This window comes from Xenorhabdus griffiniae (assembly GCF_001028135.1).
GTDB lineage: Bacteria > Pseudomonadota > Gammaproteobacteria > Enterobacterales > Enterobacteriaceae > Xenorhabdus > Xenorhabdus bakwenae.
Map to the genome: position 1 here is coordinate 57,672 of NZ_LDNM01000013.1, position 50,660 is coordinate 108,331.

Annotated in this window: 14 protein-coding genes and 2 pseudogenes (1 of these 16 only partly in view); 9 read left to right on the top strand and 7 right to left on the bottom strand. The window is 51.4% G+C overall.

Features of this window, described 5'->3' with window-relative positions; translation table 11 throughout:
• Positions 1-611: the 5' portion of a hypothetical protein gene (locus AAY47_RS04290; protein ID WP_047767219.1), read on the bottom strand. The gene continues 499 nt to the left of window position 1, outside the view; 611 of the gene's 1,110 nt are visible here — the first part of the coding sequence; the start codon lies at positions 609-611; the stop codon falls past the left edge of the window.
• A 449-nt stretch (positions 612-1,060) separates the two neighbouring features.
• Between AAY47_RS04290 and AAY47_RS20400 the strand changes: the two are divergent.
• From AAY47_RS20400 to AAY47_RS20405, 4 genes and pseudogenes are all read left to right on the top strand, one after another.
• Positions 1,061-1,210 (top strand): annotated as a pseudogene (locus AAY47_RS20400) (IS982 family transposase); the annotation flags it as partial.
• Positions 1,211-1,495: 285 nt separating this feature from the next.
• Positions 1,496-2,848: a cytochrome ubiquinol oxidase subunit I gene (locus tag AAY47_RS04295; protein WP_047767221.1), complete on the top strand. Its 1,353-nt coding sequence runs from the start codon at positions 1,496-1,498 to the stop codon at positions 2,846-2,848.
• Complete coding sequence (gene cydB, locus AAY47_RS04300) at positions 2,838-3,845, top strand: cytochrome d ubiquinol oxidase subunit II (RefSeq protein WP_047767223.1); 1,008 nt, start codon at positions 2,838-2,840, stop codon at positions 3,843-3,845. The genes AAY47_RS04295 and cydB overlap by 11 nt, the downstream gene beginning before the upstream one ends.
• Complete coding sequence (locus tag AAY47_RS20405) at positions 3,826-3,984, top strand: DUF2474 domain-containing protein (protein WP_072059737.1); 159 nt, start codon at positions 3,826-3,828, stop codon at positions 3,982-3,984. The genes cydB and AAY47_RS20405 overlap by 20 nt, the downstream gene beginning before the upstream one ends.
• Positions 3,985-4,276: 292 nt before the next feature.
• Here the strand turns inward: AAY47_RS20405 and AAY47_RS04305 are convergent, their stop codons facing one another.
• The 5 genes from AAY47_RS04305 to adiA form a co-directional block, all read right to left on the bottom strand.
• Complete coding sequence (locus tag AAY47_RS04305; RefSeq protein WP_047767224.1) at positions 4,277-5,317, bottom strand: endonuclease; 1,041 nt, start codon at positions 5,315-5,317, stop codon at positions 4,277-4,279.
• 231 nt (positions 5,318-5,548) lie between these two features.
• A complete protein-coding gene (locus AAY47_RS04310; protein ID WP_047767226.1) occupies positions 5,549-5,986 on the bottom strand; it encodes a universal stress protein in 438 nt (145 codons plus the stop codon).
• 93 nt (positions 5,987-6,079) lie between these two features.
• Complete coding sequence (locus AAY47_RS04315; RefSeq protein WP_047767227.1) at positions 6,080-6,508, bottom strand: universal stress protein; 429 nt, start codon at positions 6,506-6,508, stop codon at positions 6,080-6,082.
• A 552-nt stretch (positions 6,509-7,060) separates the two neighbouring features.
• Complete coding sequence (gene adiC / locus AAY47_RS04325; protein ID WP_047767231.1) at positions 7,061-8,404, bottom strand: arginine/agmatine antiporter; 1,344 nt, start codon at positions 8,402-8,404, stop codon at positions 7,061-7,063.
• 17 nt (positions 8,405-8,421) lie between these two features.
• Positions 8,422-10,695, bottom strand: a complete 2,274-nt coding sequence (gene adiA / locus AAY47_RS04330) for an arginine decarboxylase (RefSeq protein ID WP_047767233.1) — start codon at positions 10,693-10,695, stop codon at positions 8,422-8,424.
• A 402-nt stretch (positions 10,696-11,097) separates the two neighbouring features.
• On the opposite strand from adiA, the gene AAY47_RS04335 reads away from it, so the two are divergent.
• From AAY47_RS04335 to AAY47_RS04355, 5 genes are all read left to right on the top strand, one after another.
• Positions 11,098-11,430 carry a phage holin, lambda family gene (locus AAY47_RS04335; RefSeq protein WP_047767235.1) on the top strand — a complete coding sequence of 111 codons (333 nt, stop codon included), beginning with the start codon at positions 11,098-11,100 and terminating at the stop codon, positions 11,428-11,430.
• Positions 11,411-11,806, top strand: a complete 396-nt coding sequence (locus tag AAY47_RS04340; protein WP_047767237.1) for a structural protein — start codon at positions 11,411-11,413, stop codon at positions 11,804-11,806. Before AAY47_RS04335 ends, AAY47_RS04340 begins: the two co-directional genes overlap by 20 nt.
• A gap of 287 nt (positions 11,807-12,093) precedes the next feature.
• On the top strand, positions 12,094-12,309 hold the full coding sequence (gene cspG / locus AAY47_RS04345) for a cold shock protein CspG (protein WP_047767238.1): 216 nt from the start codon (positions 12,094-12,096) through the stop codon (positions 12,307-12,309).
• A gap of 601 nt (positions 12,310-12,910) precedes the next feature.
• Positions 12,911-35,554 carry a non-ribosomal peptide synthase/polyketide synthase gene (locus AAY47_RS04350; protein WP_053014206.1) on the top strand — a complete coding sequence of 7,548 codons (22,644 nt, stop codon included), beginning with the start codon at positions 12,911-12,913 and terminating at the stop codon, positions 35,552-35,554.
• Positions 35,554-50,271 (top strand): non-ribosomal peptide synthetase, encoded by a 14,718-nt coding sequence (locus AAY47_RS04355; RefSeq protein WP_072059738.1) that lies wholly within the window; start codon positions 35,554-35,556, stop codon positions 50,269-50,271. The genes AAY47_RS04350 and AAY47_RS04355 overlap by 1 nt, the downstream gene beginning before the upstream one ends.
• Positions 50,272-50,301: 30 nt before the next feature.
• On the opposite strand, the pseudogene AAY47_RS04360 reads toward AAY47_RS04355, so the two are convergent.
• Positions 50,302-50,601: pseudogene (locus tag AAY47_RS04360) on the bottom strand (ISAs1 family transposase); the annotation flags it as partial.
• Positions 50,602-50,660 lie beyond the last annotated feature (59 nt).

The following is a 50,660-nucleotide window of genomic DNA, read 5'->3' on the forward strand; positions in this document are numbered from 1 at the left end:
GTTTTTATTTTAAGTTTATAATCAGCTAGCAGCAACATATTGGTAATGGGAATTAGACTTTTTGCTATGGGATAGACAACAGTAAAGTCATGATCAAAATCACTGCATTGTGAACTACTCAAAATTTTCTCTGTATGCGATAACGGAGGAGAATGGTCACGCCCACAATTAACCATAGATCGAGTCGGTTTTCGCTCATAATCAGATAAGCGGATCATGCTCCTGTCAATAAAAATATTAGCATAAGGATCATTAGCATTGCTGTATTCATGACTGTCTTGTAAGTATTTCATTTCATTAGCGCGCATCAGAATAAGTGGACTAAAGGAATCAGAAACTGAGTTTATCTGAGCGCCATTTTTTAGTATTCGATAACGAAAGGAGTGATTTGGATCAAATACGCCATAATTTATCTGCTCTCCGTAATTATATGGAGCAGAATAAAGAAAAGGTTGTCTTTGTGTACTTATATGGTTTTGTTGAATTAAAAATGCAGTACGGTTGTTAACTGGGTCATTTTCATTAAAGGTGGCGTAGCTTTGCACCGCTGAAGCAGACAGTGTAAAACTTAGAAGAAATATCATCTGTGATAGTCTAAAAAAAAATTTCATATATTTAATTTCCTTTTAGTTTTTGAAATATAATGTTTTTTACATTTGGCAGTTTACCTTGGGATTACAAATATTCATCTTCCGCGACTATCCTTTTTCAGCGCAAGCCTTGTTAACTTCATGATATGCATCCCTACATTACCAATATGTCTTGTCTAACCCATAAAGATTGTATGTTATAATGAGTTCCACGATTTCCTGCTACCTCCATATTCGATTGCAACAGAGCTAACACAACTGTGTTTTATCATTTTCCACATAAATGATATTTACAGTACTAATCGCTAATCGCTAGTTTTAAAATATTTTTTTATATTGACCTCTTATGTGATGGTTAATTTTCATAATATGATATTTAACTCGAATTCTGGATAAGACATTGACGAAAAATCTGTTCCGGGAGCAAAACTTTGATGAACGCCGAAAACAGCTCCGGGGCGGAACAGACTATGAATAACTTAGTTGAAATTTACTGCGATGTCGACGATTTTTGTCGTTTTTTCATTCCCTATTGAACGCAGTTTTTTCTTGATAACGGATACCGTCTACGCCGCCAGCAAGATCGTATGTATCACAGTGAAATCATGACCATTTTTATAAAATGAGATATAGCCCAATTAGTTATTAAGATCCTACTTCAATAAGGTTGTTTAGATTATTATTTTTTTTAAAATGTCAGTGAAATACTTTCAACACCCTCTGTATCTGTTTTTCAAACAGTACCCATTGCCCACAACACATCATATGACTGGTTTCCACTCAAAACTGTTATAGTCAATAAAAAAGAAACTGTCACTATTATACCTCAATTCCCTGTGTTCTACTTGTCTGCATCTTCTAACTTCGTTTCCCCATATACCCAAAGATTTCAATAAGAGGTCACTATGCCAGGGTTGAATGCCCTTGAACTCGCAAGGATACAATTTGCATTTACGGTTTCTTTTCACATTATCTTTCCTGCCATTACGATAGGCTTGGCGAGCTTTCTGGCGGTATTGGAAGGTCTATGGCTTAAAACACGTAATACGGACTACAAAACGTTATATCACTTCTGGTCAAAAATTTTCGCGGTTAATTTCGGTATGGGCGTGGTTTCCGGCTTGGTGATGGCCTATCAGTTCGGCACCAACTGGAGTTTCTTTTCTGATTTTGCCGGCTCTATTACCGGCCCGTTGTTGGTCTACGAAGTGCTGACCGCATTTTTCCTTGAGGCTGGGTTCCTCGGCGTCATGCTGTTTGGCTGGCATCGAGTCGGAGAGAAGCTACACTTTTTCTCAACCTGTATGGTGGCGCTCGGCACGGTTATTTCGACATTCTGGATATTGGCCTCTAATAGCTGGATGCAGACACCACAAGGCCATGAAATTATCAATAATCAGGTTGTTCCTGTTGATTGGTTCGCAGTGATTTTCAATCCCTCTTTCCCCTATCGTCTGCTGCATATGGGAACGGCGGCATTTCTGGCCTCAGCATTTTTCATTGCGGCTTCTGCTGCCTGGCATTTACTGAAAGGCAATGATTCATCCGCTATGCGGAAAATGTTGTCAATGGCGATGTGGATGATCCTGATTATTGCCCCGTTGCAAGCCATCATTGGCGATATGCACGGGTTGAATACATTAAAACATCAGCCGGCTAAAGTCGCTGCCATGGAAGGGCATTGGGAAAATCATCCTGGTGAAGCCACCCCATTGATTTTATTTGGTATACCCAACCAGGAAGCGGAAGAAACACGTTATGCAATCAAGATCCCCTATCTTGCCAGCCTGATTCTGACACACAGTCTGGATAAGCAAGTTCCAGCACTGAAAGAATTTCCCCCGGAAGATCGCCCAAATGCGTTTATGGTGTTTTGGTCATTTCGCATCATGGTGGGATTAGGCATTTTGATGATCCTTGCCGGCGTCTGGGGGTTATGGTTACGTCATAAAAAGCGCCTGTATGAAAACCCGCTCTTTCTCCGCTTTATGCTCTTGATGGCACCTTCTGGCCTTATTGCGATTCTGGCAGGTTGGTTTACCACAGAAATTGGCCGTCAACCGTGGGTCGTCTACGGCTTAATGCGCACCAAAGATGCGGTATCAGCACACGGGGAAATCCACATGAGCATCAGCCTGCTTATTTTCTTTGTCGTCTATGGAGCCGTATTCGGCGTGGGTTACGCCTATATGATGAAACTCATTCGTAAAGGCCTTCCACAAATAGTCCCAAATAAGGAGTCAGCAAATGGGTATTGATCTTCCTCTCATTTGGTTCCTGATCATTATATTTAGTACCATGATGTATATCGTGATGGATGGTTTTGATCTTGGCATCGGCATTTTATATCCAGCGATTAAAGCGCAATCCGATCGTGATTTGATGATGAATTCTGTTGCTCCCGTCTGGGATGGCAATGAAACCTGGCTGGTGCTGGGAGGCGCTGGATTATTTGGTGCGTTTCCACTGGCTTATGCAATCGTTTTAGATGCACTGGCAATTCCATTGACCATCATGTTATTAGGCCTGATATTTCGTGGCGTAGCCTTTGAATTTCGGTTCAGAGCTACACCAACGCACCAACACCTTTGGGATAAGGCATTTATTGCCGGTTCAATGCTCGCCACCTTTATGCAAGGTGTCGTCGTTGGCGCAGTTATTACCGGTTTTCCTGTCGAAAATCGTGTTTATATCGGTAGCTATTTTGATTGGCTGGCTCCTTTTCCTCTGTTTTGTGGCATTGGACTCGTCATCGCTTATGCTTTATTAGGATGTGGCTGGCTGATAATGAAAACAGAAGGTCATCTGCAACAACAGATGTACCGTGTCCTGCGCCCTTTGACATTGCTGATGCTGACCATTATTGCCATTATCAGTATTTGGACACCACTCGCTCACCCAGCAATTGCTGAACGTTGGCTCAGTTTGCCAAATCTATTTTTCTTCATGCCCGTACCATTATTGGTACTGTGGTCAAGCTGGCAGCTATTGAAATCTAACCCAAACTCAAGCCATTACACCCCGTTTTTAACAGCACTGTTATTGATTTTCATGGGCTTTACTGGATTGGGGATCAGCATTTGGCCGAACATTATCCCTCCCTCGATTAGCTATGAAGAGGCTGCCTCCCCTCCTCAATCATTGGGTTTTATGCTGGTTGGTGCTCTGTTCATTATTCCGATAATTTTGACTTATACCTTTTGGAGTTATTATGTCTTCCGAGGAAAAATCACCCATGAACAAGGCTACCATTAAACCAGTACCACGGCGTCCTTCATTGTGGAAGCGCTTGAGTTGGATGGTAGCAATTTGGTTTTGCAGTGTATTGGCTTTATACGCCGTATCTACGTTATTTCGTACTCTAATGACAATGGCGGGAATGAAAGTCAAGTGATAACTCACTTGTTTAATGGCTGAGGCGGTATCTGAATTAAGGTTTTGATCAGAGCAACAACAGAATGGTTTAACTGATTAAACCAATCCAACTTCAAAATGCGTGTTATATTTCCCCGCTCAGCGGGGAAATATAAGGTCTCGCGTCGTCTTGCGGATTGCAACTTGAAGTTTATCGCGTATACACATGCATTACTTAAGTATACTATCAGATATTATACCCCGGCCACAAAAGCTCCCAAGTTAAATTTTACTGAAACATTGTTTGATTTTTATTAGCCATGCATTGAGAGCTATTTTTTACAATTACCTGCCAAGCGATATCCCGCTTTTTTAGCTTCTGCTTCTGAGCGGAAGTAAATTACGTTTTTATCTGCCACCGTTTTATAGCCAGCACAGTGTGCAAAATGATAAATCTGACTATTTTTATTCCCCTTAATTATCTCATTTGACGCCGTTTTTGATGTCATCCTTTGGGTTGATATCTGACTGTTTTCTGCATGTAAATGACTTGGCTTTGGCGCACGGCTCTGTACTTCTCCTCCTTTTTGCGCCATCAATCCTTGCTGCGATATTAAACCCTGGCCTGAATTTTTATGTCCCAATTCCCACTTTTTGCTGCCAGTCACAAATGGGTTATGGTGCCCCATAATCCGGGCGATTCGGTTATCTCTTTCACGCTCCCAGGCATCCACTGGATACTGGCGATCCCATGCCATCATCAGTTGTTGCTGTTGGCGTGACATAGTCAGATTATAGCGGTCATGCATATAGAAATAGACTCTGGCAACCATACCTTTTACTCTATCGCGTGGTTCAAACACATGTGATTTAAAATCCACCTTGCTGCTACATGAACCATACATATTAGGTGTGTTTCTGGCGAGCATTCCGTAACCAAAATTACTGCGATCACCATTAACTTCACCGATTGATGGCGCCAGGTTATGTATGTCTGATTCGATTATGCGAAATACAGGATCGGTTGCAACGCAGTTTTTCCGCCCCCCATTCTGCCAACATTGACGCTGATGCCCAAATACCCAGGCGGGCACCATATGTTCCCATTCAATGCGTGCAGCCCTTGTTTGCTGTGATCTGACGTGATAACCGCAAGAAGCCAGATCAATGCGCCCACCACTTTTGCCAACCCATTGCCAATCACACCCACAATACAGTGTGCCTATGCCTGATTTTGTTTGTCCATTATAAACATTTTTTCTTGATTCAACTTTAGCTTGTTCGAAGCTGGTCGGTGCACTCCATGCATGAAAAGAGAGGGTTAACCCAAAAACCAAAAGATAGCGTGCCAACTGGCCTATTTTACTATTCAAAATAATACCTATTTACTTATTGTGCATAACATCCATCTATTATCCTGCCTGACAAGGCACTAAAATGGCAAATATTATTCGTCGATTTCCCTTTAACAATGAGGAAAACGTCAATGCATTATTTGAATTAATTGATAGTAATATGATTTAAGTTACTAAAAAAACAACCGTGCTATATTCAGGCACGGTTTTTATAAATAATAATAATTAACTTTACCCAGATGCGGTCAGTTATCTCACAACCAAAACAGAGATATTGGCATATCCTACAATGCCCGACGCATTTGAACCCAACAAGTGAGTTGAGATATCGGGCCGACGAGATCCGACAATAATCAAATCTGCATTAATCTCACGTGCTGTAGACAACACCTTATCCCGTGGAGAGCCGAAGGCAACAGAGAATGATACCCTCTCTTTAGGTACATCAATTCGTTCTACGATTTTTTTCAGTTCCTCTTCAGAATTCTCGATGGCTTTTTTAGCAAAAGCACTCAATAAATCATAGTGGTAACTATAATTCACGGAAAATCGGGAAATATCTGGCACAGAGTGAAAAAGATGAACCTTTGCATTAGATATTTTTGCTAAATACTCAGCATGCTTGATTGCATTATCAGTTAATATATCTTCCGCAATATCAATTGGAACTAAAATCGTGTTATACATACATACTCCCCCTGTAATCGGATATAACCGCGCACTATTGAGCATCAGTTAAAAGCAGAAAAATCAACAAATTAACATTATCATCACCAGTACTTATCGCACTACTAATACAGATATTTTTGCATATCTGACAACTCCGGCTGAGTTGGAACCCAACAGATGCGTCGTAATATTAGGTCGTCTTGAACCGATAACAATCAAATCAGCACCAATTTCATCCGCTGTCGCAGTAATTTCGTCTCTTGGTGAACCAAATGCAATCGAATAGGAGATTTGACGATTGGGTAATTCAATGGAATCAACCAGCTTTTTCAAGTCCCGCTCTGCCTTGATAGTCGCCTTGTCCTTAATTTCCATATAGCCTAGTGCATAAGCATTAATAATCGCCGATGAAATGGGTAATACATGTAAAAAATGTAGTTCAGCCCCGGTTTCCCTAGCAATTTTAAGCGCACAGTCAACTGCCTTGTTGGTTAGCGCTTCTTCTGAAATATCGACTGGTACTAAAATAGTTTTGTACATATGCACGCTCCTACTTTTCGAAATACCAAGTTATCCTGATTTCTTTTAGTTTATTGAAATGGGGATAACTTACTGTGAGTTATCTAACACCTAAACCATGTTAGCGCCTATTCAGATTCATGGATAGGAATTAGTCCGATAATTTCAGGTGTTCAACGTGTTGTTTATCGTACTTTCATCGAAAGAAGATATGATGTTTAAGGTCAATCAACCCTTTGAATATACTACCTTTATCTCATAACGAAGTTTTGAGGTTCTCATTAAATGTTTCTCCCTTAAAATTTTATCAATTTCCAGAAAAACCAGAAAAATGATCCACGATTATGGAAACCAGGCTTGTACTGAATCGAATTGCGGGTCTTTATATGAACCAGAACCCCATTTGTTACATCGAAATCCAATATCATCATCCATAAGTTCTACCTTCTGTCCGTTTGCCTGGGCCGCCAGAAGCGTCAATATCAGGGCACGATCACAAATTGCGAATATTTTTTTGATCAAAAAAAGGTGCTGAAATAACAGCACCAAAATAGTGACACCCCAAAATCGAAGTTACTCTTTTTTATCTAACGGAAAAGGGACAGGGTGTTTCGTGTTGTAGTTAAAGGTATACATTGCTGTTATGACCATCATAACAACAAGTGTCCATACCACTTCTTGTGCTCCGGTTCCCAAAACTGCCCAGATGCAATAAATAAAGGCAATAAACGTAATGATGATATATCGCGTTTTCTCCTGCCCAAGATGACCATGACCAATTAACAGCAAAGCTGCACAGGTATACAGGTAAGGTATCAAGGTAAAAATCACGGAGACGGAAGAAACCAAGCCAAATTCTTTCGCGGCATTTGGCGAAATACTACTGAGTTGGAAAAGCGTCATTAAAACACCCAATATCAACAAACCCGCAACTGGCGTTCCGGCTTTGTTCACTTTGGCAAAGATTGAAGGAAACAGCCCATCATCTGCGGCAGCTTTGGCAGTTTGCCCTGCGAGCAATGTCCAGCCACCCAATGATCCCAAACAGCCGGCCGCTGCACAAAAGGCAACTACGGCTCCTGCGGTATCGCCCAACGCCAATCGGGCAGCATCGCCAAAAGGTGAAGAGGAGATTTTCAACGCCGCGTTAGGGATCATGCCCATAATCACGCTGCTGGACAGAACATAACTGACGGCAGCAATCAGCACACCACCAATCGTCGCGATCGGCACATTACGCTTAGGATTTTTGACCACACCAGCCGCAACAGAAGCACTTTCAACGCCAATAAAAGACCATAATGTGACGTTTAAAATACTCTGAATCGCGCCAAAAGTATTCAAGCCACTGACGTTCCACGCATCCATATAGGTCTTGCCGTTGAACCAGAACCAACCCAATACGGCGGTTGCTACAATCGGAATCAATGCTAAGGTTGTCGCTACCGCTTGCACTCGGGTAATAACATGCGGCCCGATAATGTTCAAAATGACAAATATCCACAGTATGACTGTACAAGAGAGGGTTAAAATAATGGGATCTTTCAGGACAGGGAAAAAATAACTCAGGTAACCCACGCCAATTACAACCATAGCGATATTACCGATCCAACACGCCAGCCAATATAAAATATTCGTCTGATAGCCTAAAAAAGGGCCAAAAGCCCGCCGTGCATAAGCATAAGATCCCCCCGGACTGTCATCCAGTGAGGAGATTTTCGCATAGACGATTGATAACCCCACAGCACCAATGATAGTCACCAACCAGCCAAGGATCGCAATACCACCGGTTGATGCCAGGCTGGCAGGCAGCAAAAAAACGCCCGATCCCATGATGTTACCCGCAACCATCAGAGTAACGGGGATCAATCCGACTTTTTTTGCCTCTGAAACATTTGCCTCTGAAACAATAGCCATAATTTATCTTCCCGTTTTCACTTTTTTATACACATCACGTGATAAATGCCGTTGATAATCTCTGTGCCTTCCGTTTCATGCTCAAAACCAGGAAATTCATGATCCCACTTTTGTAACGCATGCAAATATCCAATTTGGGGACTGGTTTTATCACCAAAGTTTTCGCCTGAAAGCAGCATGGGAATACCGGGCGGATAGGGGATGATAGAGTTTGCCGCAATGCGATAAGGTAAATCGTCCAGGGCCACCATTTCCACATTATTGGTCACAATGGCCTGATAAGCGGCTCGCGGGATCATTTCCATTTTGGGTAAACCGGCATATGCCCGATTCAGTTTTTCTCCCGGATTATTCTGCCGCAAATAATCGAACATTTTATCGCCTAACTCTTTCAGTCCTAATTGCTCATACACTTCTGGGTGCTGCTCTACCCAATCTGGCAACACCTTATTCAAGGGCGTATTAGCATCATAATGATGTTTGAAAGATAACAGGGTGTTAAGCAATGTTCCCCATTTTCCTTTGGTGATCCCCATCGAAAACAGGAACATAATTTGGAAATCTGTCGTGCGGGTCGGTACGATACCGTGCTGGCTTAACCAGGCAGTGACTAATGCTGCCGGCACGCCCTGTTTTTTCAACTTACCATTATCTCCCATGCCCGGAGCCAATATGCTGACTTTAATCGGATCAAGCATACTCCAGTTAGCCGGCAAATCTTCAAAACCGTGCCAACTGTCTCCCGGATTCATGAGCCAGCAACTTTGTTCCTTCGCCAGTAATTCCTTTGGCACATCTTCAAAAGCCATTTTCTTACCGGTTGCAGGATCGGTTACTTTTTCCTGATTCCAGGGTTTAAAGAACCAACCCCCCTTCTTATTGAAATCACGATGCAAGCGTGCTAATGCCTGACGAAAATCAATGGCTTCCTCAATGACTTCCTGAGTTAATGAGTAGCCGCTGTTGCCATCCATCATCGAAACTGCAATATCGTTTGAAGCGCAAATCGCATACAGCGGAGACGTTGTTGCATGCATCATGTAGGCTTGATTAAACCTTGAAAAATCCACCGGGTTGCGTCCGTCCCGTACGTGGATAAAAGAGGCTTGAGATAGTGCGTTCAACAACTTGTGAGATGAATGGGTAGCAAAGACTGTCGGCCCGGAGTGGTTTTTGGGATCTCCACGCATGGCAAAATGATCGTGATAGATTGGGTTAAACCGCGCATAGCCATACCATGCTTCATCAAAATGTATTCTATCGACGCTTTTATCCAATAACGCCTGTACCTGCTTGGCGTTATAACAGACACCATCATAGGTACAGTTTGTCACTACGCTATAAACGGGTTTCTGGCTCGCTATGCCCTGAATCAGGGGATTTTGTTTCAGTTTTTTCTGTAATGTTTTTGCCTGCATTTCTTGTGGATAGATAGGCCCGATGATGCCATAGCGGTTACGGCTCGGCAGCATATAAACCGGTTTGGCACCTGTCAGTATCAGCCCTTGCTCAATGGATTTATGGCAATTTCGGTCAATGATCACCACGTCATCTTCGGTCATGCACGCCTGCATAATCGTGCGGTTAGAGCCTGATGTTCCCACCACGACAGAATAAGAATGGTCTGCGCCGAACACTCTGGCGGCGTTTTTTTCACTTTCACCAAATGCACCGGAATGATCTAATAGCGAACCCAATGAGGCTCGTTCAATTCCCATATCGGTACGGAAAAGATTTTCCCCATAATAGTCATGATAAAAGCGGCCAACCGGTGTTTTATTAAATCCGACTCCCCCCTGATGCCCAGGTGCCGCCCAGGAGTATTCATAGGTTCGGCTGTATTTCATCAACGCTGACATTAAAGGAGGAAATAATTGTTGACGATAACGCTGCATAGCAGCAATAGCACGACCCGCGATAAAAGCCGCTGAATCTTCTAATATCCAGGCAAATTCAGTTAACTGCTCCAATAATTCATGATTTAGCAAAAATACCGTTTTTTCCCGATCACTTAACAAAAAGACCGGAACATTTTCCTGTCGTTCAAATAATTTATTTAATATTCTCTGTACTTGAAGATATAAATCATCATCCATGAGTGCACAACTTATCATTAAACAATCAAACGGCTCATTGGCAGAAATTATTGTATAGCTATCATCAAAAGACTCAGCAATAACAACATCAACCTCTTTCTCGATTAATTTATCTGCCAACCTATGCACGGCATTTTCAACATAGTGACTATGATATCGTGTACCCACTTCATTTTTTGCTATCAATACTTTCATGACATTATTCCTTACTCTATCTCTACTTGAACCGACAGGATAAATTCAGCGTTATTTGGCGATGACCATCGAATAGTTGATACAATCAAGGAAATTTAGTGATGCTAAAATGAGCTACAGAAAAGATTATCAACAATACAATTATTTAAGTTAACTATTTGTTAAAATATAATTTTATGATTAAAAATCACATTGATTAATATAGTGTCTATTTGAATTTGTGCAATTCATTTGCTTTTTGTCTATCTCTAAAATTTGGCGTTTATGGGTTTAGTAAGAGCCAGAGCACAATAGCGTATCCATGTGGATTTTCTTTACCCGCGTTACTATGAAAAGGTACGGGACGTCATTCACTCAGTCAGTGTTGATGATGATGCCCATCACCAAATTATGGGAACAATAATGAAAGAACATCCTGATTTATGGGCCGATTTATTAAACGGTCTAAGAAACGCTTGGCCGCAAATTTCTGGTTCTATTTTGGCCGTTATGATCTGTTACGGCCGGCTTATTTATGACGGTGTGGAGCGGAAAAATCGCTGGGTCGAGCCGCTACTGTGTGGAGCGCTGTCGTGGGGATTTTCCAGTGGACTGGAACTATTTGGTATTCCAAACAGCATTTCACCTGCCCTCGGCGGAGCCGTTGGTTTTATTGGCGTAGAGAAAATCCGAGAGTTTTCCATTCGTGCCATCAATAAACGTTTAGGAGATAACAATGACAAGAGGAATTCGTAACCACAATCCCGGCAATATCCGTCATAGAGACAAATGGCAAGGTTTGCGTGATATCCAGACAGACAAATCATTTTGTCAATTTGTGGCGCCGGAATATGGCATACGGGCGATGCTAAAAATTCTGCGCAACTACGAACGCAGATACGGGGACAATACGATTCGCCAGTTTATTTCCCGCTGGGCACCACCGAATGAAAATAATACCGAGAGTTATATCGCTTATGTATCTAAATCAGTTGGCATAGCTAGCAGTGCCGTAGTGGATGTAGAAAATGTCACCACAATGAGCCGACTGGTTAAAGCGATCATTCAAATGGAAAACGGCCAACAACCTTATTCCGATGCGGTGATTAAGCGAGCATTTGAATTGTTATAAGTTCTAATCACCGCCAGCTGGCGGTGATTTTCAACAATATCGTCTCCTTCTTACCCGCAATTATACAAATCCGCTAAAATATTACTTGCTTAATATCCCAGGTCATGCGTTAATAGCGGCGTCGGTTTGAAAGACAGACCTCATACAAAGCAGTTTATTAAAGCAGTTCTCATCCTCAGGCGTTATCCCAGATATCCCTTCTTGTTGAGTCTCTACGTTAAGCGCTAAGTAGTTTCTGTAAAACAAGCCATATTCGCCTAAAAAGGCTCAATTAAAGGAAATATCATATGTCTAATAAAATGACTGGTTTAGTAAAATGGTTTAATGCGGATAAAGGTTTTGGTTTTATCTCCCCTTCTGATGGAAGCAAAGACGTGTTCGTACACTTCTCTGCAATTCAGAGTAACGACTACCGTACTCTGTTCGAAGGCCAGAAGGTCGAGTTCTCCATCGAGAAAGGCGCCAAAGGCCCGGCAGCCGCAAACGTTGTGCCTACAGCGTAAGATATTCCCTGAATCCCTTCCTCTGCGATAACGAAGACGGCCTCAGGCCTGAGTGGACAGAGTGACGGAGGTCAGAATATTTTTAGTTGCCGGTCTGGATAAAACCAGACCGGTTTCTGAAACATCCCTCCCGCGTTCCCGCGCTGGTTAATCCCTTTCTTGGTGAGGGGATATTTATACCAGATGCTTTCAATAATACCGCCCAAAAGATTATATAAGAACAAAACATTATATAGGAATTTTAAAGATCTGAATTCTTAAGAACTCGTATATGATAGCCCCACAGGCACACCATCAGCATTTTCAAACATTCTCTATCTCTATCTCTATCTCTATCTCTATCTCTATCTCTATCTCTATCTCTATCTCTATCTTTCTGATCCTATTCAAAAATTCCCCAAATGATACCTATATCAGTATTTTTTATACAAATAATCAAAAAATACACAAACTTCTTCTCTTATAACAAAAATCAAAAAAACAAAGCATCCGTTTATGAAAGCGTTAGTTAGCCAATCATATTCTAGCGTGCAGCACTGTTACATAACTCAAATTTAATTTATTAGCATGACTAATTGTTATCACGAGCAGGAGTTAAGCGATGCCTATGCCACGCAATAGTAACAATAATATTAAATTCCCACTCAGCTCTCCCCAGCAAGTCGTCTGGCTCGACCAGATCCTCCGTCCTTATAGCACCTGCTATAACTTAGGTTCCGTGATCCTTGTTGAGGGAAAGTTGGATGATGCGCTGTTAGTTCGCGCTGTTGAGACCGTTGTTCATCGTCATGATGCATTGCGTTTACGACTCGTTAAAACTCAGGAATTACCACAGCAAGCGCTCACCGACGCCTTGCCTGTATCCGTAACAATCCACGATTTCTCAGGTTATGCTGACGCTGAAGAACAAGCAGAACACTATATCCGTACTGCCTTCATACGTCCGTTTGATTTGTACAATGAATTATGGCGTTTTGCACTGTTACGAGTAAGTGATAACCGTTGGTACTGCCAGTTTTGCTGTCATCATCTTATTGGCGATACGACGACTTTAAGACTTATTTCCGAAGAGATAGCCAATACATATACTCGGTTAAGCAAAGGAAAGAAATCGACAAAAGCGGCTCCCTCTTATCTCGACTTGATTAATGAAGATCATGCCTATTTAAACTCACAGCGCTATCGACAAGACCAGCAATTCTGGTCAGAGCGCTATAAAAACTTACCACCTGCTTTAATTCAGCCATCAAATTCAGGGAAAACAACAGATAACGAACATACCGAACCTTTAATTTGGCCACTGGATAAAACGCTCTTCCAGCGACTCGAAGAGACTGTCGCTGCACATGGATTGTCTGTTCTGCATTTTATGTATGCCGCGCTGGCTTGCTATTTTTCACGTACTGCTTACTCGCTGACAAACCGTACCGAAGATGAAGATATTGTTATTGGTATTCCCGTAGATAACCGTAAAAACAGCAAACAAAAACGCACGGTGGGGATGTTTTCATCGGTGATTCCGGTTGGTATCACCGTTTCGCCCCATGATACTTTCCTTGATGTGATGGGCAAAACTGCAACAGAATTGCGGCGTTGCTACAAACATCAGCGTCTTCCCCTCGCAGAAATCAATCGGCTCACACAAATCCAGCAGCAGACCGGACGCACCCGGTTATTCGATATCATGCTGTCATTTGAGCGAACAGAAGTGAACGCCGATATCCCCGACGCCACACTCAAATACGCCAAAATACAACGTGGTGCATCGTTTCCTCTTGTTATCGCTGTCCATCAATATGCCTTTGCTGACAGTGAGGATGCCCAGAAACCGGTCACCCTTGAGTTTAATTTTTCGCCCAATTACCTGAGTCGTGCTGAAGCGACAGCACTCCAGTCCCGCCTCATGGTGTTGATAGACGCTGCCCTGACGTCTCCTGAAACCCCGATCCGATGCTTACCCCTATTACCACTCACAGAGCAGCAACAATTACGGGTGGATTTCAATGCCACACAGATGGACTTCCCACAAGAGACCCTGATCCATCAATTGTTCGAAGCACAAACGGCAAAAACACCCAATGCAACAGCCGTCGTGTTTGCCGGGCAGTCCCTGAGCTATGACGAGCTTAACCGCAGCGCCAACCAACTAGCCCATTACCTGATTGAGCTGGGCGTGCGGCCGGATGATCGGGTCGCTATCTGCGTCGAACGCAGTCTGGAGATGATAGTCGGCTTTCTGGCTATCCTCAAAGCTGGCGGGGCTTATGTGCCGCTTGATCCCACTTACCCCGCCGAACGACGGGTCTATATGCTGGAAGATGCCGCCCCGGTGGCTTTACTGACCCAAACTGCACTGGCCCGGTCAGAGTGGCTCGCTCAGTTTAACGCTTTGCCAACGGTCTTGCTGGATAACCACGAACCGTCTCTGGCAACACAACCTGCTGATAACCCAGCGCCTCAAGCCTTAGGGTTGACATCCCGCCATCTGGCCTATGTCATTTATACTTCCGGTTCGACCGGTCAACCGAAAGGGGTAATGGTCGAACATCATAGCCTGTGCAACCTGGTAACCACCCAGCAACATGCTCTGACACTCACTGCCGACAGTCGCGTCTTACAGTTCGCCTCCAACAGCTTCGATGCCAGTATCTGGGAATGTAGCATGGCTTTAATGGCAGGCGCTCGTCTCTATCTGGCCAAACGAACCCATTTATTGCCCGGCGCCACACTGTCCGGCTACTTAGCCGATCAGGCCATCAGCCATGTTCTCTTGTCACCGACCGCGTTAGCCGCGATGGATTCCCTGCCCGATACCGTGCAAACCCTGTTGGTGGGGGGAGAGTCCTGTCCATCAACCTTAGTCAAACGCTGGTCACCAGGCCGGCAGATGATCAATGCGTATGGGCCGACGGAGATCACGGTCTGTGCCACACTCTATCCCTGTACTTCCTTCGCAGAGGATAATCCGCCCCCGATTGGCCGCCCGATCGCCAATACCCGGATTTATATTCTGGATGCACACGGCCAGCTTGTTCCTCGCGGTGTGGCGGGAGAAATTTATATTGCGGGTGTCGGCGTGGCCCGCGGTTACCTGAATCGCCCTGAGCTGACCGCCGAACGTTTCCTCGCTGACCCGTTCTCTTCCACCCCCAATGCGCGGATGTACAAGACCGGCGACCTCGGCCGCTGGCGGCCCGATGGCAATATCGACTACCTCGGGCGCAATGATTTTCAGGTTAAACTACGTGGCTTCCGCATTGAATTGGGGGAAATCGAAGCCCGCCTCAGCCAATGTCACGGCGTGCGCGAAGCGGTGGTGCTGGCCCGCGAAGATGAACCCGGGCAGAAACGGCTGGTCGCTTACCTGCTGCCACAGGAAGGGGTTGAATTGGTGCCCGCTGCACTGCGCCAGCAACTTGCCCGACACCTCGCTGAATATATGTTGCCCAGTGCGTTTGTCACGCTGGAGTCCTTCCCGTTGACTCCTAATGGCAAGCTAGACAACAAAGCCTTGCCTGCCCCCGATTTATCGGCCGTGGTAGTGAGAGATTATGCCGCCCCCGTGGGCGAAATAGAAATCACCCTGGCCCAAATTTGGCAAGCGTTGTTAGGTTTGGAACAAGTAGGTCGTCACGATCATTTCTTCGAACTCGGGGGGCATTCCCTGCTTGCTACCCAACTGGTAGCAAGAGTCCGCCAGCGATTAGCGCGGGAATTGCCATTACAGCAACTCTTTGAGCAACCGGTTTTGATGCATTTGGCCCAAACGCTCACCAGTGCTTCCACAATGGCTCAGATAGTGATCCCTGTCGCTGACCGCAGCCAGTCGTTACCCCTGTCCTTTGCTCAACAAAGACTGTGGTTCCTGGGGCAACTCGACCCGGCGGCCAGCCTGGCTTATCATATTCCTGTGGCATTGCGCCTGACAGGACAGCTTAACCGCCCTGCCCTGAACCGTGCATTCGACCATCTGGTCGCCCGTCATGAAAGTTTGCGTACCCGCTTTGTACTGGTTTCCGGCCAGCCTTGCCAGCACATCGATTCGGCTGATATCCGTTTTGCCCTGCCCTACCAGGATCTGCGTGCATTAACGCCAGACGCCCGTAACAACCGTATTACCGAAGTCACGGCACTTGACGCGCAGACGCCTTTTGACTTTACCCAGGGTCCGCTACTGCGTGCTCACTTACTGCAACTGACAGACGAAGAGCATGTCTTGCTGCTCACTCAGCATCATATTATTACTGATGGCTGGTCCGTCGGTGTGCTGATGCATGAACTCAGTGTTTTTTACCGCGCCATCCTTGATGGTCAAGATACGCCTTTACCGCCTCTGCCGATTCAGTATGCCGACTATGCCGTCTGGCAGCGCCACTGGCTGCAAGAGGAAAAGGCTGCACTCACAGCACAACGTGATTTCTGGTGCACCCAGCTTACCGGGGCACCGGCCTTACTGACGCTCCCGACTGACCGACCGCGCCCGGCTGTACAATCCTTTGTTGGCAGCCGCGTCCCTGTGCACATTGATGCCGATTTATTGGACTCACTGAAAAACCTGGGATTGTGCCATCACACCACCTTGTTTATGACGGTGCTCAGTGCCTGGAGTCTGGTACTGGCCCGACTTAGCGGGCAGGATGATATTGTTATCGGCACCCCTGTCGCTAACCGTCCCCATCATGAACTGGAAGAGTTAGTCGGTTTCTTTGTTAACACACTGGCTTTACGTATTACCTTCAATGATGATCTCAGTGTGGCCGATTTGTTAGCCCAGGTTCGGGAGCGGGCACTGGCCGCTTATGCCCATCAAGATTTACCCTTTGAACAGGTGGTAGAAGCACTCCAGCCCGAACGCAATCTCAGTTACAGCCCAATCTTTCAGGTGATGCTGGCTTTAGATAATACCCCCGCCCAGACACTGGCATTTCCTGATGTCCAATCCACGCCCATTGAGCAAATGCACACCAGTGCGCATTTTGATTTGACCTTGTCACTGAGCGAAACCGAGACCGGTCTGGTCGGTGAACTGGAATATGCCACCGATTTATTCGACACCACCACCGTTGAGCGGATAGCCGGTTATTTCAATAATGTGCTGACCGCCATGGTAGCAGATGAAACCCAGCGGATTGCCACTTTGCCGATGCTACCCGTCTCAGAACAGCAACAACTGCTGGTGGATTTCAATACCACTCAGGCCGATTTCCCGCAAGACATGTTGATCCACCAACTGTTTGAGGCGCAGGCCGCTCAGCATCCCGATAGCCTTGCTGTCGTCTATGAAGACCAGACACTGAGCTATGGTGAATTAAACCACCGCGCTAACCAGCTGGCCCATTACCTGATTGCGCTGGGGGTACGTCCGGATGATCGGGTCGCCCTCTGTGCCGAACGCAGTCTGGAGATGGTGGTCGGCTTACTGGCTGTCCTTAAAGCCGGCGGGGCTTATGTCCCGCTTGATCCGTCCTATCCGGCCGAACGACTGGCCTATATGCTGGAAGATGCCGTTCCGGTGGCTTTACTGACCCAAACTACACTGGCCCGGTCAGAGTGGCTCGCTCAATTTGACACCTTGCCAACGGTCTTACTGGATAACCACGAACCGTCTCTGGCAACACAACCCCCTGATAACCCAGCGCCTCAAGCCCTGGGATTGACGCACCGCCATCTGGCCTATGTCATTTATACGTCCGGTTCGACCGGTCAACCCAAAGGGGTAATGATCGAACATCATGGCCTGTGCAACTTGATAGCCACCCAGCAACATGTCCTGGCACTCACCGCCGACAGTCGTGTCTTACAATTCGCCTCCAACAGTTTCGATGCCAGTATTTTGGAATATTGCATGGCCTTAATGACGGGGGGGCGTCTCTATCTCGCCCAACGAGCCAGCCTGTTGCCCGGTGCCATACTGTCCGGCTACTTAGCCGATCAGGCCATCAGCCACCTTATCTTGTCACCCACCGCGTTGGCCGCCATGAATTCCCTGCCCGATACCCTGCAAATCTTGCTGGTGGCGGGCGAAGCGTGTCCACCGTCCCTGGTCAGACGCTGGGCACAAGGCCGGCAGATGATCAATGCCTATGGGCCGACGGAGATCACGGTCTGGGCCACACGCTATTCCTGTACTTCCTCCGCAGAAGATAGTTCAGCCGATAATCCGCCCCCGATCGGCCGCCCGATCGCCAATACCCGGATTTATATTCTGGATGCACAGGGTCAGCTCGTTCCTCGCGGTGTAACGGGGGAAATTTATATTGCCGGGGCGGGTGTGGCTCGCGGTTACCTGAATCGGCCTGAACTGACCGCCGAGCGTTTCCTGCCTGATCCGTTCTCGTCAGAACCCGATGCGCGGATGTACAAAACCGGTGATCTCGGTCGCTGGCGGCCCGATGGCAATATCGACTATCTTGGCCGCAATGACTTTCAGGTTAAATTGCGTGGCTTCCGCATTGAACTGGGGGAAATCGAAGCCCGCCTCAGCCAATGTGACGGCGTACGTGAGGCGGTGGTCATTGCCCGCGAAGATGAACCCGGGCAGAAACGGCTGGCCGCTTACCTGCTGCCACAGGAAGGGGTTGAACTGGTGCCCGCTGCACTGCGCCAGCAACTGGCCCAGCACCTCGCTGATTATATGTTGCCCAGTGCCTTTGTCACGCTGGACGCCCTCCCTCTCACGCCAAACGGCAAACTCGACCGTCAGGCCCTGCCGACCCCCGATTTATCGGCGGTCGTGGCCCGCAACTATGAAGCCCCCATCGGTGAGACAGAAACCGCGCTGGCGCAGACTTGGCAAAAATTATTGAACCTGAGACAAGTCAGTCGCCATGACCATTTCTTCGAACTCGGTGGCCATTCGCTGATGATTATCAGCCTGATCGAAGAGTTACGCAATCTGGGCTGGCAACTCCATGCCCGCAGTGTATTCGCCGCCCCCATTCTGACCGATATGGCCCAGGCTATCCAGCGTGATACCCATACCTTTATAGTGCCTCCCAACCTTATTCCTGAGAACTGTGCGGCCATTACCGCCGATATGCTGCCACTGGTTTCGCTGTCCCAATCCGAAATTGATGCCATCATTGATACCGTTTCCGGCGGGGTAAGTAATGTACAGGATATCTATCCACTGGCCCCGTTGCAGGAAGGCATCCTGTTCCATCATCTGTTACAGACACAAGGTGATGCCTATTTATCACGGATCGTATTTGCCTGTGACACCCGCGAACATCTTGATGCCTTTCTGGCTGCATTACAGCAAGTTATTGATCGTCATGACATCCTGCGCACAGCGGTTTATTGGCAAGGACTGGCGCAACCGGTGCAGGTGGTCTGGCGTCAGGCATCGTTGACTGTCTGTGAATTCACCCCTGCCCAGACGGACGATATTCCGGCGCAGTTACTGGCTCACACTGATCCGGGTCAGCATCGTATTAATTTGAATCGGGCGCCCCTCTTTGCCGCTGATATCGCTCATGATCCCGCCCAAAATGAGTGGTTGCTGGTGCTGCGCTTCCATCATCTGGTCAATGACCATATGACCTCAGATCTGATTTTCGCCGAGATTGCCCAGATACGACAGGGCAATGCCAAAACATTGCCCCCCATGCTGCCCTACCGCAATTTTATTGCCCAGACATTAAGTGTGCCCGTGGCAGAGCATGAAACCTATTTCCGTAGCCGACTGGCGGATATTGATGAACCCACCGCCCCCTTTGGGATACTCAGCGTCCCCGCCGATAATAGTGCTATCCACGAAAATAGCCTTCTGCTTGACCCCACGTTGGCACAGGCAATCCGCACTCAGGCGCGCCGTTTCGGTGTCAGCCCGAGTGTCTTGTTCCATGTGGCCTGGGCACAGGTACTGGCCCGAACCAGCGGCCGCGATGATGTGGTGTTTGGCTCTGTGCTACTGGGCCGTTTGCAAGGTGGGGCAGGGGCTGATCGCATATTGGGGATGTTTATCAATACGCTCCCCCTGCGTCTTTCTCTGGATGGGCGCACGGTACAGGAAATCGTGCAGGAGACCTATCACAATTTAAGTACCTTGCTGGAGCATGAGCAAGCCCCATTGGCACTGGCACAACGGGGCAGTCGCGTGACCCCACCGCTACCGCTGTTCAGTACCCTGCTCAATTATCGCCATAGTCAGGCTGAAAAGGATAAGTCCATTGATACCATATGGACAGAAATGCGCCTGGTGGTGGCTGAGGAACAGACCAATTATCCCATTACCCTGTCTGTGGATGACTTTGGAGACGATTTCCAGCTGACGGCCCTGACTGTCACCGACATTGCGCCCGAACGCATCAATACCTATCTGACGACGGCCATCAGCGGTTTGATCGATGCCCTGATTCACAATCCGCAACAAACAATCCGGGCTATTCCCGTCTTACCGGCGGCAGAGCGGCAACAACTGCTGGTGGATTTCAATGCTACTCAGGCCGATTTCCCGCAAGAGGCGTTGATCCACCAACTGTTTGAAGCACAGGTTGCCCAGCATCCCGCTAACATTGCTGTCGTCTATGAAGACCAGACACTGAGCTATGGTGAATTAAACCGCCGCGCCAATCAATTGGCGCACCATCTGCTGGCACTGGGCGTACAACCCGATGACCGGGTCGCCATTTGTGTTGAACGCAGCCCGGAGATGGTGGTGGGATTATTGGGTATCCTCAAGACGGGTGCTGCTTATGTACCACTCGACCCGGCTTATCCACCCGAACGACTGGCTTATATGCTGGACGATGCGGCACCGGTAGTATTACTGACCCAGACGTCACTCATTGACAAGACCGGCACCCACCTGCCTGTCGTGCTACTTGATGCCCCTGTTTTCGACAATCACGCGGAAAATAACCCTGACGCCCAAGCCCTGGGGCTGACCTCACATCATCTGGCGTATGTCATCTATACCTCTGGCTCGACCGGCCAGCCCAAAGGGGTGATGGTTGAACATCGTAATGTCGTTAGCCTGATCATCAATAATGGCTTTGCCGATATGGGACCTGACGATTGTATTGCCCATTGCGCCAATGTCTCATTTGATGCCGCCACCTGGGAAGTGTGGGCTGGTCTGGTTCATGGTGCGCGCATTCTGCTCATCCCGGAAAAGACTCTGTTACACCCCACCCTTTTTGGTCAGTGCCTGTCATCGGAAGGGGTCAGTGCCCTCTTCCTGACCACGGCCCTGTTTAACCAGTATGCAAACCTGATTGGATCCTCCTTATCCGGTTTACGGTATGTTCTTTTTGGCGGCGAGCAGGCGGATACTCGTCCGGCCATTCGCCTCAGCACCGAATCCCCTCCCAAACATTTACTGCATGTGTATGGGCCAACGGAGACCACCACGTTTGCCACCGCCTATGAAATCCCGGCTATGGCAGGTCAGGAAGTTGACGGCAAAATCCCTATCGGCCACCCAATCGCTAATACCCGGATTTATATTCTGGACGCACAGGGGCAGCCCGTTCCTTGCGGCGTTGCCGGTGAAATCCATATCGCCGGTGACGGTGTGGCCCGTGGCTACCTGAACCGGCCTGAACTCACCGCTGAACGCTTCCTGCCCGATCCGTTCTCTTCGAAACCCGATGCGCGGATGTATAAAACCGGCGACCTCGGCCGCTGGCTGCCCGATGGCAATATCGACTACCTCGGGCGCAATGACTTTCAGGTCAAGTTGCGCGGTTTCCGGATCGAACTGGGGGAAATCGAAGCCCGGCTCAGCCAATGTGACGGCGTACGTGAGGCGGTGGTGCTGGCCCGCGAAGACGAACCCGGCGAAAAACGGCTGGTCGCTTACCTGCTGCCACAGGAAGGGATTGAACTGGTGCCGGCAGAACTGCGCCGCCAACTTGTTCAGCATCTCGCTGACTATATGCTGCCCAGCGCCTTTGTCACGCTGGACGCCTTCCCGCTCACGCCTAACGGCAAGCTGGATCGTCGGGCTTTGCCTGCGCCGGAGGTATCGGCCGTGGTGGCTCAGAAATATGCCGCTCCCGTAGGCGAAATCGAAATCACGCTGGCCGAGATTTGGCAAGACCTGCTCGGCTTAGAACAGGTGGGTCGTCATGATAACTTCTTCGAACTCGGGGGCCATTCCCTGCTGGCTGTCCAGTTGGCGGCCCGCATTCGTCAACAACTGGCCCGCGAGTTGCCATTACAGCAACTTTTTGACCAGCCACTTTTGAGCGATCTGGCCCACGCGCTGACGGATACGACAACCACCTCTCTGGTAGACATCCCCGTGGCTGACCGCAACCAGCCGTTGCCCCTGTCCTTTGCTCAACAGCGTTTATGGTTCCTCGCTCAGCTCGATCCGGCGGCCAGCCTGGCCTATCATATCCCGATGGCGTTGCGCCTGACCGGTCAGCTTCATCGCCCGGCCCTGACCCGCGCGCTTGACCATCTGGTCGCCCGCCATGAAAGCTTGCGTACCCGTTTTGTGCTGATTTCCGGCCAGCCTTGTCAATATATCGATCCGGCCGATATCGGCTTTGCCCTGTCTTACCAGGATCTGCGGGCATTAACGCCAGACGCCCGTAACAACCGTATTACCGAAGTCACAGCACTTGACGAGCAGACGCCATTTGACCTGGCCCAAGGTCCGTTGCTGCGGGGTCACCTGCTGCAACTGACCGATGATGAGCATCTCCTGCTGCTTACCCAACATCATATTATCTCGGATGGCTGGTCCATCGGTGTACTGCTGCATGAACTCAGTACCCTTTACCGCGCCATCCTTGACGGGCAAGAGACGCCTTTACCGCCATTACCCATTCAGTATGCCGACTATACCGTCTGGCAGCGAACATGGTTACAAGACGCCGTTATTGCTGAACAACGTGATTTCTGGCGCAACCGGCTGGCCGGCGCACCGGCCCTACTGACATTACCCACCGACCGGCCCCGTCCCGCAGTACAAACTTATGCGGGCAGCCAGATCCCAGTCCACATTGATGCAGCCTTACTGGCTTCGCTTAAAGAACTGGGACAGCGCCATCACGCTACCTTATTTATGACGATACTCAGTGCCTGGAGCATCGTCCTCGCCCGGCTCAGTGGTCAGGAGGATATGGTTATCGGTACACCGGTAGCTAACCGCCCGCATCATGAACTGGAAGGATTAATCGGGTTCTTCGTCAATACGCTGGCTTTACGTATCACGCTGGATGACACCACCCGTGTCGCTGACTTGTTCGCCCAAGTGCGGGAACACGCTTTCGCGGCCTACGCCCATCAGGATCTGCCCTTTGAACAGGTGGTGGAACTCCTCCAGCCTGAACGCAGTCTGGGTTACAGCCCAATCTTCCAGGTGATGCTGGCCTTAAACAACACGCCACAGCACTTATCACTCCAAACGGCCGCGTTACCTGATCTGCAACTCTCACTCGTTGAGCAGGAACACCATAGTGCGCACTTTGATTTAACCTTCTCCCTGACCGAAACCGAAGACGGTCTGGTCGGTGAACTGGCTTATACCGTGGATTTATTCGACGCCACAACCATTGAGCGCATGGTCGGTTATTTAACGAATGTGCTGACTGCAATGGTAGCCGATGAAACCCAACTGATTACCGCCCTGCCCATGCTGACGGTATCGGAGCGGCAACAGCTGCTGGTGGATTTTAATGCCACTCAAGTGGATTTCCCGCAAGAGGCGTTGATCCACCAACTGTTTGAGGCACAGGCCGCCCGGCATCCCGCTAGCATTGCAGTCGTCTATGAAGACCAGACACTGAGTTATGGTGAATTAAACCACCGCGCTAACCAGTTGGCTCATCATCTGATTGCGCTGGGCGTCCAACCCGATGATCGGATTGCCATTTGTGTTGAACGCTGTCCAGAGATGGTGGTGGGCTTACTGGCTATCCTCAAGGCAGGAGCCGCCTATGTACCGCTTGATCCGGCCTACCCTGCCGAACGGCTGGCCTATATGCTGGAAGATGCCGATCCGGTGGCTTTACTGACCCAAACCCCATTATGTGACAAACTGAACAGTCCCTTACCTGCGGTCTTGCTGGATAGCCCGGAACCGAGCCTGGCAGCCCGGCCGACGGATAATCCCGATGTACACGCGCGGGGCCTGACATCCCGTCATCTGGCCTACGTGATTTACACGTCAGGTTCGACCGGTCAGCCGAAAGGGGTGATGGTCGAACACGCCAATGTCACCCGCCTGTTAGCCGCCACGCAAGCCCGTTTCCAGTTTGATGATCAGGATGTCTGGACGCTCTTCCACTCGTTTGCTTTCGATTTCTCCGTCTGGGAATTGTGGGGGGCGCTGGCTTACGGTGGCCGACTGGTCATTATCTCAGCAGAAAATGCCCGTTCACCGCACCGGTTCTATTCACTCCTGTGCCATGAACACGTCACGATCCTAAACCAGACCCCCAGTGCTTTCCGTCCTCTGATTGCCGCCCAGGATGCGACTGCGCATTCCCTGCGGTGCATCATTTTTGGCGGCGAAGCCCTGGAATTACATACCCTCGCGCCGTGGGTAGAACGCAACCCGACGGCGCAAACCCGTCTGGTCAATATGTACGGCATCACCGAAATCACCGTTCATGCTACCTACCGTGAACTCACCGAAGCCGATATCCACTCAGGGCGGGGCAGTCTGATTGGTCAGCCCTTGGCGGATCTGCGGATTTATATCCTCGATACCCACGGCCAACCGGCACCACTCGGTGTGGCGGGAGAAATCTATATCGCCGGTGACGGAGTCGCGCGCGGCTACCTGAACCGGCCTGAACTGACGGCCGATCGCTTCCTGACCGATCCGTTCTTCCCAGACACGGCGGCCCGCCTGTACAAGACCGGTGACTTGGGACGCTGGCTACCCGATGGGTCGATTGAATACCTCGGCCGCAATGATTTTCAGGTCAAGTTGCGGGGATTCCGCATCGAGCTGGGAGAAATCGAAGCCCGACTCAGCCAATGTGACGGGGTGCGTGAGGCTGTGGTACTGGCACGCGAAGATGAGCCGGGACAGAAACGGTTGGTCGCCTATCTGCGGCCACGGGAGGGCGTTGAGCTGGTGCCGGCTGAACTGCGCCAGCAACTCGCCCTGCACCTTGCCGAATATATGTTACCCAGCGCTTTTGTGACATTGGACACTTTCCCGCTCACCCCTAACGGTAAACTCAACCGTCAGGCTCTGCCTGCACCTGATTTATCCGCAGTAGTCACGCGCAGCTATGAGGCCCCCATCGGTGAGACAGAAATCGCCCTGGCTCAAATCTGGCAAAAACTCCTGAAGTTGAAACAGGTCAGCCGCCATGACCACTTCTTTGAGCTTGGCGGTCATTCGCTGATGATTGTCAGTCTGATCGAAGAGCTGCGCAATCTGGGCTGGCAGCTCGAGGTGCGCAGCGTGTTTGTCGCGCCGGTTCTCATTGATATGGCCCGGGCAATACGGCGTGAGGGCAGCACTTTTGTCGTGCCCCCCAACCGTATTCCCGAAGATTGCCCCAATATTACGCCCGATATGCTGCCTTTGGTTGCCCTGTCCCAAACTGAAATTGATGCCATCGCCACCACTGTGCCGGGCGGCGTCACCAATGTGCAGGATATCTATCCGCTCGCTCCATTACAGGAAGGTATCCTGTTCCATCACCTGTTACAGGCACAGGGGGATAATTATCTGCTGCAAAGCCTGCTCGCGTTCGATACCCGTGAACACCTCGATGCCTTTTTAGCGGCACTGCAACAGGTTATCAACCGCCATGATATCCTGCGCACCGCCATTTGCTGGCAGGCACTGACACAACCGGTGCAAGTGGTCTGGCGTCAGGCACTGCTGACGGTTAACATTTTCAACCCGGCTCCAACGGGTGACGTTGTCACTCAACTCAGGCATCATACCGATCCACGCCAGCATCGTATCAATTTAAATCAGGCCCCCCTCTTTGCCACCGATATCGCCTATGATCCGGCACAAGATGAATGGTTGCTGGCGCTGCGCTTCCATCATCTGGTCAGTGATCATATGACACTGGAGCTGATTCTGGCGGAAATCGCGCTGATCCTGCAAGACAGGACGGAGAGACTGCCAGCGGTACTGCCTTATCGCAACTTTATTGCCCAAACATTAAGTGTCCCCGTGGCAGAACATGAAGCCTATTTCCGTAGCCGACTGGCGGATATTGATGAACCCACGGTTCCCTTTGGGGTGCTCAAAGTACACCCAGACAACGACTGCGTGACTGAGTCCCGTCTCCCTGTCGCCCCTAATCTGGCCAAAGCCATCCGCACTCAGGCGCGTCGTTTAGGGGTCAGTCCGAGTGTCCTGTTCCATGTCGCCTGGGCACAGGTGCTGGCACACACCAGCGGGCGCGATGACGTCATCTTTGGCTCTGTGCTATCGGGACGTCTGCAAGGTGGCGCGGGGGCTAATCAAATACTGGGCATGTTTATTAACACGCTGCCCCTGCGGATCTCCCTGAGCGGACACACGGTACAAGATATCGTGCAGGAGACCTATCACAACCTGACCACGTTACTGGAGCATGAACAAGCCCCGTTAGTGCTGGCACAACGGTGTAGTGGTGTAGAGCAACCCATGCCGCTGTTCAGTAGCTTGCTGAATTATCGTCACAGCGCGTCGAATGGAACGGAAATAGGGGAAACCGGGGCGCTTGATACCCTCTGGGCGGGCATCCGTATTTTGACCGCAGAGGAGCGCACTAACTATCCTATCTCCTTATCAGTCGACGATTTAGGGGATGACTTCCTGCTCACTACTCTGACCGTCACCGACATTGCGCCCGAACGCATCAACGCCTATCTGGCGACGGCCATCAGCGGTTTGATCGATGCCCTGGTTCACCACCCTCAACAAGCGATCCGGGCTATCCCCATCTTACCGGCAACAGAGCGGCAACAGCTGCTGACCGATTTCAATGCCACTCAGGCCGACTTCCCGCAAGACATGTTGATCCACCAACTGTTTGAGGCACAGGCCGCCCGGCATCCCGATACCCTTGCTGTCGTCTATGAAGACCAGACACTGAGCTATGGTGAATTAAACCACCACGCTAATCAGTTGGCCCATTATCTGATTGCGCTGGGGGTGCGGCCTGATGACCGGGTCGCCATTTGTGTTGAACGCAGCCCGGAGATGGTGGTCGGTTTACTGGCTATCCTCAAGGCGGGGGGGGCTTATGTCCCGCTTGATCCGTCCTACCCGCCCGAACGGTTGAGCTATATGCTGGAAGATGCTACCCCCGTGGCTTTACTGACTCAATCGGAACTGGCCCAATCAGAGTGGCTCGCTCAATTTGACACCTTGCCAACGGTCTTACTGGATAACCACGAACCGTCTCTGGCAACACAACCCGCTGATAACCCAGCCTCCCAAGCACTGGGATTGGCATCCCGCCATCTGGCCTATGTCATTTATACTTCTGGTTCAACAGGGCAACCGAAAGGCGTGATGATTGAACATCAGAACCTGTGCAATTTAATCACCACCCAGCAACATGCTCTGGCACTCACCAGCAACAGCCGCGTCTTACAGTTCGCCTCAAACAGCTTCGATGCCAGTATCTGGGAATGTTGCATGGCCTTAATGGCAGGCGGTTGCCTCTATCTGGCCAAACGGGCTAATCTCTTGCCCGGAACCACACTGTCCGGCTACTTAGCCGATCAGGCCATCAGCCATGTTCTCTTGTCACCGACCGCGTTAGCCGCGATGGATTCCCTGCCCGATACCGTGCAAACCCTGTTGGTGGGGGGCGAGTCCTGTCCACCAACCTTAGTCAAACGCTGGTCATCAGGCCGGCAGATGATCAATGCGTATGGGCCGACGGAGATCACAGTCTGTGCCACACTCTATTCCTGTACTTCCTTCGCGGAGGATAATCCGCCCCCGATTGGCCGCCCGATCGCCAATACCCGAATTTATATTCTGGATGCACAGGGTCAACCCGTTCCTTGTGGTGTGACGGGGGAAATTTATATTGCCGGGACGGGTGTGGCTCGTGGTTACCTGAATCGGCCTGAACTGACCGCTGAACGCTTCCTGTCCGATCCGTTCTCGTCAGAATCCGATGCGCGGATGTACAAAACCGGTGACCTCGGTCGCTGGCGGCCCGATGGCAATATCGACTACCTCGGCCGCAATGATTTTCAGGTCAAGCTGCGGGGTTTCCGCATTGAACTGGGGGAAATCGAAACCCGACTCAGCCAATGTGACGGCGTACGTGAGGCGGTGGTCATTGCCCGCGAAGACGAACCCGGTGAAAAACGACTGGTCGCCTACCTGCTGCCACAGGAAGGGGTTGAATTGATGCCCGCCAAACTGCGCCAGCAACTGACCCGGCACCTCGCTGACTATATGTTGCCCAGCGCCTTTATTACGCTGGACGCCTTCCCGCTCACGCCTAACGGCAAGCTGGATCGGCGGGCCTTGCCTGCGCCAGATATATCGTCCGTGGTGGTTCAGGAATATGCCGCCCCCGTAGGCGAAATAGAAATCGCCTTAGCCCAGATTTGGCAAGACTTGCTCGGCTTAGAACAGGTGGGTCGTCACGATAATTTCTTTGAACTCGGGGGCCATTCCCTGCTGGCTGTCCAACTCGTCGCACATGTACATCAAAAGTTGGCACGGGATTTGTCACTACAGAAACTCTTTGACCAACCGGTTTTGATGCATCTGGCACAGACGCTCACAGGTGCTTCGACAATAGCTCAGATAGTGATCCCGGTGACTGACCGCAACCAGCCGTTGCCCCTCTCCTTCGCCCAACAGCGTTTATGGTTCCTCGCTCAACTCGATCCGGCGGCCAGCCTGGCCTATCATATCCCTGTGGCATTGCGCCTGACGGGTCAGCTTCATCGCCCTGCCTTAACCCGCGCTCTTGACCATCTGGTTGCCCGCCATGAAAGCTTGCGTACCCGCTTTGTGCTGGTTTCCGATCAACCTTGCCAGCACATTGAGTCGGCTGATATTGGCTTTGCTCTGTCTTATCAGGATCTGCGCTCATTACCATCTGAGACACATCGCCACCGTATTGTGGAATTAACGGCACTCGAAGCACAAACGCCTTTTGACTTGACTCAAGGCCCGCTGCTCCGCGGCCACTTGCTGCAACTGGCAGACGAAGAGCATGTCTTATTATTGACACTACACCATATTATCTCGGATGGCTGGTCCACGGGGGTAATGCTACATGAACTCACTGTTCTTTATCGCGCCACCCTTGATGGTCAAGATACGCCTTTACCGCCACTGCCCATTCAGTATGCCGACTATGCCGTCTGGCAGCGTCACTGGTTACAGGAGGACGCACTTACGGCCCAACGTGATTTCTGGTGCACTCAGCTTACCGGAGCACCGGCCTTACTGACGCTCCCGACCGACCGGCCGCGCCCGGCAGTACAATCCTTTGTTGGCAACCGCGTCCCGGTGCACATTGATGCCGGCTTATTGGACTCACTGAAAAAGCTGGGACTGCGCCATCACACCACCTTGTTTATGACGGTGCTCAGTGCCTGGAGTCTCGTACTGGCCCGGCTTAGCGGGCAGGAGGATATCGTTATCGGTACGCCGGTGGCTAACCGCCCGCATCATGAACTGGAAGGGTTAATCGGTTTCTTTGTTAACACGCTGGCTTTACGCATTACCTTCAATGATGATCTCAGTGTGGCCGATCTGCTGGCCCGGGTTCGGGAGCGGGCACTGGCCGCTTATGCCCATCAGGATTTACCCTTTGAGCAGGTGGTAGAAGCGCTCCAGCCCGAACGCAATCTCAGTTACAGCCCAATTTTTCAGGTGATGCTGGCTTTAGATAATACTCCCGCACAGGCGCTGGCATTTCCCAATATTCAATGTTCACCTATTGAGCAAACGTATCCCGGTGCCCACTTTGATTTAACTTTGTCATTGGCCGAAACCGAGGCGGGTTTGGTCGGTGAACTGGAATATGTCACTGCTCTATTCGATACCGCTACCGTTGAGCGAATAGCGGGTTATTTCAACAATGTGTTGGCCGCTATGGTGGCGGATGAAACCCAGCGGATTGCCACTTTGCCGATGTTACCCGCCTCAGAGCGGCAACAACTGCTGGTGGACTTCAATACCACTCAAGCCGATTTCCCGCAGGACGCGTTGATCCACCAACGGTTTGAAGCACAGGCTGCGCAGCATCCCGATAGCATGGCGGTCGTCTATGAAGACCAGACACTGAGCTATGGTGAATTAAACCGCCGCGCCAATCAGGTAGCCCATTACCTGATTGCGCTGGGGGTGCGGCCTGATGATCGGGTCGCCCTCTGTGTCGAACGCAGTCTGGAACTGGTGGTAGGATTACTGGCTATCCTCAAAGCAGGTGCCGCCTATGTGCCGCTCGATCCGGCTTATCCGGCCGAACGGCTGGCCTATATGCTGGATGATGCCGCCCCGGTGGCATTACTTACCCAAGAATCGTTAGTTGAAACACTGAGCAGCGACCAACCTACCGTACTGCTGGACACCGTGGATCTTGATACCTGCGCAATACATAATCCCGATGCTTATGCACTGGGGTTAACGTCACACCATCTGGCCTATGTGATCTACACCTCTGGTTCCACGGGTCAGCCCAAAGGGGTGATGGTTGAGCATCGTGGCCTATATAATCTCACTCAGGCACAGATTGAAGCATTCCATATCACAGCTAACACCCGCCTATTGCAATTTGCTTCTTTCAGCTTTGATGCCTGCATCTCTGAAATTGCCACTACGCTGTGCCAAGGGGCCAGCCTTGTCCTGGCCCCCCGTGAAGCGCTATTACCCGGCGAAGCTCTGATTAATACCTTGAAAACGCAGGCGATCACTCATGTAACCCTACCGCCCGTTGCCGCCAGCGCCTTAACACCGGATGCTGAATTACCCGACCTGACCATTCTGGTGCTGGCCGGTGAAGCCTGCTCATCGTCGTTGATCAAACGTTGGGCAACAGACCAACGGATCATCATCAATGCTTACGGGCCAACGGAAGCCACTGTTTGTGCAACGCTCACCCCCTGTGATACCCGGGATGAAAGAGTGCCACCGATAGGCCGGCCTATTGCGAATACGCAAATTTATATTCTGGATCCACAAGGTCAACCCGTTCCTCTTGGTGTGGCGGGGGAAATTTATATTGGCGGAGTGGGTGTCGCCCGTGGTTACCTGAACCGCCCTGAACTCACCGCTGAACGCTTCCTGCCCGATCCGTTCTCTTCGCAGCCAGACGCCCGGATGTATAAAACCGGCGACCTCGGCCGCTGGCTGCCCGATGGCAATATCGACTACCTGGGTCGCAATGATTTTCAGGTCAAACTGCGGGGCTTCCGTATTGAACTGGGGGAAATCGAGACCCGACTCAGTCAATGTGACGGGGTACAGGAGGCGATAGTACTGGCCCGCGAAGATGAGCCGGGACAGAAACGGCTGGTGGCCTATCTGCGGCCGGTGGCGGGAATTGAACCGGTGCCGGCTGAACTGCGCCAGCAACTCGCCCAACACCTCGCTGACTATATGCTGCCCAGCGCCTTTGTCACTTTAGAGACTTTCCCGCTCACCCCTAACGGCAAACTCGACCGTCAGGCCCTGCCTGCCCCCGATTTATCGGCGGTGGTCACGCGCAGCTACCAAGCCCCCGTCGGTGAGACAGAAATCGCCCTGGCGCAGATTTGGCAAAAACGCCTGAGACTCAAACAGGTCAGTCGCCATGACCATTTCTTTGAACTCGGCGGCCATTCACTGTTGATTGTCAGTCTGATCGAAGATCTGCACAATCTGGGTTGGCAACTTGATGTTCGCAGCGTATTTGTTGCGCCGGTTCTCATTGATATGGCTCAGGCTATCCAACGTGAAGTCTGTACCTTTGTCGTGCCCCCTAACCGTATCCCCGAAGATTGTACGGCTATCACGCCCGATATGCTGCCTTTAGCTTCTCTCTCTCAGACTGAGATTGATACCCTGGTTGAGCAGATCCCGGGCGGTGCAAGTCATGTACAGGATATCTATTCACTGGCCCCGTTGCAGGAAGGTATCCTGTTCCATCATCTGTTACAGACCCAGGGGGATAATTATCTGCAACAAAGCTTACTCGCTTTCGATACCCGTGATCGTCTCGATAGCTTCCTGAATGCCTTGCAACAGGTTATCAATCGCCATGATATTCTGCGCACCGCCATTTATTGGCAGGGACTGACACAGCCGGTGCAGGTGGTCTGGCGTCAGGCAACGCTGACTGTCCATGAATTCACGCCGGCCATAACAGACGATATTCCGGCGCAGTTACTGGCTCACACTGATCCGCGTCAGCACCGAATCAATCTGAACCGTGCTCCCCTCTTTGCCACCGATATCGCCTATGATCCGGCACAAGATGAATGGTTGCTGGCGCTGCGCTTCCATCATCTGGTCAGTGACCATCTGACACTGGAGCTGATTTTTACAGAAATGGCGCTCATCTTGCAGGCAAAAACGGAGAGGCTGCCTGCGGTATTGCCCTACCGCAACTTTATCGCTCAAACCCTGAATACATCAACCGCCGAGCATGAAGCCTATTTCCGCGCCCAATTAGCGGACATTGACGAACCCACCGCGCCATTTGGGTTACTTAATGTACAAACTGACAACAGCCTTGTCACTAAAGCCCATCTCCCTATCGCACCTGATCTGGCCAAAGCCATCCGCACTCAGGCGCGTCGTTTCGGTGTCAGCCCAAGTGTCCTGTTCCATGTGGCCTGGGCACAGGTACTGGCACTCACCAGCGGCCGCGATGATGTGGTGTTTGGCTCCGTGCTACTGGGCCGTTTGCAAGGCGGCGCGGGGGCGGATCAAATACTGGGCATGTTTATTAACACGCTGCCCCTGCGCATCTCTCTGGATGGGCGCGCGGTACAGGAAATCGTGCAGGAGACCTATCACAACCTGACCACTTTGCTGGAACATGAACAGGCCCCGTTAGTGCTGGCACAACGGTGCAGTGGAGTAGAGCAACCCCTGCCACTGTTCAGCACCTTGTTCAATTATCGGCACAGCGCTTCGAATGAAACGGAAGGGGAAGAAACGGAGGCGGTTGATGCCTCCTGGACCGGTATACGTGTGCTGGCCGCCGAAGAGCGTACTAACTACCCCATCACCTTGTCAGTCGATGACTCAGGAGACCGTTTCCAATTAACGGCTCTGACTGTCAGCGACATTGCACCGGAACGCATCAACACCTATCTGGCGACAGCCATCAGCGGCTTGATCGATGCCCTGACTCACAATCCGCAACAAGCGATCCGGGATATCCCCATCTTACCGGCGGCAGAGCGGCAACAACTGCTGGTGGATTTCAATGCCACTCAAGTGGATTACCCGCAGGAGGCGTTGATCCACCAACTGTTTGAGGCACAGGTTGCCCAGCATCCCGATAGCCTTGCTGTCGTCTTTGAGGAGCAAACCCTCAGCTATGGCGAGCTTAATCGCCGGGCCAATCAGTTAGCCCATTACCTGATTGCGCTGGGGGTGCGGCCTGATGATCGGGTGGCGATTTGTGCTGAACGCAGTCTGGACACCATCGTGGGCTTGCTTGGCATCCTCAAGGCGGGGGGGGCTTATGTCCCGCTTGACCCGTCCTACCCGCCCGAACGGTTGAGCTATATGCTGGAAGATGCCGCCCCCGTGGTGGTGCTCACCCAGACGGCACAAGTCCACCCGCTGCCCAATACCGTGCCGACCGTTTTACTTGACCGTTTATTTGACAATCAAGAACCGACGTTGGCATCACAGCCAACGAATAACCCCGACATACCGGCACTGGGACTGACATCACGTCATTTGGCCTATGTCATTTACACGTCAGGATCGACGGGGCAACCGAAGGGAGTGATGGTCGAACACCGCAATGTCCTTCGTCTTATCGTGAATAGCGGGTTTGCTGATATTGCGCCGAATGACTGTGTCGCCCATTGTGCCAATATCGCTTTTGATGCCTCGACCTGGGAAATTTGGTCTGCCCTGCTCAATGGGGCACGCCTGCAGGTGGTTCCACAATCGGTACTGCTGGATCCGGTGAGTTTCTTCAATGTACTGGTAAAAGGACAGGTCACGGCACTTTGGTTAACGGCCGGCTTATTTAACGAATATCTGGATCATCTTATTCCCCTGTTTGGGCAGTTACGTTACCTGCTTGTCGGCGGGGATGTCCTTGACCCGAGAAAGATACAACAGGTGCAGTTGGCGCTGTCCCAGCCCGCGCATCTGATAAATGGGTATGGTCCAACAGAAACCACCACCTTTGCCACCACCTATGCGATGACTTCTCCGGTTGATGTCACCCGTGCCATTCCTGTCGGCCGTCCGATTGCTAATACCCGAATTTATATTCTGGACACGCAGGGTCAACCGGTTCCCGTCGGCGTTGCCGGTGAAATCCATATCGCGGGTGACGGTGTGGCCCGTGGTTACCTGAATCGCCCTGAACTGACCGCTGAACGCTTCCTGCCCGATCCGTTCTCGTCAGAACCCGATGCACGGATGTACAAAACCGGCGATCTCGGCCGCTGGCTGCCCGATGGCAATATCGACTACCTCGGCCGCAATGACTTTCAGGTCAAACTGCGTGGTTTCCGTATCGAGCTGGGAGAAATCGAAGCCAGACTGACCCAATGTGACGGCGTGCGCGAAGCCGTGGTACTGGCCCGCGAAGATGAACCCGGCGAAAAACGGCTGGTCGCTTACCTGCTGCCACAGGAAGGGGTTGAACTGGTGCCGGCAGAACTGCGCCAGCAACTTGCCCAACACCTTGCTGACTATATGCTGCCCAGTGCCTTTGTCACGCTGACATCCTTCCCGCTCACGCCTAACGGCAAGCTGGATCGCCGGGCCTTGCCTGCGCCGGATCAGGCTGCCGTGGTGACTCAGGGTTATGAGCCGCCACAAGGCAGGATAGAAACCGCGTTGGCGCAAATCTGGCAGGATCTATTAGGACTGGAGCGTATCAGTCGCCACGACCACTTCTTTGAACTCGGCGGCCACTCGCTGATGGTCGTCAGACTGATAACCCGCATACAAGACAAATTCCTGGTCAGCATCCCTCTGACGTCGTTATTTGCCTCGCCCACATTGACAGAGCAGGCCACTGTCATTCTCTCAGCCCAAATGAGTGTAGTAGGGGAAAACGAACTTGAGTCAATCCGGGACGATCTTGACTCACTGTCAGCAGAAGAATTGATGGCTATTTTAGGCGGGAAAGACCCCCGCGGAGGCAGTAGATAATGACAAAGATCAATATGAATATCGATGACTTGAAACGTGCGGTGCTGGAGAAAAGACTTGCAGAACAGCTGAAAGCCCGCGGGGAACAACAGCAACCGGCATTGATTAAACCCGCAGACAGACATCAATCTCTGCCCCTTTCTTTTGCCCAGCAGCGGTTATGGTTTATCAACCAGCTCGATCCGGCGGCCAGTCAGGCTTATCATCTGCCAGTAACTTTACGCCTCACAGGCCAGCTCAACGCCCATGCGCTGAAAACATCACTTGACCGCCTGATTGCCCGTCATGAAAGTCTGCGTACCCGCTTTATCCTGGTAGAAGGCCAACCCTGCCAGCATATCGATCCGGCTGATATCGGTTTTGCTCTGTCCTGTCACGACCTGCGCCCGCTTGATACGGCCTTGCGTACCCAGCGTGTCACCGAACTCGCTGATATCGAGGCGCAGGCACCCTTCGATTTTGCCCTGGGACCGCTGATCCGTGGACAATTGCTGCAACTGGCAGACGAAGAGCATGTGCTGTTACTGACTCTGCATCACATTATCACTGATGGCTGGTCCATCGGTGTGCTGGTGCAAGAGTTAGGCACCTTTTACCGTGCGGCCCTTGACGGTCATCATGATGACCCTTTGCCTCCCCTGCCCATTCAGTATGCTGATTATACGGTCTGGCAGCAGGCGCAGTTACAAGGCACGTTCTTCACTGAACAACGTGATTTCTGGTGTGCCCAGCTTGCTGACGCCCCTGCCTTACTCACTCTCCCAACCGACCGGCCACGCCCGGCGGTACAAACCTATGCGGGCAACCAAGTGCCTGTGCACATTGACGCAGACTTATTGGCTTCACTAAAGGAACTGGGACAGCGCCATCACACCACCTTATTTATGACGGTGCTCAGTGCCTGGAGTCTCGTACTGACCCGGCTCAGTGGACAGGAGGATATCGTTATCGGCACCCCGGTTGCCAACCGCCCACACCGTGAACTGGAAGGGTTAATCGGTTTCTTTGTTAATACGCTGGCCTTGCGCATCTCCTGCCATGATGAACTCTGTGTGGCGGATTTGCTGGCCCAGGTTCGGGAGCGGGCACTGGCCGCCTATACCCGTCAGGATCTGCCCTTCGAACAGGTGGTAGAAGCACTCCAGCCTGAACGTAGCTTAAGCTACAACCCCCTCTTTCAGGTGATGCTGGCCTTAAATAACACCCCAGCCCAAGCGTTGACCCTGCCGGGTTTGCAACTGACTACGATTGACCAGGAACATCGTAGTGCTCATTTTGATTTGACTTTGTCACTGAGTGAAAGCGAAGCCGGTCTGGTCGGTGAGCTGGAATATGCCACCGATTTATTCGACACCACCACCGTTGAGCGGATAGCCGGTTATTTCAACAATGTGCTGACCGCCATGGTCGCGGATGAAACCCAACAAATTGCCACTTTGCCGTTGCTGCCTGCCTCAGAGCGGCAACAACTGCTGGTGGATTTCAATGCCACTCAAGTGGATTACCCGCAGGAGGCGTTGATCCATCAACTGTTTGAGGTACAGGTTGCCCAGCATCCCGATAGCCTTGCTGTCGTCTATGAAGACCAGACACTGAGCTATGGCGAGCTTAATCGCCGGGCCAATCAGTTAGCCCATTACCTGATTGCGCTGGGGGTGCGGCCTGATGACCGGGTCGCCATTTGTGTTGAACGCAGTCTGGAGATGGTGGTCGGCTTACTGGCTGTCCTCAAGGCGGGGGGGGCTTATGTCCCGCTTGACCCGTCCTACCCGCCCGAACGGTTGAGCTATATGCTGGAAGATGCCGCCCCCGTGGTGGTGCTCACCCAGACGGCACAAGTCCACCCGCTGCCCAACACCGTGCCGACCGTTTTACTTGACCGTTTATTTGACAATCAAGAACCGACGTTGGCATCACAGCCAACGGATAACCCCGACATACCGGCACGGGGGCTGACATCACGTCATTTGGCCTATGTCATTTACACGTCAGGATCGACGGGGCAACCGAAGGGAGTGATGGTCGAACACCGCAATGTCCTTCGTCTTATCATAAATAGCGGGTTTGCTGATATTGCGCCGAATGACTGTGTCGCCCATTGTGCCAATATCGCTTTTGATGCCTCGACCTGGGAAATTTGGTCTGCCCTGCTCAATGGGGCACGCCTGCAGGTGGTTCCACAATCGGTACTGCTGGATCCGGTGAGTTTCTTCAATGTACTGGTAAAAGGACAGGTCACGGCACTTTGGTTAACGGCCGGCTTATTTAACGAATATCTGGATCATCTTATTCCCCTGTTTGGGCAGTTACGTTACCTGCTTGTCGGCGGGGATGTCCTTGACCCGAGAAAGATACAACAGGTGCAGTTGGCGCTGTCCCAGCCCGCGCATCTGATAAATGGGTATGGTCCAACAGAAACCACCACCTTTGCCACCACCTATGCGATGACTTCTCCGGTTGATGTCACCCGTGCCATTCCTGTCGGCCGTCCGATTGCCAATACCCGGATTTATATTCTGGACACGCAGGGTCAACCCGTTCCCGTCGGGGTTGCCGGTGAAATCCATATCGCCGGTGACGGTGTGGCCCGTGGTTACCTGAATCGCCCTGAACTGACCGCTGAACGCTTCCTGCCCGATCCGTTCTCTTCGCAGCCAGACGCACGGATGTACAAAACCGGCGACCTCGGCCGCTGGCTGCCCGATGGCAATATCGACTACCTCGGCCGCAATGATTTTCAGGTCAAACTGCGCGGTTTCCGTATCGAGCTGGGAGAAATCGAAGCCAGACTGACCCAATGTGACGGCGTGCGCGAAGCCGTGGTACTGGCCCGCGAAGATGAGCCGGGGCAGAAACGACTGGTGGCCTATTTACGTCCGTCAGAGGGCGCTGAATTGGTGCTGGCTGAATTACGTCAGCAACTGACTGAGCATCTTGCCGACTATATGCTGCCCAGCGCCTTTGTCATCTTAGAGACTTTCCCGCTCACGCCTAATGGTAAACTTGACCGTCAGGCCCTGCCTGCCCCCGATTTATCGGCGGTTGTCACGCGCAGCTATCAAGCCCCTGTCGGTGAGGCAGAAATCGCGCTGGCGCAGATTTGGCAAAAACTCCTGGGACTCGAACAAGTCAGTCGCCATGACCATTTTTTTGAACTCGGCGGCCATTCACTGATGATCGTCAGTCTGGTGGAAGAACTGCGCAATTTAGGCTGGCAGCTCGAGGTTCGCAGTGTGTTCGCCTCACCGGTCCTTGCCGATATGGCTCAGGCTACCCAGCATGGGGTCGGCACCTTTGTCGTCCCTCCCAACCGTATCCCCGAAGATTGTACGGCTATCACGCCCGATATGTTGCCACTGGTTTCGCTTTCCCAATCTGAGATTGATGCTATCGTTGAGCTGATCCCGGGCGGAGCAGGTAATGTACAGGATATCTATCCACTGGCCCCGTTGCAGGAAGGTATCCTGTTCCATCATCTGTTACAGACTCAGGGGGATAATTATCTGCTGCAAAGTCTGCTCGCTTTCGATACCCGTGATCGTCTCGATAGCTTCCTGAATGCCTTGCAACAGGTTATCAACCGCCATGATATCCTGCGTACAGCGGTTTATTGGCAAAAACTGGAACAGCCGGTGCAGGTGGTCTGGCGTCAGGCAACGCTGGCTATCCATGAATTCATCCCGGCCACGACAGGCGATATTCCGGCGCAGTTACAGGCTCACACTGATCCGCGTCAGCACCGGATCAATCTGAACCGCGCCCCTCTCTTTGCTGCCGATATCGCCCACGATCCGCGACAGAATGAATGGCTGCTGGCTTTACGTTTCCACCATCTGGTCAGTGACCATCTGACACTGGAGCTGATTTTAGCGGAAATTGCCCAGATACTACGGGGCAATGCCAAAACACTGCCCACGATGTTGCCCTACCGCAACTTTATTGCCCAGACATTAAGTGTGCCCGTGGCAGAACATGAAGCCTATTTCCGTAGCCAACTGGCGGATATTGATGAACCCACCGCCCCTTTCGGGATACTCAGCGTACCCGCCGATAATAGTGTTATCAACGAACACCGTCTTCCACTTGACTCTACGTTGGCGAAGGCCATTCGCTCTCAGGCGCGTCGGCTGGGCGTCAGTCCCGGCGTCCTGTTCCATGTGGCCTGGGCGCAGGTACTGGCCCAAACCAGCGGCCGCGATGATGTGGTGTTTGGCTCCGTGCTGCTGGGTCGTTTGCAAGGCGGTGCGGGGGCTAATCGCATACTGGGTATGTTTATCAACACCCTGCCCCTGCGTATCTCTCTGAGCGGACGCACGGTACAGGAAATCGTGCAGGACACGTATCGCAATCTGACCACCTTGCTGGAGCATGAGCAGGCACCGTTAGTGCTGGCACAACGATGCAGTAGCGTGGAACAACCCATGCCGCTGTTCAGCACTTTGCTCAATTATCGCCATAGCGCTTCTGGTGAAACGGAAGTGGTTGATACCCTTTGGGCAGGCATACGGACTTTATCCGCAGAGGAGCGCACTAGCTATCCCATCACTCTGTCAGTGGATGATTTAGGGAACGGCTTCCAGCTAACAGCCCTGACTGTCACCGAAATCGACTCCGAACGCATCAACACCTATCTGGTGACAGCTATCAGCGGTTTGGTTGATGCCTTAGTTCACAATCCGCAACAAACGATCCGGGCTATCACCATCTTACCGGCGGCAGAGCGGCAACACGTGCTGACCGATTTTAACGCCACTCAAGTGGATTTCCCACAAGCGGCACTGATCCATCAATTAATCGAAGCACAAGCGGCAAAAACGCCCAATGCAACCGCCGTCATTTGTGGCGCTCACGCTCTCAGCTATAAGGAGTTGAATCGTCATGCTAATCGTCTGGCACATCACCTGATTGCGCGGGGAGTTCACCCTGACGATCGGATCGCAATTTGTGTCGAACGCAGTCTGGAGATGGTCGTGGGGCTGCTTGCCATTCTTAAAGCAGGTGGTGCTTATGTCCCGCTCGACCCGGCCTACCCCACCGAACGGTTGGCCTATATGCTGGAAGATGCGGCACCGGTGGTTTTACTGACGCAAACCTCGTTACGCGACAAACTTGACAGCACTTTGCCTGCGGTCTTGCTGGATAAGATCTTTGATAGCCATGAATCGTTTCTGACAGCACAACCGACTGACAATCCAGACGCCCAGGCGCTGGGGCTGACATCGCGTCATCTGGCCTACGTCCTCTACACCTCTGGCTCCACCGGATTACCCAAAGGCGTGATGAATGAGCACCGTGGTGTGGTTAACCGTTTGCTCTGGGCACAGGCGACTTATCAATTAACCCCGCAAGATCGCGTCTTACAAAAAACGCCGTTCAGTTTTGATGTCTCCGTTTGGGAATTCTTCCTTCCCCTGATGGTTGGTGCCCAATTAGTGATGGCTCGCCCCGGCGGTCACAAAGAACCGCACTATTTATTGGAAGAGATAGAAAAACGTCAAATCACGACGATCCACTTTGTGCCTTCCATGTTGCAAATTTTCCTCCATTTCCTTCCGGCGGGACGCTGCCTTTCTCTGCGCCAGATTTTATGCAGTGGGGAAGCGCTGCCCTATGCCTTGCAACAACACTGTCTGTCCCATTTACCTCACAGTGAACTGCATAATTTATACGGTCCCACAGAGGCGGCCATTGATGTCACGGCCTGGCAGTGTGTTCCGGGTCGCTATATCGGGCAAGTGCCGATTGGGCATCCTATTGCCAATATTCAAATCTATATTCTTGATGCTCACGGTGAAGTCGTTCCCATTGGTGTGGCGGGGGAAATTTATATTGGCGGAGTAGGTGTCGCCCGCGGCTATCTGAATCGCCCTGAACTCACGTCCGAGCGCTTCCTGCCCGATCCTTTTTCTTCAGCCCCCGATGCACGCCTGTATAAAACCGGCGACCTCGGCCGCTGGCTGCCCGATGGTAATATCGAATACCTCGGCCGCAATGATTTTCAGGTCAAGTTGCGCGGTTTCCGTATTGAACTGGGGGAAATCGAAGCCCGGCTCACCCAATGTGACGGCGTACGCGAAGCCGTGGTACTGGCCCGCGAAGATGAGCCGGGACAGAAACGACTGGTGGCCTATTTGCGTCCGTCAGAGGGCGCTGAATTGGTGCTGGCTGAATTGCGTCAGCAACTGACTGAGCATCTTGCCGACTATATGCTGCCCAGCGCCTTTGTCATTTTAGAGACTTTCCCGCTCACCCCTAATGGTAAACTTGACCGTCAGGCTCTGCCGCCCCCCGATTTATCGGCGGTTGTCGCTCGTGGCTATGAAGCCCCCGTCGGTGAGACAGAAATCGCGCTGGCGCAGATTTGGCAAAAACTCCTGAGACTCAAACAGGTCAGTCGCCATGATCACTTCTTTGAACTCGGCGGCCATTCGCTGATGATTGTCAGTCTGGTCGAAGAGCTACGTAATCTGGGCCGCCAGCTCGAGGTTCGCAGTGTATTCGCCTCACCGGTCCTCAGCGATATGGCCCGGGCTACCCAGCATGGGGTCAGCACCTTTGTTGTGCCCCCCAACCGTATCCCCGAAGATTGTACGGTTATCACGCCCGATATGTTGCCACTGGTTTCGCTTTCCCAATCTGAGATTGATGCTATCGTTGAGCTGATCCCCGGCGGGGCAGGTAATGTACAGGATATCTATCCACTGGCCCCGTTACAGGAAGGCATCCTGTTCCATCATCTGTTACAGACTCAGGGGGATAATTATCTGCAACAAAGCTTACTCGCTTTCGATACCCGTGATCGTCTCGATAGCTTCCTGAATGCCTTGCAACAGGTTATCAACCGCCATGATATCCTGCGCACTGCCGCTTACTGGCAGGGACTGACACAACCGGTTCAGGTGGTCTGGCGTCAGGCAACGCTGACTGTCCGTGAATTCACGCCTGCCATGACAGACGATATTCCGGCGCAGTTACTGGCTCACACTGATCCGCGTCAGCACCGTATCAATCTGAATCTCGCGCCCCTGTTTACCGCCGATATTGCCCCCAATCCGGCACAAGATGAATGGTTGCTGGCGCTGCGCTTCCATCATCTGGTCAGTGACCATATGACACTGGAGCTGGTTTTTACAGAAATTGCGCTCATCTTGCAGGCAAAGACGGAGAAGCTGCCAACGGTATTGCCCTATCGCAACTTTATCGCCCAAACCCTGAATACATCAACCGCCGAGCATGAAGCCTATTTCCGCGCCCAATTAGCGGACATTGACGAACCCACCGCGCCATTTGGGGTATTTAACGTAAAAATTGGCAACGACCTTGTTACTGAGGCCCATCTCGCTATCGCGCCTGATCTGGCCAAAGCCATCCGCACTCAGGCGCGTCGTTTCGGTGTCAGCCCGGGTGTTCTGTTCCATGTGGCATGGTCACTGGTTCTGGCCCACACCAGCAGCCGCAATGATGTGGTGTTTGGCTCCGTACTCCTGGGCCGTTTGCAAGGCGGGGCGGGGGCGGATCAAATACTGGGCATGTTTATTAACACGCTGCCCCTGCGCATCTCTCTGAACGGACGCACGGTACAGGAAATCGTGCAGGAGACCTATCACAACCTGATCACGTTACTGGAGCATGAACAAGCTCCATTAGTGCTGGCACAACGGTGCAGTGCCGTGGAGCAACCCCTGCCGTTGTTCAGCACTTTGTTCAATTATCGTCATAGCCCTTCGAATGAAACGGAAATGGGTGAAACTGAGTCCGTTGACACCCCCTGGGCGGGCATCCGTATTTTGACCGCAGAAGAGCGTACTAACTACCCCATCACCTTGTCAGTCGATGACTTAGGCGACGGTTTCCAATTAACGGCTCTGACCGTCAGCGACATTGCACCGGAACGCATCAATACCTATCTGGCGACAGCCATCAGCGGCTTGATCGATGCCCTGATCCACAATCCGCAACAAGCGATCCGGGCTATCCCTATCTTACCGGCGGCAGAACAGCAACAACTGCTGGTGGATTTCAATACTACTCAGGCCGATTTCCCGCAAGACATGTTGATCCACCAACTGTTTGAGGCACAGGCCGCCCGGCATCCCGATACCCTTGCTGTCGTCTATGAAGACCAGACACTGAGCTATGGTGAATTAAACCACCACGCTAATCAGTTGGCCCATTATCTGATTGCGCTGGGGGTGCGGCCTGATGACCGGGTCGCCATTTGTGTTGAGCGCAGCCCGGAGATGGTGGTCGGCTTGCTGGCTATCCTCAAGGCGGGGGGGGCTTATGTCCCGCTTGACCCGTCCTACCCGCCCGAACGGTTGGTTTATATGCTGGAAGATGCCGCCCCCGTGGCTTTACTGACTCAATCGGAACTGGCCCAATCAGAGTGGCTCGCTCAATTTGACACCTTGCCAACGGTCTTACTGGATAACCACGAACCGTCTCTGGCAACACAACCCGCTGATAACCCAGCCTCCCAAGCACTGGGATTGGCATCCCGCCATCTGGCCTATGTCATTTATACTTCTGGTTCAACAGGGCAACCGAAAGGCGTGATGATTGAACATCAGAACCTGTGCAATTTAATCACCACCCAGCAACATGCCCTGGCTCTCACCAGCAACAGCCGCGTCTTACAATTCGCCTCAAACAGCTTCGATGCCAGTATCTGGGAATGTTGTATGGCCTTAATGGCAGGCGGTTGCCTCTATCTGGCCAAACGGGCTAATCTCTTGCCCGGCGCCATACTGTCCGGCTATTTAGCCGATCAGGCCATCAGCCATGTTCTCTTGTCACCGACCGCGTTATCCGCGCTGGATACCCTGCCCGATACCGTGCAAACCCTGTTGGTGGGGGGCGAGTCCTGTCCGCCAACCTTAGTCAAACGCTGGTCACCCGGACGGCAAATGCTTAATGCCTATGGACCAACAGAAATCACAGTCTGTGCCACACTCTATTCCTGCGCTTCCTCCGCAGAGGATAATCCGCCCCCGATTGGCCGTCCGATTGCCAATACCCGGATTTATATTCTGGATGCACAGGGGCAACCCGTTCCTTGTGGTGTGACGGGGGAAATTTATATTGCCGGGGCGGGTGTGGCTCGCGGTTACCTGAATCGGCCTGAACTGACCGCTGAACGCTTCCTGCCTGATCCGTTCTCGTCAGAACCCGATGCGCGGATGTACAAAACCGGTGACCTCGGCCGCTGGCGGCCCGATGGCAATATCGACTACCTTGGTCGCAATGATTTTCAGGTCAAGCTGCGGGGTTTCCGCATTGAACTGGGGGAAATCGAAACCCGACTCAGCCAATGTGACGGCGTACGTGAGGCGGTGGTGATTGCCCGCGAAGATGAACCCGGCGAAAAACGACTGGTCGCTTACCTGCTGCCACAGGAAGGGGGTGAACTGGTGCCCGCTGCACTGCGCCAGCAACTGGCCCAGCACCTCGCTGATTATATGTTGCCCAGTGCCTTTGTTACGTTAGACACTTTCCCGTTGACCCCTAATGGTAAACTCGACCGTCAGGCCCTGCCGCCCCCCGATTTATCGGCGGTTGTGGCCCGCAACTATGAAGCCCCCGTCGGTGAGGCAGAAACCGCGCTGGCGCAGATTTGGCAAAAACTCCTGGGACTCAAACAGGTCAGTCGTCACGATCACTTCTTTGAACTCGGCGGTCATTCACTGATGATTGTCAGTCTGGTGGAAGAACTGCGTAATTTAGGCTGGCAGCTCGAGGTTCGTAGTGTGTTCGCCTCACCTGTGCTCACCGATATGGCTCAGGCCACCCAGCATGGGATCAGCGCCTTTGTCGTCCCCCCTAACCGTATCCCCGAAGGTTGTACGGTTATCACGCCCGATATGCTGCCTTTAGTTTCTCTCTGCCAGGCCGAAATTGATGCCATCGTTGAGCAGTTGCCGGACGGAGCAGGTAATATACAGGATATCTATCCACTGACCCCGTTGCAGGAAGGTATCCTGTTCCATCATCTGTTACAGTCACAGGGAGATAATTATCTGCTGCGAAGCTTACTCGCTTTCGATACCCGTGATCGTCTCGATAGCTTTTTGGATGCCTTGCAACAGGTTATCAATCGCCATGATATCCTGCGCACCGCCATTTATTGGCAAGGACTGGAACAGCCGGTGCAGGTGGTCTGGCGTCAGGCACCGCTGACTGTCCGTGAATTCATCCCGGCCACGACAGGTGATATTCCGGGGCAGTTACAGGCTCACACTGATCCACGCCAGCATAAAATCAATTTGAACCTGGCCCCCCTCTTTGCCGTCGATACCGCCCATGATCCGCAACAAAATGAATGGCTGCTGGCTTTGCGTTTCCACCATCTGGTCAGTGATCATATGACACTGGAGCTGATTTTTGCGGAAATTGCCCAGATATTGCTGGGCAATGCCAAAACACTGCCCCCCATGCTGCCCTACCGCAACTTTATTGCCCAGACATTAAGTGTGCCCGTGGCAGAACATGAAGCCTATTTCCGTAGCCAACTGGCGGATATTGATGAACCCACCGCCCCCTTCGGGATACTCAGCGTCCCCGGCGATAATAGTGTTATCAATGAACACCGTCTTCTGCTTGACCCCGCTTTAGCGAAGACAATCCGCTCTCAGGCGCGTCAGCTGGGCGTTAGTTCCAGTGTGCTGTTTCATGTGGCCTGGGCGCAAGTGTTGGCACAAATCAGTGGCCGCGATGATGTCGTATTTGGTTCCGTGCTGCTGGGCCGTCTGCAAGGCGGCGCGGGGGCTGATCGTATACTGGGGATGTTTATCAACACCCTGCCCTTGCGTGTCGCTCTGGGCGGGCGTACGGTACAAGAAATTGTGCAGGATACCTACCATAACCTGACCACTTTATTGGAGCATGAACAAGCTCCGTTGGCACTGGCACAACGGTGCAGCGGTGTAGCACAGCCAATGCCGCTGTTCAGTGCCTTACTGAATTATCGCCATAACCGACCAGATACAAATGAGACTGTCTGGCGTGGCATACGCCTGTTGCTTTCTGAGGAGCGAACTAACTACCCGTTGACCCTCTCAGTGGATGACTCAGGGGAAGCGTTCAGCATATCAGTCAAGGCCGTCGCCACAATTGATTCTCCCCGGGTAGCTGATTATTTGGTCACTGCCATTAGCAGCCTGACCGAAGCCCTAATGAACGAACCTCGGCGACCGGTTTTGGATCTGTCAATCCTGCCTGCCACGGAACGCCAACAGTTACTGGCCGGGTTCAACACCACAGGGATTGACTTCCCGCCAAACGTTCTGATCCATGAATTGTTTGAGCAACAAGCCGCCCGCACACCTGACGTCACCGCCGTCGTCTTCGGCGATCTGTCTTTCAGCTACGGTGAACTGAACCGGCGGGCCAATTGCCTGGCGCATCATCTGATTGCCATAGGGGTACGTCCTGATGATCGTGTGGCTATCTGTGTTGAACGTAGCCTTGAGATGATGGTGGGACTGCTGGCTATCCTCAAAGCCGGTGGGTCCTATGTCCCACTGGACCCGGCCTATCCGGCCGAACGACTGACTTACATGATAGAAGATGCTGCACCGGTAGCCCTGCTTACCCAATCTGCGTTCGTCGACATGCTGGACTGCACCCTGCCCAGCATTTTACTCGATACTCAGTCACGCTCTCTCTTTGCGCAGGGATCTGAAAACAATCCCGATGCTCAAACGCTGGGACTCACACCACATCATCTGGCCTACGTGATTTACACCTCCGGTTCTACGGGACAGCCCAAAGGAGTGATGGTGACACACAGGAATGTCATCAATCTTCATACCGGTTTGAATGCCGCGCTCGACCTCAGCCCACCGTGCCGCGTAGCGATGAATGCCAGTATTGTGTTTGATGCTTCGGTGAAAATCTGGCTTCAGTTACTTTCCGGTCATACATTGATCATCGTGCCTGAAGAGATCCGTGCCGACAGCCAGCAACTCTGGCGCTATTTTGCACGCCACCTTGTGGACATGTTCGACTGTACGCCAGTGCAATTACAATGGCTGTTAGAGTCCGGGCTGGGAACCCGTGTCGGTTATCAACCCAGATTGGCGCTGGTGGGTGGTGACAGTATTCCTCCTTCAATGTGGTCCAGACTGCAAGAAATAGAAACAACCCGCTTTATCAATGTTTACGGACCAACAGAATGTACGGTAGACGCCACCCTCTGTCCGGTTGATTTAACATTGTCACAGCCCAGCATCGGCCGGCCAATTGCTAATACCCAGATCTATATTCTGGATGCCCAAGGCCAGTTGCTGCCTCTTGGTGTTGCTGGTGAGATTTATATTGGTGGCACCAGTGTGGCCCGAGGCTATCTCAACCGCCCTGAGTTGACAGCGGAACGCTTTGTTCCCGATCCATTCTCAGCCACACCTGATGCCCGCATGTACAAAACCGGTGACCTCGGCCGCTGGCTGCCCGATGGCAATATCGACTACCTGGGTCGCAATGATTTTCAGGTTAAGCTGCGGGGTTTCCGCATTGAACTGGGGGAAATCGAAGCCAGACTCTGCCAATGTGACGGCGTGCGTGAAGCGGCAGTGATTGCCCGCGAAGATGAACCCGGCCAGAAACGACTGGTCGCCTACCTGTTACCGCAGGAAGGGGTTGAATTGGTGCCCGCCAAACTGCGCCAGCAACTTGTCCAGCACCTTGCCGACTATATGCTGCCCAGTGCCTTTGTCACGTTAGCGACTTTCCCGTTAACCCCTAACGGCAAACTCGACCGGCAGGCGTTACCTGTCCCCGATCTGTCCGCTTTCGTGGTGCGGGGCTATGAATCTCCCATCGATAAAACAGAAACCACGCTGGCTCGGATCTGGCAAGATTTACTGGGACTGGAAAGGATTAGCCGCCATGACCATTTCTTTGAACTTGGCGGACACTCGCTGCTCGCGGTACAGTTGTTGAATCATATGCGCGAACAAAATATGCCGGTTTCACTAGCCACTCTGTTCACCCATCCAACCTTATGTGATCTGGCCCTGGCGGTTAAGGAACAGTTCGTCATCCCCGTATCCCCATTTGACGAAAATCCTGTACCGCTTAGTCCGGCAGGCACTTTACTGCCTTTGTTTTTGATCCACGAAACATCGGGCGATCCTCTGGTGTATTCTCCCCTGACTACCCTGGTGCCCCCTGAACTTCCGGTCTATGCCTTGCAGGCGCTTGGTATTCATACACTGACGCATCCTCCGGGGTCGATTGAAGCACTTGCCGCCTGCCATATTCAGGCTATTCGCCGTATCCAACCACAAGGGCCTTATCGCCTGATGGGCTGGTCGATTGGGGGGGTAATTGCCTACGAGATAGCCCAACAATTAACCAGTGATGGTGAGACAGTCGAGTTTATTGGTATGATTGATTCTTATTATCATGCCCATAAAGATAATAGTAACGCCTTAACAACTGCCGCCCCCTCTGTCAGCGAAGAAGCAAGACGAATTGGATTCGTCATTAACGCACTGCGTGCCCAAAAAATTCTTGATGATCAAAAGGATTTGGCGGAACTGTACCACCTCAGTAATGTGGAACAGGTACTTAATCACTGTATCGAACGCCAGTGGTTGCCGGCGGGGATCACACGCGAAGATATTCTCCTGCGTGTCTATACCGCCGAGATGATTTCACAGCTTGGTCAAGAGTACACCGCGCAAAAATCCGCTTTACCGGTCCACCTCTATACTACGGAAGAGTTAGTCAACGGCGACAGCTGGCACGGTTGGCATGACATTGTCGGTCCCGATTCGGTGCTCTATCCTATCGGCGGGACACATTTCTCCATTATGCAGCCTCCTCTGCTAAACCAAATCGTGGATTCAATCACTGAAAACCTACGGGATGTGCCTTCCTTTAACCCACTGGTTATTATTCAGCAAGGCTCTCCGGCCGTATCGCCGCTATTTTGTCTGCCGGGTGCCGGTGCCAGCCCGTCCAGTCTGCTCGAACTGGCACTATCGTTCCCACAGCAACTTCCGATATACGCTTTACAGGCACGTGGGTTCACGATTGAGCATCATTCCCCTTACAGCAGTGTTGAAGGGGCCGCTCGTGCCTATATCCAGAGTATCCGCCAGATCCAACCGCATGGCCCTTATCACCTGCTCGGTCACTCTTTTGGGGGCTGGATTGCCTTTGAAATAGCCCTGCAATTGCAGGCCGATGGAGAACAGGTATCCGATCTTATTCTTATTGATACCGATGAACCGGATCAGCAAGGGAGTGCCCTCAAGTCAGTCAACCGTATTGAAACAATCATGGAGTTGATCGATATCTATAATATGCTACTAAACCAGCCTCTTCCGCTCACCAGACAAGATTTTGCTGACCTGGCTGCGGATGAACAAATCCAGCATCTGCACAGTGCTCTGGTTAGGGTCGGGCTTTTCCCGGCAAAAACACCCATATCACTGTTGCAAGGGATTGTTCGCGTTATGCAGGCTAATCTGAACACCCGTTATATACCGCGTACCCGTTATGAGGGACTTGTTCATTTGGTTAATGCCGGGGAAGGCGATAAAAAAGAGGCAAGGAGAACTCGAGAAACCCAATGGCGTCTTCACGCGGCTGAACTCAATACGATAGTTGTGCCCGGCAATCACATGACTATGCTGTCCTCACCCCATGTCGGACAATGGGTAACCAGCCTATGGCAGAATATCGGGACATTTAGTCAATTGAGTGGATGACCTAATATCCCAGGGCAACCGCATGAATGATCAAATAACATTCAGGTTAGAAAATCCTGCTTGTAATACCTGTTCTAAAAACTGAATTCTCATCCAGGCGCGTTTACGTTTCATCCTTATACTTAATTTAGTTTTTTCCTGTTTCAACATATTTAAGGCGATTCGTCTGAGTATTGCGATATTTTCTGCTGCATTTTCCCGATAAATCTGACAATCATCTTCATGAAAAATCGCATCCAACACCCAATGGAGATTATTTTCAATGCGCCAGTGACTGCGTACTGCCTGAGCCAATTTTTCTTCTGTCAGTTCTGCTGAACTGATGTAATATAGCTAAATCATACCAATATGGCATAATATCCCAATCCAATATGACAAGGCATAAAGTG

What these genes read in the sequence shown, in the direction of transcription:
- AAY47_RS20405 (WP_072059737.1), top strand. Translation starts at nt 3,826, where the DNA reads ATGAACAAGGCTACCATTAAACCAGTACCACGGCGTCCTTCATTGTGG.
- AAY47_RS04340 (WP_047767237.1), top strand. Translation starts at nt 11,411, where the DNA reads ATGACAAGAGGAATTCGTAACCACAATCCCGGCAATATCCGTCATAGA.
- AAY47_RS04335 (WP_047767235.1), top strand. Translation starts at nt 11,098, where the DNA reads ATGAAAGAACATCCTGATTTATGGGCCGATTTATTAAACGGTCTAAGA.
- AAY47_RS04310 (WP_047767226.1), bottom strand. Translation starts at nt 5,986, where the DNA reads ATGTATAACACGATTTTAGTTCCAATTGATATTGCGGAAGATATATTA.
- cydB (WP_047767223.1), top strand. Translation starts at nt 2,838, where the DNA reads ATGGGTATTGATCTTCCTCTCATTTGGTTCCTGATCATTATATTTAGT.
- adiC (WP_047767231.1), bottom strand. Translation starts at nt 8,404, where the DNA reads ATGGCTATTGTTTCAGAGGCAAATGTTTCAGAGGCAAAAAAAGTCGGA.
- cspG (WP_047767238.1), top strand. Translation starts at nt 12,094, where the DNA reads ATGTCTAATAAAATGACTGGTTTAGTAAAATGGTTTAATGCGGATAAA.
- AAY47_RS04295 (WP_047767221.1), top strand. Translation starts at nt 1,496, where the DNA reads ATGCCAGGGTTGAATGCCCTTGAACTCGCAAGGATACAATTTGCATTT.
- adiA (WP_047767233.1), bottom strand. Translation starts at nt 10,695, where the DNA reads ATGAAAGTATTGATAGCAAAAAATGAAGTGGGTACACGATATCATAGT.
- AAY47_RS04355 (WP_072059738.1), top strand. Translation starts at nt 35,554, where the DNA reads ATGACAAAGATCAATATGAATATCGATGACTTGAAACGTGCGGTGCTG.
- AAY47_RS04315 (WP_047767227.1), bottom strand. Translation starts at nt 6,508, where the DNA reads ATGTACAAAACTATTTTAGTACCAGTCGATATTTCAGAAGAAGCGCTA.
- AAY47_RS04350 (WP_053014206.1), top strand. Translation starts at nt 12,911, where the DNA reads ATGCCTATGCCACGCAATAGTAACAATAATATTAAATTCCCACTCAGC.